Here is a 54966-nt window from a genome sequence, read left to right on the forward strand (position 1 = left end):
CGTACGCATCATGGAGCGGACGACGGGGCTCGAACCCGCGACCTTCGCCTTGGCAAGGCGACGCTCTACCAATTGAGCTACGTCCGCATATGGTGCGGTCGAGAGGACTTGAACCTCCACGGTGTTGCCACCACTAGAACCTGAATCTAGCGCGTCTGCCAATTCCGCCACGACCGCATATGAATGAAAGAAACTGGTGAGCCATGAAGGACTCGAACCTTCGACCCTCTGATTAAAAGTCAGATGCTCTACCAACTGAGCTAATGGCTCAAACTAAAATGGTGGGGAGAGACGGATTCGAACCGCCGAACCCATAGGGAGCAGATTTACAGTCTGCCGCGTTTAGCCTCTTCGCTATCTCCCCAAAAAAGTGGTGCCGGCGATAGGACTTGAACCCACAACCCCCTGATTACAAGTCAGGTGCTCTACCAATTGAGCTACACCGGCATGGTGTTGTATTTCATAATGGTGGCTCGGGACGGAATCGAACCGCCGACACGAGGATTTTCAGTCCTCTGCTCTACCGACTGAGCTACCGAGCCGAATAATGTTAATCCGCAAACGCTATCCTCAAGGGATAAATGGCGGAGCTGACGGGACTCGAACCCGCGACCTCCGGTGTGACAGACCGGCGTGAACTCCAACTTCACCACAGCTCCATATTTGGTTGCGGGAGCAGGATTTGAACCTGCGACCTTCGGGTTATGAGCCCGACGAGCTGCCAGACTGCTCCATCCCGCGACGATTTTTATATATTTTATATAAATGGTGGAGGCTGACGGGATCGCTTCCACTTGCGACACTGCGTCGATTACTCTTCACATGCGAGCAAGATCTGAAGTGCCCGAGCAATACTCCTTTGCGCTTCTTCGAGGGTGAACCGGAACGGTGAGATCCCGTTACCGATAGCTACGAATAAAGCATATGGTGGAGGCTGACGGGATCGAACCGCCGACCCTCTGCTTGTAAGGCAGATGCTCTCCCAGCTGAGCTAAGCCTCCAAATTATGGTGACCCGTAGGGGATTCGAACCCCTGAATGACAGCGTGAAAGGCTGCTGTGTTAAACCACTTCACCAACGGGCCATGATGGCGGATGGAGTGGGATTTGAACCCACGAGACGAGTCATCCCCGTCTACACGATTTCCAATCGTGCTCCTTCGGCCACTCGGACATCCATCCATATAGAATCAAAATAGATTGTAAATCCGAGATAAGGTTTGCATTCGCTTTGAACTTTTAACCCCTCACGGAATTCCTATGTTAGCACACTCTTTATCAGAAATCAATAGATTTTTTAAAAGAAGTTTAAAGTTTGTAGCTCATGTGAACGTCAACTCTATTATTATACAAATTGAAAACCTACAAAGCAAGATAAAAAAGCTGGTAATCCAAGAAAACTTGACTGCCCTTTGATTTGCTTAATTTTTAACCCTATTGAATATCGGAATCGTACATCTCTATCATCTCCTGAAGCCTCTCTCTTATTAGCTGTACCATTATTACCGGTTCTTTCACTACAGCATTCCTGCCTAATCCGAGAAAGAAATCGGCAAAAAAGGAGATTTCACTCGTAGGAATCATCCCGTCAATCGTGCCGGAGCCGTCTTCAGCTATGTGCAGGTTTGGCACTTTCCACAGCTCCGCCTCACACCTCTGAACACCTTCTTTGCTCAAAACCACATACATCCGTGTCCATTCGATCTTTTTCCGGGTAAATTCCTCCCAATTCCCCAGATGCACATGCTTTAAATCTAATGGTGCCACATCTGACGAACTGTATTCCGCTGAGCGGATGCGATCTCCTCGGAACAAGCGAAAATCCTCCCGCAAAAAGCAGTACGCCGGACAATACCAGTAGCCGTTTCGTGCATATATTCCCACTGGCTGAATATGACGAATAGATCCGCCTTCCCGAGATTCGTAGTCGATGCTAATCACTTTTTGCCAAATGGCTCCGTCCAACAGAATAGACAGATGCCGGACCGGCTTTTGCCGGGTAGGAGCCACTATGTCGACGCGGTTTTTCATCTGGTCGATTCGATCTCGTACATCCCCGGGCATGTACAAATAAAATTTGTTCAAGGCGGAAGCCGCTTGTGTTTCAAAAGGAAGAGAGGAATAATGACGCAGCGCATGACTGGCAAAAAACATGGCGACTGCTTCATCCTCCTTAAATGCAATCGGTGGAAGCACCCGCTCGCTTAGCACCTGATAGCCGCCATGCGGTCCTACCTCAGAGTACAGCGGGACACCCAGTTCGCTAAGCTCCTGAAGGTCTCGCAAGATCGTCCGCGTAGATACCTCAAACTGATCGGCCAGCTCCTTGACAGTAAACTTGCGTTTGCGGTTAACCGTCATCATCAGTTCCATGAGCCGTTTGGATTTGGGCATGCTGTCCTCCTGAACAAAATAAAATGATAATGATGACAAAACCTGTCACTATTATACGTTACACTTCCTCCTATAGCGAACTTTTTCAGACATAGACATTGAGGTAAAAGTACGATTACCGATGGGAGGAAGAAAAATGAACGCAGTGAACGAGATCAAGGGACTGTTATTCGAGGAATTGGAGCTGATCGTCAGAACGACTTCAAATCTCATCCGCCGCATCGAACAAGATCAATGGGAGTACAAGCCAACTGATCAGATGAGGACATTAAGGGAGCTGGTTGAAATTGCAACTCACGCACAACACCATCGCAGTCAGCTATTTACTTATCTGAAGCTGCTTGGACATGACGTCAATATGTTTGACTTGTACTAACCGGATCGACGGGCTAATAATCGCCCTTCGTGTGCTCCGCTGATTGAAATAAACAGCCCATGACGACTCATAGTGACTGGATATTGGGATTGGTCGAGGTTGAACAAAAGGCCTGATATATGGACATAGAAAAAGACCGGGGCATAATGAATATGCACTCCGGTCTTTTCGTGTTTGTTTCTGAGTATGTTACTTTTTGGTTGCTGCTTCAATATCCTTGTATGCCCAATGAGTTGGAGGTACATCTGGCCAGCTTTGTCCACTTACGGCGCTTAATTGTGTACCGTTCACCAAGCGATTGATGATAGTAACCGTTTCTGCTCGCGTCAAGGTCTTTTCAGGATGGAATGTACCATCTGGGTACCCCGTCATCAAACCTGCTTTGCTTACCGCAGCGATGATCTGTGTAGCCCAGTGATCTGCCGAAACATCCATGGCTGGGTCGAATTTTCCGATTGGAAAGCCTTTCAGTAGCCTGTGCGGTCGCCAGTTACTTCACCCTTGGTCGGGCTGGTTGGCTCGCTAGGCTTTACTTCCGTTTGACCGGAGTTGCTACCCGTGAAGAAGCCGAAGTGACCTTCATCCGTTTTATCACGGCCATTATCGCGGTCTTTATCACGGTCTCCGCCGCGTTTTGTAACAATTCCCAAATATTTACTGACTCTTTTCAGATCAAGCCGTTTTACTAATAAAAAAGCATAAAACAGCCATTGCGACCATTTTATGCTTTCGTCTATACAATTCGATCCATCGATTCGATTCGAATTCTTTTTTAAGGCGGAGAGAGTGGGATTCGAACCCACGCACGCCTCACGACGCCTAACGCATTTCGAGTGCGTCCCCTTATGACCACTTGGGTATCTCTCCACTATGTCAGGAAACAAAAATAAATATAGCAGAAATTTTTTTGATGTGCAAGAGTAAATCATTGGCACCCCTTGATTTGCTGAGGTCATTGGGCCAATATAAGAAAAGCACAGTTGATCACGAACAGAAACGGGGAATTCGCATGAAGCGAGAACGTTTAGATAAGGTACTGGCCAACATGGGCATTGGTACCCGCAAGGAAGTCAAGCAATTGGTGAAACAAAAGCTCGTTGTCGTCGACGGCACCGTTGCGACCGATCCCGGCATGCATGTCGTACCGGAGGAACAGGAGATCATCGTAGACGGCGAACCCATCAACTACAAGCGTTGGCTCTACATCATGCTGAACAAGCCGCCAGGCGTCGTCTCCGCAACGGAAGACAATCTGCATGAGACGGTTGTCGATCTGCTTCCTTATGAATGGGCGATCAAGGTTTTCCCGGTAGGCCGTCTGGACATCGATACGGAAGGCTTGCTGCTGCTTACCAACGACGGGCAGCTCTCTCATAATCTGCTCTCGCCGAAAAAGAAGGTGGACAAGGAGTACTTTGCCCGCATCCAAGGACGTGTGACCGAGACCCATGTCCAGGAATTCGCCCGCGGTGTAGAGCTGGAGGATTTTACGACCCTTCCCGCCAAGCTGGAGGTGCTCTCCTCCGGGGAAATTTCCGAAATCCGCGTCACGATCATGGAGGGAAAATTCCATCAGGTGAAACGGATGTTTGCCGCCTTTGACCTGGAGGTTATTTACCTGCAGCGCATTCGCATGGGCCCCATCCGGCTGGATGAATCACTCAAGCCAGGCGAGTACCGCGAATTAACCGATGAGGAAATGGAATTCCTGAAAGCCTATACACAAAAAGAGGGGCCCGCTCAATCCTGAGGGAGCCCCCTTTTTTTGCGCAATCCACGGAAAAAGCTCTTGAGCATTTGGCCGCACTCCTCGGCCAGCACTCCTTCAATAACAGGCACCTGATGGTTGAACCTTTGCTCGTCGAGGAGGTTCATCAACGTCCCCGCGCAGCCCGCTTTGGGGTCCCTTGCTCCGTATACGACCTGCTCGATCCGGCTTTGGACAATCGCTCCCGCACACATCGGGCACGGCTCCAGCGTGACGTACAGCGTACATCCGATAAGCCGCCATCCTCCCAAGCGGGCACTCGCCTCCCGGATCGCGATCATCTCAGCGTGAAGTGTCGGGTCCTTTTTGGTCTCGCGCAAATTAAAGCCCCGTCCGACAATTTCTCCATCCCGGACGATGACCGCCCCGATTGGCACCTCTCCCAGTGCTGCCGCTTTCTCCGCTTCTTGCATTGCGGCTCTCATGTATTTTTCATGATCGCCTTCGTGTATGCTTTGCTCTTTATTCACTTTTCTTCAAATACTCCTTCAAATACGGTTTGCGACAGTTCCCGGCGGCCAGACGGCTTTTCCCGCTCCTGCAGCTGCTCAGGCAGCGCTTCTTTTTCCCCCTGATACCCGATGGCGATCACGGCATGAAGCTCGTAGTCATCCGGAACTCCCAGTACCTCTTTCGCTTTTTCCGGGTCAAAGCCGCCCATGGCATGGGTGATCAGGCCTAGTTTGGTTGCTTGCAGCGCCAGATAACCCCAGGCTGCTCCCGCATCGAAAGCATGGGCGCGATTGAAAGTACCCCGTCCGCTTACAGTCTTGGACAGAATCAAAGCCAATACAGGAGCCTTTTCGCACCAGATGCGATTCCCTTCGGCGATGAACGGATAAAACCGCTGTTTGTCTTCCGCTGTCCGGGCAACGATAAATCGCCACGGCTGCTCATTGCTCGCGGACGGCGCCCAGCGCGCTGCTTCAAACAGGCTGAACAAAACGTCATCCGGCACCTGATCTTCCTTGAAAGACCGCGGAGACCATCTGTTAAGGAAAACAGGGTCAATTTCATACGCCGCACTTCGGTTGTCGGCGACCTCAGGGAAATGAGATTTCGTCATTTTCTGTCCCTCCATACTTTATTTTTGATGATCCATGACAGTTTGGTCTTCCTCACTCACATACTCTCCGCATGATTACATACATTAACAGTGTAAGCGAACGAATGTAATCATACCTCTACCGAGGGGGGATGTGAGTGGGATTAACCTATGAAAGCCCCGTTCTGTTTGACCGATTTCACAGTCCATCGCGGGGGCTTCTGGACAAGGCTGACGTGTTTTCCAACATCGAGCAAACCGTATCCACAAATAGCGGAACCTACGAATTGATTGTCGGAGCGGACTCCCAGTTGCGCAGCCGGGGGACGTTTTTTGCGATTGTCATTACGCTGATTCAACAAGGGCGCGGCGGCATGTTTTTTTACCACAAATTTCAGGAGCGACGGTATACGTCACTGCAGCAGCGCATTTTTCAGGAAGCGATGTACGCGGTAAACCTCGCCTCCGAGCTGCGCCAATACTTGCGTGAGCACGAAATCGACTTACCGATTCGCCTCCATTTTGACATTGGAAAAAACGGCCCTACCCGAAAGTTTATCCAACAACTGCTAAGCCTAGCGGAAACCAATCACTTCCGGGCCGAAATCAAGCCGTACTCGTTTTGCGCCTCAACGATTGCCGACAAGTTTACCAAGTAGGATGAGCTACTCAATCTCCATGCGGTTCGCTCTGATGCGTTCCGCTTTTTTTACGGAAAGAATGAGGCCCTCCCTGTTTGACATATTCGTTTATCCGCCCATTCATTCCTGCCGCGGCTCCTTTCCCGGAGCGCATTTGCAAATGAATTGACATTCGTTTTTTCGTGCATTATGATAATGATTAATTGAAGCGTTTTCAAAAGGCGTGTTACTGGTCATGCAGGCATGAGCCGAGAAGATCTTTTTTACACAAAAAGGTTTTTTCGGCTCTTTTTTGTCTTATAAGGTAGGTGGTGGATGTTGACCCGTGAACAGGAAAAACCTCATACAATCACGCGCGTTTTGAATCATAACGTCGTGCTTGCCGAAGAGCCTGTATCCAGACAGGAAATTGTCTTGTTCGGCAAAGGGATCGGCTTTGGCGCCAAACCCGGGAACACCATTCTTCCCCATGACGCACGTGTGGAAAAACGCTTCCGGTTGGAAAATGAGAGTCACCAGCAGCAATACCAAACGGTGCTGAGCCAGGTAGACCCGGCTGTCGTCGGCATTGCCGAAGAAATCATCGCGCTGATCGCCAAGGAAATTACTCCGAAGTTGAATGAGCATATCCATGTCGCCTTGCCCGACCACATCCAGTTTGCCATCTACCGCCTGCGCAACGGCATGGAAATCGTCAACCCGTTTTTATTTGAAATCCAAACGCTTTACAGCAAAGAGTTTGCGCTGGCCAAAAGGGCTGCCGACATGATCAAATCCTCCTTCTCGCTGGATATTCCCGAGAGTGAGATCGGCTTTCTAGCCTTGCACATTCACTCTGCGATCAGCTATATGCCGGTTAATAAAGCCGTCCAGTTTACCAATCTGATTACGGAGCTCGTCGGCATCATTGAAGAGCGCACGGGAAAAACAATCGAGCGAAATACAGTCGATTACGTCCGCTTGATCACGCATCTTCGTTATGCCTGTGAACGCATCCGCCAGCAAAAGTCCATTCAAAATCCCCTGCTGGATCGGGTTAAAGCCACCATTCCCGATTCCTACCAGCTGGCGGAAGAGCTGGCCCGGCACATTGCTTCCCGGTTGGATTCCCCCGTGCCGGATGACGAAGTGGGGTACATGGCCATGCATGTATTCCGGCTGACCAATCAGCCGACCGAATAAGCCTTCGTCTTTAAGAAAAGCAAAATAGCATGAAAAACCAGCGTGTTACTAGTTCGACTAGGCATGAGCGGTGATATCGTACGGCATAGTAAGGATGCCGTATGTTTCCCGACTCATGCCTTTTTTCGTACTCTCAGACGCAAAAGGAGGAGCTTATGTTACGCGGTTTGTTCTCTCGTAAAAAACAGCAGCAGGAAGTGACGCTACTGGCCCCCTTGACTGGCGAGGTCGTTGCTTTGACCGAAGTGCCCGATCCCGTTTTTGCCCAGAAGGTGGTGGGTGACGGTGCAGCCATTATTCCGACTGAAGGCGTGTTGGTATCGCCTTTGGCAGGAAGTGTCACTCACTTGTTCCCGACTCATCATGCCATCGCGCTGACAAGCGAAAGCGGCTTGGAAATTTTGCTTCATATCGGCATCGATACCGTCAAGCTGAAAGGAGAGGGATTTACTCCCCATGTCAAAGCCGGAGATCAGGTAAAACCGGGCGACAAGCTGATCAGCTTTGACCTGGATGTCCTCCAGAAAGCGGGCTGCCCGATCGTTACTCCGGTCGTGATTACCAACGGCGATCTGGTCGCCGAGAAAAAAGTCGTGTCAACCGGTAGCGTGCGGGCAGGCCAGGAGCCTCTCATGCAGGTGATCGTCAAAGGAGGAGCATCATGATTCGTTTTGACGTACATGTCACAGCCGCGGGTGGCCTGCACGCTCGTCCTGCAGCCCTCTTGGTCAACAACGCAGGACAGTTTCAATCCAAAGTCACGGTGATCAAAGATCAAAAGAAGGCGGACGGGAAAAGCATTCTCGGCATCATGACGTTGGGTGCTTCCCTGGGAGACTGGCTGACATTTGAAATCGAAGGTGCGGACGAAGAGCAAGCCGCTGCCGCGCTCAAGGAACTGTTCGACAAGCAATTCGAAAGCTAATTGATGAGCCAGGACGGTGAACCAGTATGTTTAAAGGAATCCCGGTCTCGGCCGGCATCGCGATAGCTCCAATCGCCAGACTGACGGCCCAGCCTGCGGTCGCGGCAAACGATGAAAAGATTGATCCCAGCCGCAAAACGGAAGAATGGCAATGCCTGGAGCAAAGTATCGAGCTGGCCAAAGAACAGCTATCCCAACTGAAGGAAAAAGCGTTGGATCAGCTGGGGCCTGAGAAGGCGGAAATCCTGTCTGCCCATATCGCCTTCTTGGATGATCCATCATTTACAGGCGAAATGAAAGCCCGCATCGAGAACCAACTCTGTTCGGCCCAGGCCGCAGTCCAGCAGGTCGCCGGGGAGTTTGTCGCTTTGTTTGAGGGCATGGACAACGACTATATGAAAGAACGGGCGGATGACATTCGCGACGTCAGCCGCCGCCTGCTGAAAAACTTGTCGGGCGGTGACAGCCATTCCATCGGTTATCCTGAAGAACCGTTCATCCTGGTTGCCGAGGATGTCACCCCTTCGGAAACGCTTCAGCTCCCGCTCAGCCATGTCAAAGGCATCGCCACTGCAAAAGGCGGCCCCACTTCTCACGCCGCGATCCTGGCCCGCTCGCTTGGCATTCCTGCCGTAATGGGCGGCGGAGAGGCATTTTTGACTGCTGCGGAAACAGGCAAGCTGATGATTCTCGACGGCGCTACAGGGGAGTTGTTTCTCGATCCCGATGAGGGACAGCTCGCCTCTTTCCGGGAAAGGGCGGAACAGGAAGCGGCCGACCGGGAAACGCTGGAGGCATTGAAGGATTTGCCGGCTGTCACACTGGACGGTCATCGCGTGCATGTCGTGGCCAACATGGCGGTTCCCGAGGAAACAGAGGCACTGGTCGCGTCCGGTCTCGATGGTGTCGGACTGTTCCGCTCCGAGTTCCTGTTTATGGACCGGTCCAATCTGCCGGATGAAGAAGAGCAATTTACCGCTTATCAGCGCGTGGTCTCCGCGTTTCAAGGAAAGCCTGTCATTATTCGGACGCTGGATGTAGGGGGAGACAAACATCTGCCTGCACTGGCTCTGCCCCGGGAGGACAATCCTTTTCTCGGTTTCCGGGCTATCCGCATCTCGCTTGCTCGGCCGGAGCTGTTCCGCACCCAGCTAAGAGCCTTGCTTCGGGCGAGCGCGTACGGCCGCCTCCTGATCATGTTCCCGATGATTTCTCATCTGGAACAGCTTCGCGAAGCCAAGCGGCTCCTGGAGGAGGTCAAAGCAGAACTGCGGACGAGCGGAACCCCGTTTGACGAGGAGATCGCCATCGGGATGATGATGGAAATTCCCGGCGCTTGCCTTCAGGCGGACGCCTTTGCCAAAGAGGTGCAGTTTTTCAGTATCGGAACCAATGATCTTGTTCAATACACACTGGCTGTAGACCGCATGAATGAGAACATCGCCCACCTGTACAGCTACTACCATCCGGCGGTTCTGAGACTGATCTCACACGTCATCAACGCCTCCCACCGGGCAGGGATCTGGACCGGGCTTTGCGGGGAAATGGCCAGTGATCCGCTGGCAACCGAGCTGTTGTTGGGAATGGGGCTGAATGAGTTTAGCGGAGCAGCAGCCGTCATGCCGAAGGTAAAGGCGCGCATCCGCAGCACCACGATGGATCAGGCTAAACAGGTAGCACGGCACGTACTCTCGCTTTCCAGCACAGAGGAGGTCTACTCCTATCTACGCGACAAAACAGAATAACCTGTTTTGTCCCTGCCTCTTGTAAGCGCTTGCAGTCATATGCATGTTCCTGCAGCTGTCTTTTTCGTCTCGTCAGGCAGTCCGATTCTCCGGTACGCCCTGCTTTTGTCCATCCATTATCACTTTCTCACCGGAGAACGGCTTTCTGATATACAACATTCAACAAGGAGGTATTATTATGCTAGCTTTTCTGCAACGGATTGGGAAAGCGCTCATGCTCCCAGTCGCGGCATTGCCGGCGGCCGCACTTCTGGTTTCCTTCGGGCTTCTCGACTACGAGAAGAACATTCCGCTCGGTGCGACGGTGGGAGGCTTCCTCAATCAATACGTAGCTCCGTTTCTCCATGCGGGAGGTTTGGCCATCCTCGACAACCTGGCCCTGATATTCGCTGTGGGTGTCGCCATCGGTCTGGCAGGCGATGCGGTCGCGGCATTGGCGGCGGTCATGGCCTATCAGGTGCTGGTCGGCATTTTGGCTAAAGTGCCGGCTGCGATGCCTTTCATCGACGATAACGTCGTGCTGAAAATGGGCGTTCTCGGCGGTATTTTGGCCGGTGCGATTGCGGCATTCTTCTACAACAGGTATCACGACATCAAGATGCCGGATTGGCTCGGGTTTTTCAGCGGCAAACGCTTTGTGCCAATCATCACCTCGCTCAGCATGGTCGTGATCGGCCTCGTTCTCGGGATGATCTGGGCTCCGATCCAGAACGTTCTCGATATGTTTGGAAACTGGGTGGTCAGTCTGGGTGCGATCGGGTCCGGAATCTTCATGTTCTTCAACCGCCTGCTTATCCCGTTTGGCCTGCATCACGTACTCAACGCGATTGCCTGGTTCCAGATCGGCTCGTTTACCGATGCGGCCGGCAACGTGGCTCACGGGGACTTGCACCGCTATTTTGCCGGTGACAAAACAGCCGGGATGTTTATGGCCGGTTTCTTTCCGATCATGATGTTTGCTCTTCCCGGCGCAGCATTTGCCATTATTCATACGGCTAAAAAAGAGAAGCGCAAAATGATCGCCTCGGTTTTCATGAGTGCGGCGCTCGCTTCTTTTCTCACAGGAATCACGGAACCGCTTGAATTTGCTTTCATGTTCGCGGCACCATTGCTGTACCTGGTGCATGCTGTTTTGACCGGACTCTCCGGTTTCATCGTGACGTCTCTGGGCATCAAGCACGGATTCGGCTTCTCGGCCGGTCTCATTGACTATCTGGTCAATTTCCACTTCTCTACAAACGCGTGGCTGATCATCCCGATCGGTCTTGCCTTTGCGGTCGTCTACTACTTCCTGTTCCGCTTCATCATCGTCAAATTCAACCTGAAAACGCCGGGACGGGAAGATGATGAGGAAGAGACTGAGAAAAAGGCGGGGAATACGTCCATGCATGATAAAGCCCAGGCCGTTCTCTCTCTGATCGGCGGCAAGGAAAACGTAGTCAGCGTCGACGCGTGCATAACACGTCTGCGTCTGGTGCTGAAGGATGACAAGATCGTCAATGAAAAGGGATTGAAGGATCTGGGGGCTGCCGGTGTCATGAAGCTGGGACAGGGCAGCGTGCAAGTGGTTTTTGGCACTCAGTCCGAGGTGCTGAAGGACGAAATCAAGAAACTGTAAAACAGATGAAGGGCTGGAAGAATGCCAATGAAACGTTTGTTGGATTGCACGGCGTCCGACTTTGCGCGGATGTCGGGACAGGATTTGAAGCAGTCGATCAGAGCCTCTGAAGGCCGTGTCCTGGTAGCCGAGGTCATTTCCGCCTTCACTCCGCTGTATCCGAGCGTGAGCAATGCTGAGCTGGCAGCTTCTTTTGGGGCCGACATGATCCTGCTCAATTTCTTTGACGTCTTTTCTCCTCATGTCGAGGGATTGACAAGCGCAAAGCCTGAAGAAATAGTCCAGGACCTCAAGCGGCTGATCGGAAGGCCTGTGGGGCTGAATCTGGAGCCGGTCGACCCAGACGCCAGACAAGCGGAGCAGCTCCACTCCCTGCCTCCTGGCAGACTTGCTTCTGCCAAAACGTTTGCCGCTGCCAAAGATCTCGGTTTTGACTTCATCTGCTTGACCGGAAACCCCAAGACAGGGGTTACCAACCGGGAAATCCGGGAGGCAATTCAAACAGCCCGGACAGTGATGGGAGCAGAGATGCTGATTATCGCGGGAAAAATGCATGGAGCCGGCGTGGAAGGGGAAGCTGGCGGTGATCTGGTCGCAAAGCAGACGATCATCGATTTTATCGAAGCAGGAGCGGACATTATCCTGCTGCCTTCCCCCGGCACAATTCCCGGCATCACTCTCGACTCGGCAAAGGCCATGGTCGATACAGTTCATGCCCACGGAGCTTTGGCTCTGCTCGCGACAGGAACCAGCCAGGAAGGCTCCGATGAGGCCACGATCCGGCAGATCGCGCTTGCCAGCAAGATGGCAGGTGCCGACCTATACCATATCGGGGATGCCGGGTACAACGGAATCGCCATCCCGGAAAATATCATGCACTATTCGATTACCGTGCGCGGCAAGCGCCACACTTACGTCCGTATGGCTTCTTCTGTATTGCGGTAACTCGGCTTTCGGCTAAACGATATGGGCCCAGCGTATGAAAGCTTGCTAAAAACAGATGCAAGACGACAGGCAGCGATTGATCACGCCGAAGCATGCCGAAGCGGTTCTTTCACGGGGAGAACCGCTTTTTTCTGTAAACTGACATCCATTCTATGTTCGGATACACTCTCTTTTCCGCTCGATGTTTGGACAATCTGCAGGTCCTCCTGTTATCTGCTTTTCAAACCGCTCCAGACGGCTTAGAAATTCTCCGCAGGCAGATTCACTCCTCGGTGCCATCATGGCCAGCTCATACGCAATCGTTCGTTTCCATATATCCAGCTGCTTCCGATTCGCTTCGTGAACGTCCACCTCTCCCACCCCTCGCTACATCGTTAACGAAATCTCTTTCCTGCAATCGCCACTCCATTTTGCTATAACAGCAAAGTCAGACAGATAAATAAATCTCGCAGCTGGCATTTCAACATACGTGTCAGCACGGGAAGGTGATTGGCTTTAAAATCGTACTCCCCCTTTTCGTACTTGAGGTACGTAGACGCATTCTTGAACCCTAAAGCGGCAGCCATTTCCTTTAGGGTAATGCCGATTTCCATCCTTCTTCGTGCAATGAAATTCAGGTTTATCCTCTCCAACGGTAAACCCCCTTTTTTTGCCAAATAAGCAAAATGTTATTATCCATATCTTACCTTTTCATTTTCAGCAAAGTCAAGCATATCCTTGTCATTTCAACAAACCGCTATTTTCCATTATGGAAAATTGGTAGAATAGTATTGCTATGATGGAAAGGTTGTGACACTATGTCAATCGTCGGTCAACGGATCAGATACCTTCGGGAAAAACATAAATGGTCCCAAATCCAATTGGCCGAAAAATTGGGCATTCACAATACCGTTCTTTCCCGCATCGAATCGGGCGAGAAAAAAAGCGTGGATAATCACCTGATATCCAAGGCTGCTGACGTATTTTCGGTTACGACTGATTTTCTGCTCGGAAAAACGGAAAACCCTACTCGCAATGGGACATCGCAAACAACCGGGTCAGATGAGCACATCTCCTTTTTTGACCTGGAGGGGCTATCCGAAACGGAAATTGATGAAGTGAAGAAGCATATCGAGTACCTCAGGTGGAAGGCGCTGCACGGTAACAAAGGAACAAACAAGTAGCAGCGGTCATCCACAATTGTCCTGCTCTGCTCGAATATAAAGCTGGAAAAAGCCGCAAGCATTTTTCGTTGTGATGGCCGCCTTATTTCTGTGCCAGGCAACATTGCACCCTGCGGCATTTTTTTACACCACAAAAAGGAACATACGTTCTCTGTTGTTTCGGAAAGGGGAATCACCACATGCTCTCTCATTACCGGCAAACGGATTTGGAACGCTGGTTGACCCAAATATATGCGGATGTTGGCATCAGTCATTGTGGCGACCTGCAAGAAAGGCCGCTGGCCGAGATGCTTGGCATCGAATTGTACTACCGTCCCTGCCCCTCGATGCGTTATGAATCCGGCAATTACCGCAGCATTACGGTCAATTCAACCCTGCCAAGGCCTGTTCAGCGCGAACATTTTTTTCATGAGCTGGGCCATATTTTACGGGGGCATACCGGGAAGCAGCACCAGATGAATCCCGCTTTTCGTCAGTTGCAGGAGGCGCAAGCCGAGCAATTTGTTCTCTATGCGGCCATGCCTTTCTTTCTCCTGGCGCCCCTGCTTCTCGCCTACCGTGAATGGGTACCGTCCTCGGTCTTGTCGATGGAATTTGGCGTGACAAGGGAACTGGCTGACAAGCGTATTGCCCAGATTAAACGGCGAATTATTTCTGAGGGAATACGAAGGGGAGGAAAAACGAGGAAAAGGAAAAGTGCTCAATGAGAAACCGCGATGTATGCAAACAAATAAAAAGTGCCGGAGAAAATAATCCGACACTTTTTTTATGTTAATTCGATCCAGGCCTGCGACCATTTCTCGATCCCCAGTATGACCGGTTCCAAAGCAAGCCCTTTTTCCGTTAGCGAATATTCCACCCGTACCGGGGCAGAATCTGTATACACGTGACGATGTACCAAGCCTTCTTTCTCCAAATCCTTCAGCCGCTCAGACAAAAGCCTTCCGCTGATCGGGAGCGCCTCTTCGATGGCACAGAATCGCTGCGGTCCGGAAAGCAACTGATACAAGATCAAACCAGTCCACCGCTTGCCCAAGAGCTGCATTCCTTTTTCAAACTTCGGACAGAGAGAGGACTGCTTCATAGTAATCACCTCGATTCAATTCCAGTATAACGCTCTTTTGAAAATCCTTCAAAGTGTTGACGTGTTATAATTATTAATTTATACTTACTAACGAAATGTAACCTAATTACTATATTCAACAACCGTAGGAGGTCACTTTATGGAAAGACAATTTGATCAACGTACCGAGTGGGGGCTTTTGCTCTTGCGCGTAGTTGCAGGTATAGCGTTTGTCATGCACGGAATGTCAAAATTCCAAATGGGACTCGATCAGGTTGCCGGTTGGTTTGGCAGCATGGGTATTCCCGGCTTTTTCGCTTATGTCGTCGCGTTTCTTGAGCTCTTGGGCGGAATTGGCTTGATTTTGGGCATTGGCACCCGAATTTTGGCAGCTCTGTTGGCAGTCGTGATGGCCGTCGCTACGATCAAGGTGAAAATTGCAATGGGCTTCCTCGGTGGGGAAAGTGGTCCTGGATATGAGTTGGATCTGCTTCTATTCTTTATCCTGCTGCTTTTCGTTCTCTCCGGACCGTCCTTCTATTCCCTCGACCGCCTTTTGTTTCAACGCCGTTCAAGCAAATAAAGACCGCAGCATATTGCAAAAACCGAATGGTGCCGGGACGATCCGGTCCATTCGGTTTTTTTGCGCTCAGTCACCAACTTTTGACCGGAACTTCTCTACAGGCGGCATGTTCTTGGGCCCGGGTACACATGATAGTAACGATGAGGAGGTGAGTCTATGATGCCAAACCAAAACAAGCGCAGCAACATTATCTACCACCCTGAAACCGAGGTGCCCGCAGGTTCGATTGACAAGCGGAAAGTGGTCAGATCCCAACCAGACGAGCAGTATCCGATTCCCCGTGCACATCCGGTTCCTTGGCAAGAGGATTGAGGAGCTTTACATACCGTTTTAAGGATGCGATCAAATCCCTACCCGATATTCAGGCAATCCCATCAACAATAGGAGGACTTTTCGCTGTGAAACGCATAACCTTTCTCACCGTTTTTGTCCTGATTTTGTCCCTGTTCACTGTCCATGCCGCAGCCAACCAGGATGTCCCCTACCACTTTGGATTCAAGAAGAGCAAGGGTGGACAGCTTCCCTCGATTGACCAGGAGGGCTTTAAAGGCATCGTCGATAAGCACGAAGCCATTTTTCTCGGGGATACCTCCAAAAAAGAGCTGTTTCTTACGTTTGACAATGGCTATGAAAACGGGTTCACCCCTCGTATTCTGGATATCTTGAAAGAAAAAAAGGTACCCGCCACTTTTTTTGTTACCGGGCATTATGTAAAGGATCAGCCGGAGCTGTTAAAACGGATGACCGCTGAGGGGCATATCATCGGGAACCACTCCTGGAGCCATCCGGATATGACACAGATATCCAATGAGCGGATCAAGGAAGAATTGGATAAGGTAAAACAAGCTGTAGCCGAAGTTACCGGGCAAAAAGAGATGGCCTTCTTGCGTCCGCCGCGAGGAATTTTCAGTGATCGTACACTGGCGGTCAGCAAGAAACTGGGGTATACGAATGTTTTTTGGTCGATAGCCTACAAGGACTGGGATACGAAAGCGCAAAAGGGCTGGAAGTACGCCTATGACAGTGTCCTCGCCCAGCTTCATCCCGGAGCGGTTATTTTGTTGCACTCGGTTTCAAGAGATAACGCCGAGGCGCTTGGCAAGATTATCGATGCCGCACGAGCGCAAGGGTACGAATTCAAAAGTCTGGACCTCCTTCGCCCGACTCTCCCGCATCCTGCTCCGTAATCTCCCATCTTTCCCGGTTTTACCGGATTCATCACAGCTCAAAACAGGAACCTGCCGCTACGCTTTGCACGGCAGGTTTTTTGTGTGGATCGCCACATGCGGCGGGGACCCGCTTTTTCCCAACCGCATACGATGCAATAGAAGCACAATCCCGGTTCTTTAAAAAGGGAGGTGATTTTCATCCCGGCATACCGCATACGCATCTCGATCAATAAACTCCGCCTCTATCTCTTTGACGGCAATCGCCTCATCCGTTCTTATCCCGTCGGTCTGGGTAAAATTGCGACCTCTACCCCGCGCGGCAACTTCACGATCATCAACAAGGTTCCCTACCCCAATTCTTACCGCGGAGGTCCATTGTCCGTTTTCGGCACCTATTGGATGGGGCTGAGCAAGCCTCATTACGGCATTCACGGCACCAATAATCCATCATCGATCGGCCATTACGTCTCACGCGGCTGTATACGCATGCATAACCGAGATGTAGAGAGCTTGGCCAAGCTGGTTCCCATTGGTACGCCAGTGCAGATTCGTCAGGAATAGGCTGAGGTAGATCAACAAAAGCAAACTAGTTCAACATCCAATCGATGGCTGGGGGCCATACTCCAAGCCAAGAATAATTGTAGAAAAAAGTGCTCTATCCAATAAATTTGCTTGGAAGACAAAGTGGATGGTATTATATGTAAAATATATTTGAAAGGAGTTGATGATTTGCGGAATTTGTTCCTATTTTTCATATTTACCTGCTTATTCGTGACGGCTGGATGTGTTAAAAACGACAACTTATTACCCGATGACTCAATAAAAGAGCAAACGTTAAAAATTGGAGTCATTGGACAGTCTCCCGCCGTTACTGAAACAAATATTGTTTTCACAGAAACAACATTTGAAAAGCTGAGTAACGCCACTGATACGGATTTCGATGCTCTATTTATCATGCCGGAGAAACTCGAAGAAGCATCACATGCGCAATATGCCAAACTCTAGAAAAGTGTAAAATACCCCGTATTCTTTATCGGATCTACAAAGTCATATTACCCATTCACAGAGGAAACTTTAACTTATTCCAATGCTCCCTCAACACATTCAGGTATGTATGCAACTGGGATGATTTATGAGGATGGACAGATTAAAATATTTGAGTATGGTTTAAAAAATGGAGAGAAGACAGAGGAGAATCTTAAAGCTTTGTACACAAATATTTTTAATTATAAATGAATTTGTCTTAAGAAAAACGAACTAGCTTATAAATGTTTAATAACTACGCCGAAAAAGGGGCTATCCCTCGTCATTCTTTTGACTTTGGAATGCCCCTTTGTGTCATGTAATTTCCGGTGACAGAAAGATACTTGTATCCACTATAGAAGTATCGGTAATGTTTTAAAGCATTTGCGACACACTGCCATCTCTGCATTTGTTTACAATAGCAATAAATCTGGGTCGATAAGTATCCGAGACTTTTAACCTTTGGGACACTTCACCGTATCCACATGCAGCGCTTATAGCGTCTAAAGACTGCAGTTTTTGAGGATGTTCTTTTTTCACTTCTTCCAACGGCCTTCCACTCCACTATATTTGGCAATACGTTGTGTTGCTTCTTCGTAAGTTAGGTCCTCAACAACAACTTTCTCTTCTTCCGTTGAAGCATGGGTACCTTCGGTTTGAGCGGAGGCAAAACCACCAAGGCTAAGAACGACGAACAGCATACTCAATACAGCAAAAAACGACTTTTTCATTTCTTCCTCCCTATGGGCTAACCATATTCGTTAACAAAAAGAAATGGCTTTCCGAGTATTGCAAAAAATATTATCAAATTCCTTTCCGAATAGTTGTATGATGGAAAAGAAATCCTACCATTCCGGAAGGGGCAATTTCGAATGAGCACACAAACGGCACTGATTATTGTCGATGTTCAATCCTCGATCGTGGAATACTGCTATCAGGGAAATAAAGTGGTGGAACGGATTCAAACGCTTCTCGAAAAAGCACGGCATGCGAACATTCCCGTCCTTTTTGTCCAGCATAACGAGCCTGAAGGCAGCCCGCTCGCCACTGGCACCCCCGGATGGCAGATACATCCCACCCTTTGCCCGCATCCGGATGAACCGATCATTCAAAAAACGGCATGCGATTCGTTCTTCGAAACTTCCTTGCAAGACGAATTAAAGGCTCGCAGCATCGATCATTTGGTGATCGTCGGCTTTCAGACCGAGTACTGTATTGATACGACATGCAGAACGGCAGTCTCGCACGGCTACGAAGTCACCCTTGCCGGTGATTGTCACTCTACGACCGATGACGCCGTCCTGAAGGCGGCGGATATCATTGCCCATCACAATGCGAATTTGAATGGATTGGGTACTCCGAAAAACATTATTACCGTAAAAGAGTCTCGTGAGATTTTTGAATAAAGAAAATCCCCCGAGGAGTCTGCCTCCAAGGGGGATTTTGATTATAGGAATTAGAGCATTACTAATGCTACTTCTGACAAAGAAAATGACCAATTATTATTTTGCCAAAAAACTTACAAGCTCCCGATTAAACTTCTCTAACTCGTCATAAAACAACCCATGCCCGCTGTACAAAAATGGGACCAGCTCCGAGCCCTGGATACCGGCATGCATAAATTCGGCAAAGGGGTACGGACATACTTTGTCCTGAACGCCATGAAAAATAGCGGTTGGAACGGAAACAGCGGACAAATCCCGGCGCAGGTCCTCATCTCGCAGAGAGACGGCGCACATTGCCGTTGCGTGACCAGATGCCTCCATACCCAGTCCGTGCATCCAGTCTTTGATACCCTCCGTCACGTAGCTCGCAAAAAACATGTCCCCAAAGTCATTCAGCATTTTCGGCCGATCTGTATAGGTTGCCTGGATGAGACTGTTGACCTGCTCCTTTGTCATTCCGTACGGGTAATCCGGACGTCTGGTAAACAGAGGGGCTGCCGCCGCAAAAAGAGCCAGCTTGGAAACCTTATCTGCTCCGTATCGGGCCATGTATCTGATCGCGATGGCTCCTCCCATGGAAAATCCGGCGAGAGTGATATTCTCCAGCTCCAGGGTGTCTATGACCACCCGAATATCATCTGCCAATCGATCGTAGGAATACCCTCTCCAGGGACGGTCCGACTTTCCAAATCCGCGCAGGTCGACTCCAATGCATCTGTACCCCATTTGGGGAAGCTGGTTGAACTGATATTCATACATTTTGTGATTAACCGGCCATCCGTGGATAAACAGCACTGGTTTTCCATTGCCCGGGTCGAGATCCTCCACGTAAAGATTTACATTTTGTTCAACCGCAACGTAATAGCCCATCAAAATTACTCCCCTTCTGGATGATTGCCTATGCATACCTTATGTGGGGAAGAGCAGGATAGATACTTGTCTTGCAACAAAGCATGTAGTCCGACCACCGCCGTGCAGCGCCGCAATATGTTCGCGAAAGGCGCGCGTCCGGCCGCTGCCTCGATATAGCGGCAGGCTAGCCATCATCGCAAACGAACCGCCAGTGCCTTTTTCATTTCATTAACACGCTAGGCCAACATTTGCGTCTTGCGGGAAAAGACCTCAATTTGTTGCTTTATAACGATCAAAAAATGAACACCCGGTTCTCCAAAAACGTAGAGAACCGGGTTCGTCCATAACATAAAAGCTTGAACACTGTTTGGGGAGACGAAGCCGACATCAGACCCCGATTAATTCTTAGACGCTGGGGCAGGGGCAGGGGCAGGGCCGGCTTTTTCTGTTTGCGTCATACTGTCCCCTTTTGATTTTGCCATATCGATTTCTTCTTGCGTAGGCGGCGCTCCAACCGCAAAGCCCTTGATTATTTTTCCGAGCGTTGCAGTGTCAAAATCATCACGAGTGTACAATTCTACCGTGAATCCCTCATGCTCCCAAATCACGATACCGTTCGCGAAATAGACCTTGGCCCCTTCAATAACCTCAGTCTTGACCGGGTCAGTAGTGCCGATGCCATTTTCACCGCCCTGAGAGATCAAGAAATCAGCCGTTTTCTCGCCGTGACTGTATTGTACTTCCACCATGGTTTTTCCGTGAATGACAGTGTTGACGTATTCATAATCTGCGATCCAGGAGGGCGCGGGGAAATTCATGCCTGTTGCCAAGCGAGCTTCCTGCAGAGTCAGCTTTGGAGATGCCGGCCATTCTGTCACTGCGGAATCCGCTCCCCTATCCTGCCCGGCCGATACACTCTTTTCAGAAACCGGCAGTTCCTTGTATTGGACAATTTCCATATTCCCAACTTGAAAACGTGCCAGGATTGACTGGATCATGCCTTGCGCGTAGGAGGTCGTCGAAAGCGCACCGCCAATGAGAACTATAACAGCAGCAGCCGCAGCGGCCGTTTTCCATTTTCTATTCATCAGAGCTTTCCCACCCTTTTTCGTATTTTGGAGTTGAATGGTTCCCGTCTCGATTTTGTTTACCAGACGCTTGTAAATGCGCTCCTTGGCCAAGCTGTTATTGATCTCCGCCTTTTCAAGCAATTCAACGACGTTTCCATATGTCTTCGGATCATGTTTTTCACTCATCCTTGAACCTACCTGCCTCCAAGATTTTGTGTAGCTTTTTTAAACTCCTGTAGACCACGACACCGATATTGGACTCGCTTACACCCATTAGCTCGGATATTTCTGAATTTTTCAGACCGGCAGCGAATTTCATTGCGATAATATTGCGTTCTTTATCGCGCAGCTTTGCCAGTGCTTTAAACAGTGCCTGATGATCATCGTCCCGGATTGCCAGCTCTTCGGGAGACGGCTTGGGCATGATCAGCTCTGTTATGGAATCCAGCGAAAAGTGGAATCTTTTTTTCCGGGCGCGATAGTAATCTGTCACAGTGTTTCTGACAATCGCGAACAGCCATACATCAAATTTTGCTTTTTCCTCCGAGAAACTGTGGTATTTGGAGATGACCGTTTCAAAAACTTGACTGCAAATATCTTCTGCCTCGTACTGATTGTGAATCCGGTAGCAGATATACTTGTACACGCGATCGAAGTATATTTCGTAAATTTGAGAAAACTGCTCTGTAGATAAAACACCCTCACGGAGCCTGTCTTTTTGATCGTGGCAGATTTCCATATGTACTCTGGCACTTTCCAACTCCTTTCCTCCTTTCTGCCTTTCTCCCTTCCCATTTGTCCATCTTGTATAGGGAAGTTTTACGTATGTTAATACGTCGCCTCGCCAAAAGCATTAACAAATCGTTTTGAAATTGTTGTTTTTGAAAGGTGGGTGGTTTAGAAGGAGCCAGTTTAGAACGTACGCGGCTTTACGACAAGCCGAGCAAGCAGCTGCCACGGCAAAAAGCCCTCCCCGGATGGCTCTGGTCAAGACCCCATTTAGTGGACAGTAAGAAAAAACCCGACCGTTAGACCGACAGCTGACGTCTGAATTCAACAGGCGTCAGCCTTTTTAATTTTCGTTGTGGTCGACTTTGGTTGTAGAATTGAATATATTCCTCAATTCGCCTTTGTGCCTCATCCACACTTCGGATATCATAAGGGTAGAGCCCTTCCGTTTTGAGATGCGAGAAGAAGCTCTCCATCGAGGCATTATCATAACAGTTGCCTCTCCGAGACATGCTGATTTGGGCGCCAACCTTCGGCAACATGTCGTGGTAAGCGTAGGACGTGTACTGGAATCCCTGATCGCTGTGAACGATCAGTCCAGTCACGTCTTTCGTCTTTTTAAAGGCTTTCTCAAAGGTCCGTAGGACCAACTGATTGTCGTTGCGAACTCCAATGTGGTAAGCCACAATCTCATTATTAAACAAATCCTTAATAGCAGACAGGTAGAGCCACGTATCCGCGACACGATACTGTGTGACATCGGTTACCCATTTTCGATTAGGTGCATCCGCTTTGAAATTCCGCTGCATCACATTCTCAGCGACTCGTCCACCTTCGGTTGAAGCATAGTGACCTCGATATTTGCGGCGTATTCGAGAACGGAGCTTCATTTCTTGCATCAGACGTAGTACCTTCTTATGGTTGACCCATACCCCGTGATCTCGTAAGAGAAACAGCTGGGTTTGTCGATACCCATATTTACCATCATACTTCTTATAAACTACTTTGATGAGGTCTTTCACGGGCTTGTCCCGGTCCGCTTGTTGCCGTTTCAAGTATGCATAGTATCCACTTCTTGAGACTCCAAACAGCTTGCAAAGTTCACTAGTCGTATACTCACCAGCTACTTGCTTGATCGCCTCATACTTATGGGCTGCACCTCCCGCATCCAGATTTTCAAACACTTTTTTAGCATCGAGTTCTCTCGTTTTAGCTTTTTAACATATCGATCTTGATCAACATATTCTTCACGTCTACCTCGTTGATCCATCAACCCAAATTCGCCTAACTGTTTATATTTTTTCATCCATACTTTAAGCCGGTGGCGGTCCGGAATCCCCAGATGCTCCATGATTCGACGGTATGTCCATCCTTCTTCGATATGCAGTCGTATGGCTTCCACCTTTAATTCGTGAGAATAACTTCTAAACGTTTGCCCCTTTTTCACCATAAAAAATGCACCCCTTAAATTTCATCGGATTTACCAGGGGTTTAATCCAATGTCCATTCTAAGGGGTGCACTTCACTCCGCAGGAGGGCTCTTCTCATTTTTTCATCGACATATGCAGCTTTTCGACAGTTTTACAGTTTTTATGGCTCCGTCCCATTCCACCTTCAAGCCAAGTGCCGAGGCGAGCTCTCGAGCGGGAGCATATGCCGTCCCGGACTCAATCGTTCCGTTCAAAGCAAGCCCATTTACGCTGACCTGCTTCGCCGCTGGATTCCATGCAGGAACCACTCCAACCGCTTCCGCAACCGCTCGAACAGGCAGGAGGGAAACTCCGTTTTGGAGATACCCCTGAGCCGAAAGCCGAACTCCGTTTATTTCAATCGTTACCTTCTGAGGCAGCGTACCTGCAGCGATTGCCCTTTTCAACCCATAAACTTCAGCAAGCCCGGTTACTATCGCTCTTGCACACGCACGCCGGTACGTATCGCTCTTCAACAGCTCAGCTTCTTCCCTATTGGTCATAAACCCGCACTCGGCGAGGATCGCGGTCATGTTTGTTTCCCGCAGCACATGGAAATTCTCTGCTTTGACCCCGCGGTTCTTCCGGCCGGTAGCGAGGACAAGCGCACGCTGAACGGCTTCGGCCAGCTTTACGGCTGCGGGAGGCCGCGATGTGTAGACAAACGTCTCGATGCCGTTTGCGTCGTTCCAATCATTCCCGAAGGCATTTGCGTGAATGGAGACGAATGCATCTGCCCTCCAGGCGTTGGCCTTGTCTGTGCGTTCCTGTAACGGCACGTCCCGGCTGCCGTCGTCAGCGTGGGTAAACAGCGTCTCTACCCCATCGTATTGTTTCAATTCATCACGGACATAACGGGCGACCACGCTGTTGAAGTGGAACTCCCGCATGCTGTCGTCCGGCGTTCGCTTTCCCGGTGTTTCCGGGCCGTGTCCTGCATCTATCGCTATCTTCACGACATATCACCATCCCCATACTTTTCCTTCTCCTGTCTCCGCTTGATGGCTCTGGCCAGCTTGTGTTCGATCTCATCCGAAACGGCATTCATCGCCCACTCCGGTACCCACTTTTCCCAACCAGCTCGAACCACATTGGCCGTCATGCTTTTCCAAATGTGCAAGCCGAATGCCGCAATCAGAAAACCAAAGCCAATCCCCGGTGTTCCGATTACCGTATCGATCAGGTGACCTACTGCCGGCATGAAGAGCAGGAATGCTGTCCGAAAAGCCCCGTTGATTCCGTATTCGGATGCGTAAGAACCATCAATTTTGGAGGCCCTGTATCCCGCTATCCAGTCCATGGCGATCAGAAAGACGTACCATGTCATGATTAACATCCTCACGGGATTTTCTCCGTATAAAAAATGAAAAGCCGAGATACAAGCGGCGCCAGCTGCACCAGATACGATTGAGTCTTTCATGCTTATCATCCCTCCCTTAGGAAAAAAAGTCGGGGAGCCGCAGCTCCCCATAAAAAAACGCCTTCACTCGTAGTTGAGGAATGGCGTCCGCTATTGTTGTTCAACTTGTGCGGCTAAAAGCTCGGCAACCGGAGCTTGATATTCTTCCGGAAGCGTCTCAATCTCGCGGCGTCCGGCTTTGATCAAATAGGCGAATACTTTTACCATGTAAGTCGCAACCATCGTTACATCCCTTCCTTCGTCGTCTTGAGTTCTTCCCGTAATGCTGCCAGTTCCTTTTGCTGCAAAAGTGTCTGCTCGTATAAAGCGGCAATCGCTTCATAAGCATCAGTCAAATCAGGATTCGTCTCGACCTGCTGCCGAAACCGAAGCTCGGCAAGATCCGTTTGCTTAATGTGCTTTCCCATCGGCTTCCTCCCTATTCGTAGCTTACACCAAATCCGTCAATTTCAACGGGACTGAATGAGCCGTTCGCTTCGATGGTAACCTTGATGTTCAGCCCCCACTGTATAGCCGTCTTGTCCTTGTTGACAAAGTCATAATACGAGCCTTTGAGGAAATAGGACGTGATATCTTCCCATTGCGGGAGAGCATCCATTCCATTGTTGGTCGCTTCGACCTTGAGTTTCGCCGGTGTCTCTGTCGTCACTGCCTCAAAATAGTCAAGTGAAATAACGGTTCCGGACGATTCTTTATTTTTCTCCATAAGGGCCTGAATTTTGATGTTGTGCGTGCCATACGGAAGGTCCAGTTTTTCGTATAACGTTCCGTATTCCGGATCGATGCTGGCTGTGTACAAATCAACATCTCTTACTGGAATGCCGTTGATATAAACTCTGGCAATCCCGCAATTGCCATGCTTCGCCCCAACCCACCTGATGCCATTTCCGGTAAATGTAAACTCAACCGTCCCCGCAGCTGTGACACCGGTGTGACGTCCGCCAATGTCGTAGCCAGGAAGAGGCGAATCCTCCCAAACTCCCGTGTAGCTCAGCCGAACGTCATTCTGTTGTATGCGTTCTACGATCGAAGAGGTCAAAGGAACGGTACGCACAGCGTTGAGCACCAAACGCTTGACAACATCACTGGTTACAATTGGCTTCTTTAACTCGAATTGAAGCCTGTCCCCAATCCGGACAGTACTGGGGGTGTTAATCGTAGCCTCTCTACTGCGATACGGAAATTTCAAGGCCAGATTTTCCCCTGTCCATCCCGGATCTTTCCCGATTTGCTTGTATTCCTCCTCGGGAACCTCATAAACGCGTATTCCATCAAAGAATGCGTACTGCCCACCGATGCCTTCAACCATCAATTCCAGATCAACCGTGGTGTCGTAAGCAGGTTTTGCTTTAAACCACTCGAACTTGTAATGGACCTGGTCCGTAACACCAGCCGACTCCCCGACGCCATACATTTTCAGGCATGCCTTTTTGGCATTGCCGTTTTTCACGTAGCCTCCGACAAAATAACAGCTTCCGCCGCGAAGCGACACTCGTTTGTAAATGGACCCGGATGACTTTCCTGCAGCTATGGAAACCTTCATGCTGTTGATGCCGACGACTTTGCCGTTTGCATCCAGAAGATGCGATGCATCCTTGACGCCCCAATCAGTCGTATTCGGCATGCAGCCTGAAGTCCCTAATTCATTTTTGAGCTTGCGTTGGTTCGACCAGTCCCCCATCGTACCTGTGGTAGCATCGATCCCCGCTACTCGCCAGTAGTACTTTTTGCCTTCGACAAGATCGTGTTGCGGCATAAAGCGAACGGTGGTATAAGTTGCTGGTGAAACAATATCGACAGTAATTTGATCAACCCAAAACTCAGTATTGGCCGTATTGGCTCCGCTCGTATATGCCCGTACATACAGGACGTCGCAATCCTGTGGAACTGTCACTTCATCCATATACGTTTCATACTTGGTCGTAGCCCCACTGAGAACGATCCCGTTGGTGTTCATCACAATCGTCGAATCCTTCTTTACGCCGAGAAGATCAATGTGGATTTGGGCACCAGAGTGTAAACGAATGGCGAAAACCGTTGCCTGCAATTTCAGTCTATCTCCCGGTTTCCATCCCTTCAATTCCTGCAAAACGCCAAGAGGAGCAGTACCACTATTGTTAATGACCCGCAGTGCATTATTTCCGGTCTTTGGTGTTGCGGCCATGTCGACGTAGTCATTGACTCCCTTCGTTCCCTGCAAGCGCCAAAATGCACTCGGAACATTTCCGCGATCCCCCGCGAATGAAGAGTCCACTACCAGTTGTTTTCGATAGCGGACACCCTCCGCTGGGAAAGCTGTCCATGACTCACCGTCGTACACCTCCCAGCCAGTCCGATCAACCGATGTGTCGAATAACAGCGTTCCTACCGTAAAAGCTGCATCCTCAGCGATTTGCAGTTGATAGTGCTGCTTGTCTCCTTCGCGGTCATTGTTGATCGCCATTTCAAAAACAGGGCGTTTTCCCTCTCGTACATTTTCCGTCGGTCCTGTAATCATGGGCGGTTTCGGAGGTATGTTTGTGATCAGGAAGTTTTCTGCTGACATGTCACTCCACATGACGGTGGAGTCGCTGCCGTTCATATACCATCCGTACACTTTGCCCGGCTCAAGGATGCCTTCGGGAACATCATAGCGGTTTGCTGTCCCCATAATTTCCCCTGAGTCATGAACGACCCCATTGGTTGCAACATCGCGAATATAGATGCGGAAAGAGCGCTGCCCGTGCCCCTCAGGATCACTGTACGTCCATTCGAGCCGCGGCGTTTCGTTTGTTCCGTATGGGAAGGTCCTTGTACCAATAGGAGACTTTGGCGTAAATACCGGTTTTTTCGTCGTCCGGAAATATTGATAGTTGGTGAAAGGACCGACGGCACCATAACGGTCCCATGTCCTCACACGCCATGCATACAGTTTGTCTGGAGACAGTTTGCCCGTCGGTACGATTACGCTTTGGGCTCCGCCTGCGACCTTTCCGCTGTTCCACACCGCGATGCCCGTATTGGTCCCATCCATCAGGTTTATCTCGTACGCCGATTGGGAATCGCCTGTCCCGTCAGGATCGCTGAATACCCAGCTAAGCGTTGGCGTGAGGGTTGATTGGACGGAAGGCGAAGCAGATGTGCCGGCTGGAGTCATGCCCGTTGAGCCGTTTGGCGATCGATTTAGTTTGAAAAAGTAATAGTTTGACCAGTCGCTCGATGCCCCGTAACGGTCATAGGTCCGTACACGGTATTTGTATAAAATGTTGTACGAGAGATTATCGGCTGATAAAACGTTGTAATACTGATAACCTGATGATTGGTACTTTGAAACAACGACCGCGTTGGTCGAAGAATTCACAATTTCAATATCAAAGGCAGACTGATAATCGCCTGTATTGCCATCACTGAACGTCCATGCCAGTTTTGGCAACAGCGTATTTGACACGACGGCAGGGGAGGAAGCGGATGTTGAGGCACTCGTTCCGTTTACGGTAAAGCCGGACGATGGTCTGTTTGGGTTAACATTTAGGCTGATCGTAAACAGCTTTTTTGTGCTTGGCGATGTTGACATCGTGTCTTTTGTAGCGGTAGCAACCCCTCCCGCCGAGGTCGATTCTGCCAAAGAAGGTACAGCAAATGCGGTTAAAGGAGTTGTGGTAACGGAACAATTGGTATAAATATCAAACGCCTTTGCGTCAAGGTTGATATCATAGACTTTTTCATGCCAAAAGGTACTGCCAGAATACGCTTGCGAATAGAGATAAATGACGATTCTCCGGGTGTTTGCCCGCACGGCAAGCTTACTGTACGAATCGCCGCTATGGGGCTCTGTAAAAATAATCGCCCGAGGTACATAATCGTAGTATCCGTTTGTGCGTTTAGGCACCGAAATGCCGGTACCGCCGTCACTGACGGCGGTTCCAATATTTCTTGTGCTTCTTGAGGAGTAGCCCCCGTTTACTACCACAGCTCTCGAACCGTCACCTTGCAAATCAATTACTTGGCCATTCGCCCAGCCGGTATACGTAGATTTCCAGACAGTTTCAGAAGTAATGTTGTGGACATTCTCCAAGAAGTTAATGGAATCGTAATCCCAATGAAAGTCCTTATACTTTACATTTCCAAGCTGAAATTCGACGGGGGAAATAAAATATTTGCATGCACTATCATTCAAACTTGCATTGTCATACAACAGAGGAACTGTAGTTGCTGCGTCAAAGTATTGCCTAAGGGTTCCATTCGCATAATTATGCGAACTCTCTGTATACTCCGCTTGCAAGAAGCCTACTGCTAAAGTCGGCATATCCCTTACTCTCCTTTCCTGACTATTTCAGCACCACTCTTTTTGCCGTTGAATCAAACACCCCGCTCCACAGCCTGATATCGCTGATTTCACGAAAGGTTTCGATGTATATATTCGCATTCACATTGTTCAGAGTGGCTCCCTTGAGGGTCTCCAGCTCGATGGCCAGGTCGACGATATTGCGTTCATCGTGCACAGCTCGTGTATTCAAGCTGAAAATATTTGCTTGGACATTGGCAAATTCCGAATCGATTAAGTCAAAGTTTCTGTTGATTTTGCCAGCCCCCGACATCAGGCTATCGGGAGCGGCTGGGTCAAGAGAAATTCGTCCATTGGTTACCGGCATGTACACATCCTCCTTATGATGTATGAACCATCAGATTTCGCGCTTTGGGCGTCACGACCGGCACGGTCGAGCTTTGTTTGATCCGTACGCGAAGCTTGGTGGAAGAGGCAACCGTTTTTTCAAACTTCAATTGCGTAAAATCGGCGTCAATCGGTGTCTGTGCAACTGCGCTGCCCATACTCGTCCATGTTTTGCCGGCATCCAGGGAATATTCGACTGTCTGACTCGTACCGCTTGGCGTACTCAGTTCCACATAAACGGTAATTCTCGTAAACGGTGCACTCGTAGTAATCTCCCGGCTTACATACATTCCTTCCGGCTTGTATCCAAGAGCGATAGCGCCGACATTCTGTTGAACGACTGGAGAAGAGCCCTTTGATTTCAATAAAGCCCGGACGTGAATCATGTCAGTCGGTTGCCCAAGCTTGGTGACATCGATCTCGTCCAGCGCGTACCACGACATCTCATCAGTTGAGTATTGCCATTGCAGTTCAGCCTTTTGCGGAACGAGCTGGCTGCTGGCAAGCACGAGCTGAGTAGCCTGGGATACTTCCATCGGACGGAACCGCAAAATGCCGTCACTGGTAAACTTCGCGCCATACAGCCGAAATTTCAAATCCATATCCTGGTGGGCTGTCCACGCCGAACCATTGGACGAGGAAAACAGCAATCCAACATCATATGGCTGACGTGCTACTGGTTTCTGTGTTATGAGGTCTTTTGCTCCCATTCGGGCGACAAAAGCTCTGTACTGCGAGGAAGGGGTCAGCAGGACGATGGCATATTCCGTGTTAGCTTGCAGCAGGACGGGGTCGGGGAAGGTTACCTTCGTTGCCGTGGTGCCGTTGTTGGAGATGTTCACCTGATCGGGATTCAACGCGACGGATGTCAGAACAGTCATGGACGGATAACCGTTTACGACTGTTCGCAGCTGCACCGTCAGATCGGCTGCCGGATCCTTTGTTGCCAAAAACAGGTCCACAGCAGTGATATATCGCTCCTCCGTCAGGATAAACGTCTGCGCCAGCGGGTCCGTCAAACGCCAGGATGGTATCTGCCAAAATGTCTGTTCAATGACCTGTTTGCGGCCTATTCCGACATAGGATGCCTTTGCTTCGTTTTGCTTGGTAAACATGTTCTACACCTCGTTCCATAGATAGACTTCACGTGTTCCCGTACGGACATTAGGAGGAATCATGAACTTGCATGTGAACCGGCCATTCTTGTCCGCCCGGATAGTATTTGGCAACGTCCCTGCCAATGTTCCGTTCAACGGAACCAAGTGGACCGGGATTCCGTCAAATGTCCCTTTGATATTGTCGCTGAACGGCTCAAAGCCCTCGCCAGATACCGTAATCTCTCGCTGCCTGATGTATGGCACGTTCTCGTCCAAAATCATTTTTGTTTCCGTTCGTGTCGTTCCGGTAGTCCGCCAGTCGGCCCACCATCCCCACACCTTCTTGGTTACGATAGATTCTTCGACCCATGTATCGTGAGAGGGGGTCAGACGGATCGTCGCCAAATTTCCAAACACCTGGTAAGGGTTCACGTTCATGGCCTCGGTCGCATACGTCTGATCGATCAGCACTTCCTCCTTGTAAGGCAGTGTCACCAGCCTTTCATGGAATCGAACCGTAGATGCCTGCTGCTCGACTTGCAGTTCAACAAACGTCTGCTCAAGCGGCAACTGCACCACCTTCTCCCTCGGATTCAACATGGCATCAAAAAGGGGGTGCGTCACATCCGCCCGTTCAAAGTTTGTAAAGTTATCAGTGAAAATTCCTTTTTTCAGGAGAGTGGGGTCGGAAATCTGGGCTTGTCTGTCCAAGTCGGCGATGGCTTGGTTGTACTCCGCCCGCTCCAGACGATCCAATAACGATCGGAGCTCCAACATGGTTAACCGTTTCGGCTTCCGGTTGGTCACTACGACCGCATCGGAGTTGGGAGGCAGATATATTTCTCCCAACTCCAGGACATCAGGGGGCGACGATGGCGGATAAGGAGAGATGTCTGACTGACCGTGAATTACCTTCACTTCGCCCTCAAATGTTAGATAGTAAACGTCCTTGCGAGCCAAGTAAAACTCATACGTCGTCTGGAATGTCGTCCCTACGACCGGTTTGTCTCCGCTTAGCCATTTGATGCCGTCGTTCTCCAATTCCACATCGGTTCCTTCGACCATTACTTTCGTATACCGATACGTAACCGTGTAGGAGGTGCCTCCGGCTGGTTCGGCGCCAGCCAGGGACCAGTCCACTGTATCTCCGGAGAGTTGAAAGTCAACGCTCTTCTTGTACTCGGTGCTTCCCGCCCTCACGGAAACGATGTCGACGACAGGCGTTTTCGGCAACATATCGGAAGTGCCCGCCACGTTGCCGCGTGTGATCGTATCGGTTCGCTCAACTGTCGCAGTCACCTGGCGAATAGCCTTCACCGGCTTGGTATTAAGCGGATAATAGCTTGTTCCAGCGAGGTACGTCTTCGTTTCATTGACCACCATTCTCGTATCCAACGCCTTCGGTATGGATACTCGAATCGGAACGAGCTTGTCAATCTGATAGCCGAGAACATATGCCCGTCCGGCATCGACCACCAGCGTCACATTTTCAGCATCCTTCGGCTCGATATAACCATCCATGCCGGATACCAAAAAGGAACCGTTCGTATCATAGGTACGGCGTGCAAAGACCGGTGTAAAGCCTTCTAACTCCGGCGGAAGTTTCGCTGTCACCAACTCCCCGTCCACCAGTCGAAACATCGGCGTCGCCGCTTCATCGTTTAGTGTCCACGCCGGTTCAATGATAGTTCGCTGTCCACCGGGCATTCCGTAATTGGAAAACCCAACCGCTGGATCGTACAGGGTTGGGTCATCTTCGTAAGTGAGGCTTCGTGTTTCGACTCGAAGGCCGATGCTCTCCTCTCCCGCCCCGCTGATGGTCAGCGTTGTTTCCGGCAGATCATGGATGATGCCGTCCAAATACACGCGGGCGGGAGAGATGCGCAAAAGTGTTTTGTCTGCACTAATATAAAGTTGACCGCCGTCGATAATATGGCCGGCACCAAAAATCACATCGCCAATCTGCTTGTCCCTGAACAGCGACATAGCCTGCAGTTCATTCAGTTCGGCGGTTTGAATCCGTCTGCCACCGACAAAATCGATAGACTTCCATCGTTTCGAAGGATCAAAGCGATTATAAACCTGTTTCATGATAAACCTCCTTTACAGCTCCAGAATGTACTCGATGCTTTCCCGGTTTGTCGCTTCTCGCTCAACAGGCGATTGATTGGTAACCGTTAACAAAAAGCCCAAGTCAACGATTTCATCCATGGTTGCAACCTGTTTGTTTACCGGCAATCCTTGAGCGAGGAGTGTCCCTGCATACACCCCTGTTTGACGGTATGTGCAAAGCGGAAACTCGTCGTATCGAAGCCACGCCTGAATATAAACCCACCGGCAATCGGTGGCCCGCGCTTCCTCCTCGTCGATGATTCGCCATTTCTGCCCAACCTGTTCGATTGTCCCGTTTGTGTCGTCGGGCAAGACGAATCTCACCTGGTCGGCTCGTTTGAGAGCCACAATTTCGGAGATCGTTTGACCGTACTGCACATCTGGAACAATCTCGGGCGAATGGCTGTCCCAAGGCGAAGTTCTTCCTACCGCTATAAAGACTTGACCGTTTCTGACCAGGTTAAAGGCCTGGAACGTTTTCATCCCTTTTACATCGCTTGTTTTCGTAGCTATGGGAAACACCCCCTAAGTCGTTATCGATACATTGCTTTTTTGTATCCGTAATGTTTGAGTCAAATAGGTCGCCTGTTCAAGAAACGTGATATTTGGCGACCACCAGCTTTTCCGGTCGCACCCGGCAGTATGGAGGGCGTACTGTTCGACGTGATGACTCGACTGCTTTTCATTGCCGCTCAAGTCATCGTCGGTCCTGTCTGGCATCGTAACGGCGGTGTACAGGTTCATGCCTGCCCGAGAAGTTCCACGTTGATACTCTACGTGATGGGACAATGAAACGGAAAACAGGTAACGAAATCCGGCCAGACCCATCAGTGCGACAAGACCACGGGCAATAGCCAGTGTTTCCGGTGTCGTATAGATAACAGACGACAACGGAGAAAACTCCCAACCGTCTGCAAGCACTCCCGATTCCGACAGTTCTACCCCCGCCTCCGGCATCAGCCTATACGATTCCTGCAAGCCGAAGCCTTGCGTCTTGAGTGTCTCGACGCTCATCGTTCCGTTTGACCGCAGCTTGGCAAGCAACTCTTCATCGTCTTTGGCGTCTAATTCTTTTCTCCATAACTCACGTGACGCATCTGATTGCAGATGGACAAAAAACGCCTTCCACAGTTCGCCGTCAACGTCCGGAAGCTCTTTTCCCGCTGCATCCATGATTGCCCGGATATGACGACTCTTTCGGTAGTATCCGGGCAAATAGACCATTAATTTGTCACCTGGTGTGCTCATTCGATCGTCACCACCGGATCTATTTGAGCATCAGGGAAAAGAATCACGTTTTCGGTCGGCGTGACCATGGATGCGTCCGCTGCTCCTGCGTTGATAACTGCCGACAAAATTCTGGCTGCGTAAAGTGTTCCGCCTACGCCGATTGTTCGGGTATAATCCAAAATCGCTTGTTTCGCTTTCTCGGCTTCAATCCCAATCGCCTGAACAATGATCGGTACCGTTTGCATGCGAACGCGGCGTACAACTGCATCCACTCCGCTTGGCTTGCGCCGATTGATCTCTTCCTGCACTCGCTCCACCAGATCGGGGATTGTGCCGCCCACGACGACGTCCACTGTGCCAATACCTCTTGCCATGTCTATTGCCTTGGCGTAAGTCGTACCCGTCACTTTGAGGGCCCACCGAACATAATCAGCTTCCGCTCCGCCACGCTCCGGGTTTCTCTTCTGCTGAAGGATCCGCTCACGCAAAGATTCGTCCGATTCTCCCGGCGCCCGCTTTAGACCATGATCTTCCGCAATCTGGTCCAGATACTCTCCTTTGGCAGTTACGGCAAAGGCTTGTTCCAATATCTCCCGGAACTTTTCCTGTTGAATGAACAATTCAAGGGCAATGGGGGCCAGTGCATCGTAAATGATCGATCCTTCGCTTTTATCCAGATCATCCGGGGCTGCTTGCAGCAAGCGATACAAGATTTCTTCAAAAGATTCCGACTCGATTCCCTTTACTGCTTTTACTGTTTCAGACATCGATCACCATCTCCACCGTTCCGTCTTCCACAATCAATAAAAAAAAGATTTGTAACGTATTGCCGCTCCACCGGAATGAAAACTTCTCGCACCGCTCTACCCCAAACAGATACTCAACTGCCTCCCGGACCAACCGTTTGGCTTCCGCCTGCTTCCATTCCCTTGTGCCATCGCCGCGGATTAGCGTTTTTAGCTCATTGCCGTAGTCCGATGAGTAGATCGGGAAGGTGTAGCGGTCAGTCATGAGCGCTTTTTTTACGTTTTGTATCAACGCGGCCTCCCCCTCAATAATGGAAGGCTTCCCTCCTGGACGGAGCACAAAATCTCCTGCATCAAAGTCAAACGCATATGTTCGCAATACAGGGACAATCGGCTTTTTTCCTTCTGTTCCCGGGTTTTCTACCCGGGTCATTTCCGGGAATATACTCATAACCCCACCACCCGGTCCATAATGTAGTAAGCTGAATTGACGGAAAGAACGAGGACCTTATCATCCGGCTTCAGAACGTCCTCAAACTGCATCTCTACATAGCTGTGCTTGTGCGATGTGAAAGGGGCAGCCAGATCGTCCGTATCCAAAAAGTCCTCCCGTTTCGCATCTCCCAGGTCTCGCTCGGCCATCTCTTGATGGCTGATGGTCACAATGCGTTTGTGGCGTGTCAAATGTTCCGCCACCGTGAGGAATTCCTTCCCGAGTGGAACAGACATGCCGTCAATCAAGATTTTCAAATCGGGTGGAGGTGTTAATACCGTAGCCAGTTCGATCCTGATCTCTTTCGGAGCTGTTTTGAATGTTTTGCTTCCTTGGTCTTGACCAAGATTCGATAAGGCATACGCCAGCTTTTGGAATCCATTCACCTGCCGCTCACCTCCATCTGCAAATCCAATTTCATTTCATGATAGCCAGGCCGGATCGTATGGCTGTCGCCAAAAACAGTGAAGATCCCGGAAAGCTTGGTCAGCTCCTCGTATATCTCGATCCGCGTACCCGCGATAACATCATCGATCCCGAGCGCTGTCACGGAAGCCTGCTCCTTCACGCGGCTCAGATTCTCCAGCTCTTGTTTGGCTATCGAGATTTTGTTGTCGCGATCTTCGTCTTGTAATTCGATTACTTTTACGAGGTGACCATACCGCTTGGCTTTGGCGGAGTCTACTTCATCGTGAAGAACAGAAACGTATTCACTGTCACTTCCGATGACTCTCACGACCGTTCTCATTTCTGCTATCGATCGTTTCCGTTCTGCGCTTAGCAGGTTGCTGCCTTGCTGCAATGTCCATTGCTTGGTTTGGCCGCGCTGTGTACCCACAAATGCTTTTCCCTGATCAATCCAGCACCAGTAGCGGATTCCCGATGAACGGTACACCTGATTCAAAATGTCCGTTACCGCATCCCATACGCTTTTTCCGCGAATCGTTTGCTTTTCGACCGGAGGCATCTTGCCGATCCCTCCCACCGGTATCCCGCGCTGCTCAAAAATACGAAGGAGAAGCTGATCGGCTGGTTCTCCTGTGGTCACGACAACGACATCGTTGTTTAACAAGAAGAAACCGAAGTCATAGGCAACCGGATTCAGATCACCCTTGGACGTGATCCCCAAATCAACAACCATACCCGTAAACAGAGTGCGTGGCGAACCTGATACGTACGATATCAATTCCATTAGGTCGCCTTCTTCGATAGCTGCGTCTGGCCAAAACCGGTCTCGTCCGTTATTTGTTTTGACCGCGAGCGTTCTTTTTGCCTCCTGACGGCTTCCAGACCAAGTTGCTTCCGTAAAAGGGAGTCGAACCGCCTGTTGGCCAGGCTTTTGAAATTGGATTTCATAATGGTACCTGGGCAGCATCCGGATCTACTCCTTTCCCTTTGACTTCGATCTCGAGAGATATTTTTCAACGAGAGTTTGCTTCTCATCACTCGTTTTTTTTGTAGAGGAAACTTTGGCTTTTTTCGTATCCGGGCGTTTGCCTTTCCCTGTCGTTTGGAAAGGGATATTCACGGAGCGGCTCTCCAGCGTAACGAACCGATACTCTTTCAGCGTTAAGCTGAATTCAATATCAAAGCCATTCCACTCGTAACTGAAATCTCGGATGGTGACAGGGACATTGATGTCGCTCCCGGTCACCGTAAAACGAATCGGGTATCCGGTGTTCTTCCAGCGCTTGATGGTCGACACGAACTCTTCTGGCGAGGGGAAGCCGTCGTAGTCACAAAATCCCGGATCGTATTGATCAGGCCAGATTGTCGAGAATGAATACTCCTCCAATTTTGGCTCACCAATGATCGTGGCTTCTCCAATAGCTACAAGGTCGATATCTGTAAAACCGTGTCCGGTCTTTACCGATATAGTCGCCGGAATGACGGGCAGCCGAAGCTTTTCCGTGTTGTTGTTCCAAGTGAGCCAAAACTCAAGATGCTTGGTTTTCATCTCACCTACCTCCAATGAAAAAGACGCCCCTCGCATGAAGAGCGTCTTTTGGTATTTACTTGTATTTTACTGCGGTGCCGTAGCCAGTGTGCAAAGCCCCACTGAGACTGTACCTAAAACAAATTACAGCATCTGCGCCTTGCTCTTTAGCCTTTTCCCCGACTAAATCAATGATAAAATTAAAGTCATTCGTAACTTTGGGGGATGTTACCATAACGGTCCCTAATGGTTCATAGTCCCTGTTTAATCGATCAGAGGTTATCACTAAGATACGTGACTCATTATTTGTTTCTTTCTTTCCGCCAAATATACCCATACACAATACCCTCCTTAGTGGAAAATATTCTATACAGGAAAAATTTTACCTGCCATCCATTCTCCTAGCATTCTTCGTTCAACACTAGCCGAGATTAATTTCCATACCGTGTAACTTCCTCAGTACGGATTGAGAGGCAAACAGCTATTTTTCCATTTAATGGGTAAGCCCCTCAATTACTTTTTCTCAAAAAAGTAATCTTCAATACTTTTAGTCCCAGCCGCTGCAGTCCCAAGTTCGGTATTTCCAAACCTCGCCGTAGCAATTAGGGTACCGAATCCTTTCCCATTCGGGTTCTTATCCGGCTCGTGAATAAACAGCCAAACTGCTTCGTCCGTTTGATATTTATTCCGGATGTCCAGAACAATCTTTCTTAGATCTGATTCTTCCGACGCACTCGTTGTTATACGCAAGTGCCTCTGCGATTTATCGCTTTGTTCGTCTGCGATCGAATATGGAGGGACGTCCTCCACTTCATAGGCTTGAGGCTTTACCGTCTCTTTACTGTTTACATCTATGTTCGCCCCTACGATTGCCAAAACCAATGAAACCACTGCGTACATCAACATCCGCTTGGCACTCCCCGTTTTTCTCACCATGTTTATGACCGCCATAGTTATCAAAACAAGAAAAGCCAAAATACAAAAAATCGCCAGCGCCTTCCACATAGAAGAGGCCCCCTTAGTTTTAAAAATGGTTATATTCGTTATAATAACCATTTTTCTGAAGGAGGTCTATTTACTCAAGAGCAACGGTGCCGGTTCCTGATAAAACATGATGTAATCTCTCAGCTATGGTTTCGGCCATTTGTTCAGCCAACTGATACAGATCCTCTTTATCGTTCATGTTTTTGGCCTGCAACGACACTTGAATGGTTGGTCGGAAATCAACATACGTTGGACTTGGGCCAGATTGACTCCCTTTGCCTTGCGAAATTTCGCTGTTAGCCAAAGAAGGTGTGTAGCTGGGCACTTGACTAAAGCTGCTTTCCATCGCATTTACCAAAGAATCATCTGCTGCATGTATTCCTATCGCCATCGTCTCGGGAATCGCCATACCGCTTTCAGTCAAACGCGAGAACGGCCCCAGTTCTGCATCTGAGTGAGGGAGAAATTGATCTGCCCATTGAAATGCACTTTGGAGAGCCTCTGCAATCTTGTTTTTGACCGACAAAATTCCGCTTACGATCGTGGTAATTATTTTTTGCCCGCTCTCAAACAAACCGCTGATCCATCCGCCAAACCACCCGTCTATCGTCGTGAAAGCATTGAAGAAGGTGGTCTTAATCGTTTCCCAGGCACCGGACCAATCCCCTGTCAAGAACTGTATAAACCCTGTGAAAATTCCCTTCCAAAATTCAATTAACATGGTGAAGTATGCAGATAAGCCTTCCCAAATGGCTAAACCTACGCTTTTGATCAATTCCCATGCTGCTACTAGATAAGTGCTAACCATTTCCCAGTTATCGTATAACCACCATCCTGCCGCTATCAGCGCGATAACAGCCGCGATAACCAAGAGAATAGGCCACAATGCAGTCAACGAAGCTAACCCAAAGCCGCTCATAACCCCTGTCATTGCTGTAAAACCCTGTGTCAGTGGTATCCAAATCGTCGCCAAGAACATCAACGGACCAGCAAGCAATGCCAAGGCAGCAACAAGCATCAGAAAAGACACCGCCACCTTTGTAATGAACGGGTGCTCTTTTGTAAAAGCCCCGATACCATTGGCCAGCTCTGTTATTACTCCAACAATGGGCTTTACAATATCCAGCACGGTAGCACCGATTGGTTGGAAAGCAAGCTTCATCTCATTTGCCATGGCTCGCCATTCGTCCTTTACCTTGTCTGTGATTTCTGCCGTTTTGCCCGCAAAATCCTCCAGTGGACCTGCATTCAGCATTGCAAGAGTAGCATCGCGTCCCAGATCCGCATACGATCCTTTAAAAATGGCTGACATGACGTTGTCTTGTGCAGCTTGATCCTCCAGCGACATAATCCCTTTTGTAATAGCCGCGATGGCTGATTCAGCTTCTTTCCCTCCGGATTTGATTTGATCCAGCATAGAAAACAGCTTCTCTTCTCCAAATATTGGTTTAAGAGCCTTCAAAGCGCCTTCGTCCAGTGCCTTGTTCAAATTTTTCCCAAACCCTTGTTTAAACTCTTCGCCCAGACTACTGAAGTTAGATGCCCCTGCTTCTGTACCCGCTACAAACATGCCCATCATTTTTTCCGCGCTCATCCCCGCCTCTTTGAAAAACGGGGAATACTTCGCAATGGTATCCAGCATATCGCCAGCTTTATCCCCGACTCTGTTGTAGGCCGCAGTGATCAAATCAAGGCCTTTGACCGGGTCTGTGCCCCACTGCTCTTGCATCATTTCCAATGCTTTTGTAACATTGTCCTGATCAAGCTTGCCGTAGGAGATCTTCTCCAAAGCCAGCGCTCCCCCGGCTACCTTTTCGATTTCCTGATCGGTCCCTTCCAACAGCTGCCGGAATCGCCCAAAAGACTCGGTTGCCTCTCGCGGAAATTCAACCAGCCCGGAGGTATACAACCCGTAAACAGACTTGGACATAGCTTTCATTTCCGCATCTGTTGCGCTTACTTTGGCCTGTAGAATGTCTACGGCTTGCTCCATGTCATAGGCTGATGTTGCAGCAGCAGATAAACCAGCAGTTATTATCTGCCCAGCAGTTGAGAGAATACCTCCTAATTCTTTCATTTTAGTGACAGCTTTCTCCATGGACTCTAGGGATTTCGCTGCGTTTGCTCCAGCCTTCCCCGAGTTTTGCAAAGCCCGATCCAAATGGTCGATCTTCTTGCTGTCAACAGAATCAACTGCTTGTTCGAACTGGATTATTTTATTGGCTGCTTTTGCCGCCTCAAGATGAACCTGGGTAAAGGCAACGGACACATTCACAATGGAAATGTGGGTAAAACGACTGATGGTCCTCCCGAAACCAGAAGCTGCATCATCCACTATTTCCAATAAATCAAGGATGCTGTTCAAGCTCTTCATGAAAGAGGAGAGCTGCTTAGGCGTATTTGCCTGTATTTCGAGACTTGTACTGTTTCCCACCGGCTACCTCCTCCTCCCTTTCATACGTCGTCCTTTCGTTCGCTCCATTTTCTCGGCTTGCTCCGCTTTCCTCTCAATCTCCATCGCCGTCGAAACTAAGATGAACTGTCTCTCCCGCTCTGTGAGCTGCATAATCTCGTGCGGGAAAATATTTTTTTCTTGCCAAATATACGAATAGAGAGCCAGCTCAGGGCTCTCTTTTATGAGTTTTTTACCTCTTCCTCTGCCTCCTCGTCGTCGGCAAAATCGCTGATTCGGGCAATGGCCTCGTACAGCGAATCAATCTCACTTGGTCGGAAGATGCAAGGAATGACGTCAACAGCTGCAATTTTGCCGAATTTGGCGAGTACCTGCGGAGAGTCAATGCGGAAGTCGGTACGCTCTGTATCGATGCCGGCAATAATAATCTCCGCCTTCTGACGCAGGTCGTCAAACTCGACTTTGCGCTCCGCTTTGCCCTTTTTGCCCAACACGGATACCTTCAGTGCCGCCTTTCTTGCCTTGAAATATACCTCGCCAGATACGGAGCGGATGGGAAGCGCAACCTCTCTGCGCTTCCAAAACCATACATCCTTTACGTGCTCCTGGGTGTCCATACTCAAAAATTCTTCCATCGTCAAAAATTCACTCACGGTTGTTTCCTCCTCTTCCCCTATTTTTAAATAAACTCGTAGTCGTCGACTGTGCCTTCCAGAGTCGTGTCTTCATCCAGCTCGCCATGCCCCCATTTTGCCAAAACGAGGGAGTCGGGAGAAAAGCCAGTAACAGCGACACGATACTTCCCAGCGACCGGATCATTTAGTTCGCCGATAAAATTGACCTTCTTTTCCGGATTAGCGGCGATTTCCTTAATAATTTCCTGGACGTCTGCCGTCCGTTCAAAAGTAGCAGTCATGCTGACCGAAGAAGACAATACGCGGTGACTTTTGCGGAGTCGACCCGCACGCTTGCTTTCTCCTTTTTCAAATTCCTCGGTAAGCTCAAATCCGATGCATTCCGGAAGCTCTTTGCCGTTTTGGTTGTAAAAATGCCCATGGGTACCCGAAAAAGTTGCTGCCATGCCACTTCACCTCAATTCGATTTGTTGTAAATATAGATTTTTTCGAGCGCATCTTGGTGGCGGAAGCCGGCGATAAAATGTCCAGCGTTGCGAGCCGGCGTATAAATGGCGTTATCCCCGTGGTAATCCGGGTCCTCGATGTACTCGTAGTCATCAGCGATTACCTCAAGCATTGCCAGAGGCTTGAACACTTCCCGTTTCATCATCTGACAAAAAGCCGCACGCCGTGCAGGACTGTTGCTATTGGGCTGCTGACGAATCCATTCCTTTCCTGCCTTCTCTTCCGCGTGCAAAATGGTATGGAATGTATCAGCTACTCGGATTTTTCCGTAGTCTTTTGACTGGTTGGGCCCCGGAATCGTCAGCGTGTTTACAGGCTCCTGAATGATCACCCGGTTGTTGTCCGTGTTCAGCATGAGAACGCCAGCTTGTACCATTTCAATCAAGTCTGTAGCTTCATCCCACTCCACAGTCAGAGACTCAAATGGTGTGATGTACAGAGCCATCGTATAATTGAGCGGCATGGATGCCATGAGTGAGGCAATATAGATAGCAAGCTTGGCACTGTGATAGGTTTTTCCTCTCCAGTGAACCCCGCTCCCCACATTGACAACGGCCATATGGTTGGCATCCGTAGATGCTTTCATGGTCGCCTTCTTGTCTTTATCTCTGTTGCTGTCGCCGCCAAAAACAAACTTGACGTAGTTTCCGATCTCACATTGCTGCTTCGTCCAGTCCTCTGCAGCAGCGTTCAAAGCCGGGTCGGCGATTCCCAATGTAAACACACCGAATTTGCCTTTCTGTGTAGCCAAAGCGTTTTGATAGGCGGTATACTTTGTGGCCTCCACGCTTGTTCCGCTGTTTCCGCCAGACAGGATGACCCCCGCCGTTGGATCAGGCAGCCCATCGGCCAGCTTTTTGAGTACAACAAATTCACTGCCTTGGAAAGCTTCGACCAGCTCGTCGACGGTCCCGCCTGTCTGATTGTCTACCAACTCCGCACCTCGATAAACGAGTACATCGATTTTCGTATGGTCGATGAGATTAGGCTGTACGACAACTTTCAGGCTGTTGCCCAACTCGCCTTTGTGCTTTGCTTCCACCTTCAAAACTTCGGTGGCAGCGCCCTTCAATGTTGCGCTTGCGGCAGCAGCGCTCTCACCAGCCACCCGATAGAGCAAAACTTCTGTCGGATGCGGATCGGACGCCCAAATCAACTCAAATTCTTCCGTCGCACCAAAAATTTTCTGAGCAGAGGCTTTTGTACGGACGGTTACAAACTCCCCGATCGGCCCCCAATGAGCCACGATAGGAAGAGCCAGCTTCCCGCGAATCCCCATTGTTGTCTGCTCTTTGATAAACGACTTTAAAAAAGAGTACACGCCGGACAGCGCTTTTTCTTCTCCCGGTTGATATAGTCCCGCCATTTAAACCGCCTTCCTTTCCTTAAACTTCTGAATCCATTGCTCTGCCTCGGCGACCGTCATCTCCGCCGGTGCATCAAAAAAGGCGGCAATTGCTTCGGTTCGGTTTACCCCAAACTTTTGCTCAGCCACCTTCATGATTTGGTCTTTCGCATACGTTACCGATGCTTGGTCCATGTCAATTTCCTTTGATTTTGCGCGAGCCATACATCTTGTCTCCTTTTCTTAATGTCTCATCGTACCGTCGATGAATCACTTCCAATGGATCGTATTCCATCGGGGTATACGGGATATATGCCGTATACACAAGCTCGATTGATCGGTCAAAGCCATTTGGTTTGTACATCGTCAATCGACATTCCCGCAGAAACCCTACCTGCTGCTTGTCTGCACTGTAGAGCGGGAGGATCCAGCCCCGGTCTGCAAGACTCTGTCTAATCAGCAGAGACACATCCGTAAGCTGTTTATCATCCATTGCCATCAGGACAACATTCATTGTCGCCTTTTCCCGATAGACATCTGCCCTACGTGGTTCCGCGGTGCGCGAGGGCTCCTCGACGATCCACAATGGGCGTTGAAACTCATCTGGAGCCCTGAATGTTTCGGTTGGAATGCCCGTTGCGAGATTCAGCCAGCTGCATACCGAGAATACATCATCGCCCATGTTTCCCACTCGGAACAAACCTCCTTGCTAATTGGTTGAACTTCACTGTTACCAACTCATCCATGGTTGACTGCTCTACGTTGCTTCCCGTATTAACCACCTTTGAAAGCACCACCACCCCATTGAATCGTTATAAGCCAGAAAGCCGGACATCCATGGTAAGAAAACAGAAAAGCCACTCGGATTGATTCCGGGTGGCTTTCCATATTTGCTTACAGTACAAGATTATCATGGGTTTGGGAAAAAGGTTTCTCAGTTCTGTTTCAAAAGTAGATCAAGATTATATCGTCGGTGGGTCGGCTAAAACCGTAGGGAAGCTGCTTTTTATCAAGGAGGAGCAGATGTTTCGCCGAATATCCGACAGGTGGGGCAGTAAAAATTACTGTAAACAGCCCTTCTGATATCAAAACAGAGCGTTGGATTTGATAATCGACAGCAGTTTAAAAGACTCGAACTTTGATTTGTTTCTCCGCTCTTGTTCCCCCATTACAAATCGATTGCTTTGTTAAATCAGCCTTCCGGTGGTTCGCACGCTACCTTCTCGGCAGGTAGGGGAGCATCACGCTCGGAATAATAAATGATTTTGTTAAATAGACCCTCCACTTGCTAACTGACTTCGTGTCCTATACCCTTGTTTATGTCGAAGAAGGGAGGGCAAAATAAATCATGTATGCTCAGGTTGTACGGTACTATCAATTTGGCGATCCCCAAAACGTGTTGAAAGTAGAACAGCGAATTATTGAACCTTTGAAACAAGATGAAATCTTGGTAAAAATGGATGCTCGGCCTATTAATCCTTCTGATTTAATTCCAATTCGTGGTGCATATAGGCATCGAATATGTCTGCCCGCAGTACCAGGATATGAAGGGGTAGGTACCGTTGTAGAAACAGGTCCCTTAGCTTCCTCCACTTTAATAGGGAAACGTGTTCTGCCCTTACGAGGTGAGGGGACATGGCAAGATTACGTCATATCAAGAGCGGTTTTAGCGATTGAGGTTCCTGACCAAATCAACGATGATGCAGCCAGCCGCTTGTACATAAATCCAATAACTGCGTGGGTTATTTACACGGAGACGTTAAAGATTACTTCTGATCAGGTTTTGCTAGTCAATGCCGCTAACTCATCAATTGGCCGTCTATTCATTCAATTATCCTCTCTATTTGGGTTCAGAGTTATCGCGATCATCCGTCATACACGATATGCAGAGGAGTTGCTTAATCTTGGAGCGTGGCATGTAATCGATAGCTCAAGAATGTCTATTTACGATGCAACGATGAGTGTTACAAATGGACAAGGCGCTGATGCCTCTATTGATTCGATCGGTGGTTTAGATGGTTTTGAGTTGGCTCGGTCAACACGTCCCGGGGGGACTTTCTTGGCTTTGGGTCTTTTATCTGGGACTCAAGTAGATTGGGCGAGAATTTCAAAAGAACTTAGCGTTCATCCACAATTATTCTTGTTGCGACACTGGATTCAACAAATTTCCTTGTCTAGATGGCACGACACTTTTGAGAAGGTCATCGAACTTGTACAAAATGGTCAACTTAATTTCACAGCACCTACCGAAAGATTTGCTTTGCATTGCGTAAAAGAAGCAGTGCAGTTTGCTGAAAGCAATAAACGGACCGGAAAAATATTATTAGTTTAAAAGTATTCAATCACTAGCGTTGCATTAATCTTTTCCCATCATTCAAAATACACATAATCTTTGGTATTTGGTTGTCTAGGGAACAAAAAAATCCTTTACACTGGAAAGGTCAGGTAGTTCCTGTCCAAATCCAACGCAAAGGATAGCTCATGGACAAGAATACCCTATTTTCTTCATTTGGTAAATGGGTTGCACCCATCAATATTATGAAACTTCAACAACGAATTGACGAAACGGATCAAGACAAGTACGTGAAGAAGCTGACGACAAAAGCGTATCTTCTCCTATTTTTACATGCCCAACTTCAGCAACGCGAAGGGCTTCGAGCCATTGCTGACGATGTTCTATCAAAGAAATTTCAGCAAGAATTAGGACTGTCATCGATCAGCCCCGCACAGCTTAGTCGAAAAAACAATCGGGTAGAACCTGCTTTGCTTGAAGAAGTTTTTGTCGACCTTGTCCAGCAAATTCAACGCGTTTCTGGAAAAGCCTGCTCTCTTCGAAAACACATAAAGATCATTGATTCCACTACAATTGGATTATGTTTGCAAAAGTATAAGTGGGCAACCTTTCGCGAAACAAAGGCAGGAATCAAAATTCATCTTCGTCTCGTTTTCGCAAGCCAGGAGGATGTCTATCCTGAAAAGATTTCCCTAACTTGTGCCAAATCCAATGACCGCACCCAAATGGAGTCGCTGATTGATGAGATCGGAGCCATGTACGTCTTTGATCGAGGGTACGTGGATTATGAAAAGTTCGATGAGTATACCGATCAGGGCATCTTTTTTGCTTCACGTCTCAAGGATAACGCGGAAACTCGTCATTTGTATACTTTCAAAGTACCACCAGAAAGCTCCGTTTTATCCGACTCCATGATCCTTCTTGGAACGCCACAAAAACGGGTGGATAATGTGTTACGACTGATTGAAACGCATGATTCGAAAGGAAATCGTATTCGAATCATCACCAATCGGTTCGACTTAGAAGCAGAAGAATTGAGCGACATCTACCGTTGGCGCTGGCAAATAGAACTGTTTTTCAAATGGATGAAACAACACGCAAAGATCAAGACGTTCTATGGAACAAGTGAAAATGCGGTCTGGAATCAAGTTTTTCTCGCTCTCATTGCTTACTGCTTGTTGCTTCTTGTAAAGCTGGAAAGAAACAGTCAGCACAGTCTGCTGCAAATCAGTAGATGGCTCAAAGTGTTTCTCTGGCAGACCTTTGAACAATGGATAGGCAGAATGGATTACCAATCCAAACGAACATCCAGAGGGCGACAGAAAAGGAAGTAAGTGTTGTTTGTTGTTGTCGATGTTGTAATAAATGTATAAAACTACCAAATGGATAGTGGCTACCTTTTGCTTGGCTGTTCTCGTTTTTGGTTGTAAAGTTGAAAATGTCATTCAGAATAATTTGACAATAGATGGATTCATTTTTTATGCAACGCTAATGGTATTCAATAAGCGCCCGAAATTTCGACTTTTGCAAAATGTTTGCAAACAGACATTAACAAAAGAATGGCGCGGGTAGCTATCCAGCTGAAACCCGCGCCATTTCTACTTTTCCAATGGCGTCCCCGAGAGGATTCGAACCTCCGACCTACAGTTTAGGAAACTGACGCTCTATCCTGCTGAGCTACGGGGACATATTCGTTTACACTCCTTCTATTATAGGGCGATTTCGCGCATTTTGCAAACGAAGGACCAGAGAGCTTATCCCTGGTCCTTTCCCTTTTTATTTACTTTAATTAAACACCTTAATGGTGAGTAAACTGCTCTTCCTCTGTAGAACCAGTCAATGCCGTCGTCGACGATGTGCCTCCTGCAATTACCTGCGCGACCTCATCAAAATACCCGGTGCCTACCTCCCGCTGGTGGCGCGTAGCCGTGTAGCCGTACGCCTCGCTCGCAAACTCCGCTTGCTGCAGCTCAGAGTAAGCAGCCATGCCGCGGTCGCGATAGCCCCGTGCCAGTTCAAACATGCTGTAGTTGAGGGCGTGGAAGCCGGCCAGCGTGACAAACTGGAACTTGTAGCCCATATCGCCCAGCTCGTTTTGGAAACGGGCGATGTCTGCTTCATCCAGCTTCTTCTTCCAGTTGAAGGACGGCGAGCAGTTGTAAGCCAGCAATTTGCCAGGGTATTTGGCGTGAATCGCTTCGGCAAAACGGCGTGCTTCCTCGAGGTTCGGCTCAGACGTTTCGCACCAGATCAAATCGGCGTATGGAGCATAGCTGAGTCCGCGGGCGATCGCGGCATCGAGTCCGCCTCTCATTCGGAAGAAGCCCTCTGGTGTCCGCTCCCCGGTCAAAAACGGCTTGTCGCTGTCGTCGATGTCACTTGTGATCAAAAACGCTCCGTTTGCATCGGTCCGGGCTACGATCACAGTCGGCACACCCATGACATCTGCCGCGAAACGGGCCGCTACCAGGTTGCGAATGGCCGCCTGTGTCGGGATCAATACCTTGCCGCCCATATGGCCGCATTTTTTCTCTGATGCGAGCTGATCCTCAAAGTGTACACCCGATGCTCCCGCTTCGATCATGCCTTTCATCAGCTCAAAGACGTTGAGCGGTCCGCCAAAGCCGGCTTCCGCATCTGCCACGATGGGTGCAAACCAATAGGTGTCGCCCGTCCCTTCGGACTGTTGGATCTGATCTGCCCGCTGCAGTGCCTGATTGATCCGTTTGACCACCTGCGGGACACTGTTTGCCGGGTACAGGCTCTGGTCCGGGTACATCTGTCCGGCCAGATTGGCGTCGGCGGCTACTTGCCAGCCGCTTAGATAGATGGCTTTCAATCCCGCTTTTACTTGCTGGATCGCCTGATTCCCGGTCAAAGCGCCAAGCGCCTTGATGTGATGCTCCGTGTTGAGCAACTGCCACAGCCGCTCTGCCCCGATCCGGGCAAGCGTATGCTCGATTTGGACCGAGCCCCGCAGTCTGACTACATCTTCCGCCGTATACGGACGCTGCACCCCTTTAAACCGGTCTGTCTTCCAGCTTTCCTCTAATTGTCGAATAGCCTCTTGTTTGTTCATTTCTCCCACTCCCTTTTTTAATCAAGATAGGCATAGCCTGGAACGGTCAAAAACTCGGAAAACTCGTCGGCCGTCACCAGCTGGAGGAACAATTCCCCTGCCAGCTTGTATTTGCCGGTTTCGTACCGTTCCTGGCCGATTTGCTGTTTCAAGGTTTGCAGCTCTTCGCTCAGCCACTGGGTGACCAAAGCAGTCGTAATCTTGCGGCCATCCGGCAAAACACCCCGGCGGTGCTTGATCCATTGCCACACCTGAGCGCGGGAAATTTCCGCTGTTGCGGCGTCTTCCATCAGGTTGTTGATCGGCACGGCGCCATAGCCGCGAAGCCATGCCTCGATGTACTGAATCCCTACCCTGATGTTGGTGCGGACTCCTTCTTCGGTGATCTGGCCTTCCGGTACGGCCAGCAGGTCAGCGGCAGTTACATGGACGTCCTCGCGCTTATACCAGATCTGGTTTGCTTCCGGCATCAGGCGATTAAAGACTTCCATCGCCACCGGAACCAGTCCGGGGTGGGCCACCCAGCTTCCATCGTGTCCGTCGTACGCCTCCCGCTCTTTGTCTGCTTTCACTTTTGCCAGCGCTTCCTCGTTTTTTGCCGGGTCGTTTTTTACCGGAATTTGTGCGGCCATCCCGCCGATGCATGGTGCTCCCCGCCTGTGGCAGGTCTTGACCGCCAGTGTCGTGTACGCCCGCATAAAGGGCACCGTCATAGTCACCGTTGACCGGTCAGGCACAATCACATCGGGCCGGTTCCGCAGCTTTTTGATGTAGCTGAAGATGTAATCCCAGCGGCCGCAGTTTAGCCCTGCACTGTGTTCTCTCAGCTCGTACAGGATTTCTTCCATTTCAAAGGCGGCCAAAATCGTCTCGATCAAAACCGTTGCCTTGATAGTGCCTCGCGGTATGCCCAACTCATCCTGGGCAAAGCAAAAGACGTCGTTCCAGAGCCTCGCTTCCAGATGATTTTCCAGCTTGGGCAGATAAAAATAGGGGCCGCTTCCCGAATCGAGCAATATCCGGGCATTATGGAAGAAATAAAGGCCAAAATCGAACAAGCTGCCGGACATCGGGTTTCCGTGAAGCCTTATGTGCTTTTCATCCAAATGCCAACCGCGCGGCCTTACAATCAGTACGGCTGTTTTCTCCTTGAGGGCGTACTGTTTTCCCTCAGGGCTGGTATAGGAAATCGTTCTCCTTACGGCATCCCGCATGTTGATCTGGCCTTCGATCGTATTGGCCCATGTGGGAGAATTGGCGTCTTCAAAATCAGCCATGAATACCCGAGCTCCGGAATTGCACGCATTGATGACCATTTTTCGGTCTCCGGCAGGACCGGTAATCTCCACTCTCCGGTCCTGGAGATCGGTCGGCAAATCGTTCACTTTCCAATCGCCGTTGCGAATATGGGCTGTTTCAGGCAAAAAATCAGGGAGCTGCCCTGAGTCGATGAACTCCTGCTTCTTTCTGCGCAGCTCCAAGAGCTCACTCCTCCTGCCGCCAAAGGCGCTCTCCAGCTTGATCAGAAACGAGATCGCTTCCGGCGTAAGTATATCGGCGTACTGTGGCGGCATTTCGCCTGTAATCAAAACATCTGCCGGGTACTGATTGGTTTGAATCGCAGTCAATATGATCTCCTCCTCTCCTTGTGCAGGAAACGTTATAATACAGGTAAATTAATCTTTGTGTATTATAGTACAGTAGGTTCAAAAAAAATGGCTTTAATCCAATAGCCCGCTTCCACTGCAATGACTGCAGGAGATACATCCGTCACCATGGCAGTGATGGCATGCTGACCCGTGATCATCGCGCCCGGCGCCGCCGCACTGGGGACAATTCTGCTCACCGTTTCCTTCACAACGATAACAATTCATCGTTAACTCCTCCCATCAACTGTATTAATACAATATTCGTAATGTTTGAAGTTATTATATAACAGTCATTTCTGTTGTGCAACACATTTTCTAAAAATTCCGCCACTCATTTAACTCTTTGTTTTTGCAGACAAAAAAGCAGCTTTCTGTATTAGAACAGAAAACTGCTTTTCTAGATAGCCAGAAATCATTTTGATCTGCATTATTTGGGAGCGATTTTCTCCAGACCACCCATATATGGACGAAGCACTTCCGGAATCAGGATGGTGCCGTCCTCCTGCTGATAGTTCTCCATCAGCGCGGCAACTGTCCGGCCAATCGCCAGTCCCGATCCATTCAATGTGTGCACGAACTCCGGCTTCGATTTGCTGTCGCGGCGGAAACGAATGTTGGCCCGACGCGCCTGGAAATCCTCAAAGTTGGAACAGGACGAAATCTCCCGGTACGTATTGTAGCTCGGAATCCACACTTCCAGGTCGTACTTTTTCGCCGCTGTAAACCCGAGGTCGCCGGTGCACATGCTCATGACACGGTAAGGCAGACCGAGCAGCTGCAGGATCTTCTCCGCATTTTTCACCAGCTTTTCCAGTTCCTCATAGGAATCTTCCGGCTTGACGAACTTCACCATCTCGACCTTGTTGAATTGATGCTGGCGAATCAGTCCGCGCGTATCGCGGCCTGCCGATCCCGCTTCCGAACGGAAACAAGCGCTGTATGCCGCATAGTAGCGAGGCAGCTCTGCACCATCCATGATCTCGTCGCGGTGCATGTTGGTTACCGGCACCTCTGCTGTCGGGATCAGGAAGTAATCTGGTCCTTCCAGCTTGAATGCGTCTTCCTCGAATTTTGGCAATTGACCTGTTCCCGTCATGCTTGTCCGGTTCACGATATACGGCGGCAGAAGCTCTTCATAGCCGTGCTCCGTCGTATGCAGATCGAGCATAAAGTTCATCAGCGCGCGCTCCAGACGGGCACCCAGTCCTTTGTAGAAAACAAATCGGCTGCCGGTCACCTTTGCCGCTGTTTCGAAGTCGATGATGCCCAGTTCTTGACCAAGCTCCCAGTGCGGTTTGGGCTCAAAAGAAAACTTTCTTGGCTCGCCCCACGTCCAGGCAACGACGTTGTCATCCTCCGACGTGCCTACCGGAACGCTCTCATGAGGAAGGTTGGGCAAGCTCAGCAGAATTTGCTCAAGCTGTTCATCGAGCTGGCGCAGTTCTTCGTCCAGCACCTTGATTCGGTCGCTTACTTCCTTCATCTCTGCGATCAGATGGTCAGCGTTCTCTTTGTTGCGCTTCAATACCGCTACCTGTTCGGATACAGTATTTCGTTTGTTCTTCAAGCCTTCCGCTTCCTGGATCAACTGGCGGCGCTTTTCATCCACCTCGGCAAACTGATCCAGTGCAGAAATATCCTCATTGCGATCCGCCAAACGGCGTCTTACTCCGTCTAAATCGTTGCGCAACACTTTTACGTCTAACATAGATACCCCTCCAACATCGTTGATTCTTCTTGCACGCAATGAAAAAACACCCGTCCCCTATGGTAAGGGACGAGTGTTGGTAACCCGCGTTGCCACCCTTGTTGATATATGCCTGCTTCCGTTTCCCGGCATATACCCGCTTGAATCCGCCGTAACGGGGCGGTGCCGGGCAAAGTTGATCCTTTGCCACTCAGAGATGGATTCCCTTGCAGACTGGGTCGGTTTTCACCTGCCACCGACTCTCTGGGCCAAGCGCTTGCAAAGTACTAGTCTCTTCATCGCGTTCCTTGTTTGTTATCTTCTATTGTTAACTGTACTACAGGTTCTATACCTGTGTAAAGATCGTGAAAAAAACCGGCACCATTATCGGTACCGGTTTTGGACATGCATCTTTTACGGACAATCAGCCGCGGTATTCCTTCACCATGTCGACGAAGTATTGATGCAACCGTGCATCCTCCGTCAACTCCGGATGGAATGCTGCCGCCAAATAATGTCCTTGCCGAGCAGCCACGATCTTTTCTTCATACTTGGCAAGTACCTGACCGGCTTCGCCTACTTCCATGATATACGGCGCGCGGATGAAAACGGCTGGATAATCCGCCGCTACTCCTGCGACAGGAAGCTCGACTTCAAAGCTTTCCTTTTGGCGGCCAAAGGCATTGCGCTCCACCTTGATATCCATCAATCCGAGATGGCAGTCGTCTTGGCCGTTTATGCGTTTGGCGAGCAAAATCGCTCCCGCACATGTACCGAATATCGGTTTTCTGGCTTGGCCAAACTCGCGCAGCGCTTCGATAAAACCGTATTTATGCATCAGCTTGCTGATGGTCGTGCTCTCTCCGCCGGGAATGACCAATCCGTCCAGATCTTCAAGCTCGTCCACTTTTTTAACTGCGACTGCTGTCGCACCTGCTGCCTCCAGCATGCGGATATGCTCAGCGACAGCTCCCTGCAAGGAAAGAACGCCAATTTTCATGATCGGTCACCTTACCATCCGCGCTCTTGCATGCGGTCTGCTTCACGCAGCTTGGAGATTTCCAGACCCGGCATAGCTGTACCCAGTCCTTTGGAGACGCGGGCAATCAGTTCATAGTCAGTGTAGTGTGTGGTTGCTTCTACGATCGCGCGAGCAAATTTCTCCGGATTTTCCGATTTGAAAATACCGGAACCTACGAATACGCCATCAGCGCCGAGCTGCATCATCAGAGCCGCATCGGAAGGGGTCGCTACACCGCCTGCTGCGAAGTTGACCACTGGCAGCTTGCCGTTTTTGTGTACGTATTCCAGCAGATCGTAAGGAGCACCGAGGTTTTTCGCTTCTGCCATCAATTCATCGTAGGACATGCTTTGCACTTTGCGAATTTGCGACTGCATGGTGCGCATGTGACGAACAGCTTCCACGATGTTTCCTGTACCTGGTTCACCTTTGGTACGGATCATGGACGCGCCTTCACCGATGCGGCGAAGAGCCTCGCCGAGGTCGCGTGCGCCACAGACAAACGGGACAGTGAATTCTTTTTTATTGATATGGTACATGTCATCAGCAGGAGTCAGGACTTCGCTCTCGTCGAGGTAGTCAACACCCATGGATTCGAGAACGCGAGCTTCGACGAAATGTCCGATCCGAGCTTTTGCCATAACCGGAATCGATACAGCATTCAATACTTCTTCCACGATACCCAGATCAGCCATCCGGGCTACCCCGCCTGCTGCACGAATATCAGACGGTACGCGCTCCAGTGCCATAACGGCAACAGCGCCGGCTGCTTCTGCAATTTTTGCCTGTTCCGCATTGACAACGTCCATGATGACGCCGCCTTTTTGCATTTCCGCCATACCTCTTTTAACGCGGGAAGTTCCTACTTGTACCATTTCTAAGCCCCCTACCCAATTGTCTTGTAATGCCTGCATCACATTGTAATGGCTGTCTTAATATTCACCATTGTAATCCAAGTTTGATTTTGGGTACAACCTTATTTGCCGGTTAAGCTGCTGAAAATATTGCTAAAGAACTGGATGATGCTGCGGAAGAACAGGCGGATCCAGCTGCCTTCCTCGACTTCTTGTCCAGCTACGAGGTCGACTCCAGCCTTGGCCATGTCCTCTGGCTGCAGGTAGTCGGTTTCTTTTGTTCCCTCTTCTACAAAGGCTACCTTTCCGATTACCTGATCTTTTTTCAATGGAGCAGTGAGCTCCTGGAACGTGACGGTTGGGGTGAATTTGCTCTCTGACCCGATTTTTGTCAGAGTCATTACCGCATTGCTTGTAACTGCCGGCACAGTCAGCTCCACGCCGTTTTTCACAGGAGCGGTTTCATACCCCTTGATTGGCACGCCTTTGTCGAGTTGTTTGGTTAGCTTGAAGTTGCTGAAGCCGTAATCAAGCAGTTTTTTCGTTTCGACAAAACGCTTGGTTATTTCTGCGTTTTTACCCCCAGCTCCCATTACAACACTGATGACACGCATATTGTCTCGTACTGCTGTACCTGTAAAGCAATAACCCGCAGCGGCAGTATACCCTGTCTTTAAACCGTCTACACCTTCATAATAGTTGGGAAGGCCGGGAAGCATCCAGTTGTAGTTTGCCTTTTTTATTTCATTTGGCATACCTGCCCGGAATGTTAAACGAGGAATTTTTGCTATTTCCAGTGCTTCTGGGAAGTCCCGGATCAACGCTCTAGCCAAAATAGCCGAATCCCGTGCAGACATCAGGTTTTCTTTTTGGTCGCTTTGAATGGAGTAGGGACCTAATTCATCAGCCGGCAATCCTGTTGAAGTTAGAAACTTTGTGTTCTTCATCCCCAGTTCTTGGGCTTTTTTATTCATCATAGCTACAAAGTTTTGTTCACTGCCTGCTATTTTTTCAGCCAGCAAGACAGTTGCATCATTTGCTGACAACACCGCCATTGCCTTATACAGTTCTTTTACGGTATGTGATTCGCCCAAATTTAAGTAAACACCCGACGAATCTGACATTTTAGCAATAAAAAACGCATATTCACTTACCGGAACTTTCTCGTCCCAGGTAATCTTTTTTTGTTTTACCGCTTCATTGACCAGATACTCCGTCATCATTTTACTCATGCTGGCAGGTGGCAGTGGTTGGTCAGGGTTGAGGCTATATAATACCTTACCTGTAGAAACCTCCACTAAAATCGCCGAACTGGCAACCAACTGCAAGTCAGCCTGCGGGGCAGCTCCTGCATTTGCTGTCATGGAACCCCACGCAGTGATAAAAACAGCGACAGAAAGGAACAGACCCGTCAATCGCTTCGTCCATGTTCTCGGTTTCATTTGAATCTCTCACCCTCCCACTTCTGTCGGTCTTGGCCACTAAAGGCACGGACACACATTTGTAAGTGTACCATAGAAAGCAACCCCACTTGAAGCTTGTTTCCACTAGTTTCCCGGTAGGAATGGCTAGAAAAAAACCCCTTTCGCAAACGGAAAGGGGTTTTTGAT

Annotated in this window: 63 protein-coding genes, 13 tRNA genes and 1 other annotated feature; of the genes, 19 read left to right on the plus strand and 57 right to left on the minus strand. The window is 49.5% G+C overall.

Annotated features, from left to right (window positions below; genetic code table 11):
* Positions 1 to 11: 11 nt before the first annotated feature.
* The 12 genes from V5G20_RS00925 to V5G20_RS00980 form a co-directional block, all read right to left on the minus strand.
* Positions 12 to 87: transfer RNA gene (locus tag V5G20_RS00925), tRNA-Gly, on the minus strand.
* Positions 88 to 90: 3 nt separating this feature from the next.
* A tRNA-Leu gene (locus tag V5G20_RS00930) sits at positions 91 to 177 on the minus strand.
* Between the two features lie 17 nt (positions 178 to 194).
* Positions 195 to 270: transfer RNA gene (locus V5G20_RS00935), tRNA-Lys, on the minus strand.
* Between the two features lie 9 nt (positions 271 to 279).
* Positions 280 to 364: transfer RNA gene (locus V5G20_RS00940), tRNA-Tyr, on the minus strand.
* A 7-nt stretch (positions 365 to 371) separates the two neighbouring features.
* Positions 372 to 447 (minus strand) — tRNA-Thr (locus V5G20_RS00945).
* Between the two features lie 19 nt (positions 448 to 466).
* Positions 467 to 542 (minus strand) — tRNA-Phe (locus V5G20_RS00950).
* Between the two features lie 40 nt (positions 543 to 582).
* A tRNA-Asp gene (locus V5G20_RS00955) sits at positions 583 to 659 on the minus strand.
* Positions 660 to 664: 5 nt separating this feature from the next.
* Positions 665 to 741: transfer RNA gene (locus tag V5G20_RS00960), tRNA-Met, on the minus strand.
* Positions 742 to 925: 184 nt separating this feature from the next.
* Positions 926 to 1001: transfer RNA gene (locus tag V5G20_RS00965), tRNA-Val, on the minus strand.
* 6 nt (positions 1002 to 1007) lie between these two features.
* A tRNA-Glu gene (locus tag V5G20_RS00970) sits at positions 1008 to 1084 on the minus strand.
* A 4-nt stretch (positions 1085 to 1088) separates the two neighbouring features.
* Positions 1089 to 1181: transfer RNA gene (locus tag V5G20_RS00975), tRNA-Ser, on the minus strand.
* Positions 1182 to 1433: 252 nt separating this feature from the next.
* Positions 1434 to 2393: a helix-turn-helix transcriptional regulator gene (locus V5G20_RS00980; protein WP_024985344.1), complete on the minus strand. Its 960-nt coding sequence runs from the start codon at positions 2391 to 2393 to the stop codon at positions 1434 to 1436.
* Between the two features lie 136 nt (positions 2394 to 2529).
* On the opposite strand from V5G20_RS00980, the gene V5G20_RS00985 reads away from it, so the two are divergent.
* Entirely contained in the window at positions 2530 to 2769 is a 240-nt protein-coding gene (locus V5G20_RS00985; RefSeq protein ID WP_338463001.1) for a hypothetical protein, read from the plus strand.
* A 189-nt stretch (positions 2770 to 2958) separates the two neighbouring features.
* On the opposite strand, the gene V5G20_RS27070 is transcribed toward V5G20_RS00985, so the two are convergent.
* From V5G20_RS27070 to V5G20_RS00995, 3 genes are all read right to left on the minus strand, one after another.
* Positions 2959 to 3204 carry an S-layer homology domain-containing protein gene (locus V5G20_RS27070; protein WP_024985345.1) on the minus strand — a complete coding sequence of 82 codons (246 nt, stop codon included), beginning with the start codon at positions 3202 to 3204 and terminating at the stop codon, positions 2959 to 2961.
* A gap of 32 nt (positions 3205 to 3236) precedes the next feature.
* On the minus strand, positions 3237 to 3572 hold the full coding sequence (locus V5G20_RS00990; protein ID WP_338463003.1) for a hypothetical protein: 336 nt from the start codon (positions 3570 to 3572) through the stop codon (positions 3237 to 3239).
* A tRNA-Ser gene (locus V5G20_RS00995) sits at positions 3548 to 3636 on the minus strand. Before V5G20_RS00995 ends, V5G20_RS00990 begins: the two co-directional genes overlap by 25 nt.
* 142 nt (positions 3637 to 3778) lie before the next feature.
* On the opposite strand from V5G20_RS00995, the gene V5G20_RS01000 reads away from it, so the two are divergent.
* On the plus strand, positions 3779 to 4519 hold the full coding sequence (locus V5G20_RS01000; RefSeq protein WP_338463005.1) for a pseudouridine synthase: 741 nt from the start codon (positions 3779 to 3781) through the stop codon (positions 4517 to 4519).
* On the opposite strand, the gene tadA is transcribed toward V5G20_RS01000, so the two are convergent.
* Together tadA and V5G20_RS01010 are read right to left on the minus strand one after the other, a co-directional pair.
* The gene (tadA, locus tag V5G20_RS01005) at positions 4510 to 4962 is read right to left on the minus strand and encodes a tRNA adenosine(34) deaminase TadA (RefSeq protein ID WP_031933560.1); all 453 of its coding nucleotides are present in this window, start codon (positions 4960 to 4962) and stop codon (positions 4510 to 4512) included. The two genes, V5G20_RS01000 and tadA, sit on opposite strands and share 10 nt — an antisense overlap.
* Positions 4963 to 5003: 41 nt before the next feature.
* Positions 5004 to 5603, minus strand: coding sequence for a nitroreductase family protein (locus tag V5G20_RS01010; protein ID WP_338463007.1), 600 nt, complete (start codon positions 5601 to 5603; stop codon positions 5004 to 5006).
* A 137-nt stretch (positions 5604 to 5740) separates the two neighbouring features.
* Here V5G20_RS01010 and V5G20_RS01015 point away from each other — a divergent pair, with 137 nt between their 5' ends.
* From V5G20_RS01015 to V5G20_RS01045, 7 genes are all read left to right on the plus strand, one after another.
* Entirely contained in the window at positions 5741 to 6241 is a 501-nt protein-coding gene (locus V5G20_RS01015) for a ribonuclease H-like YkuK family protein (protein WP_024985348.1), read from the plus strand.
* Between the two features lie 300 nt (positions 6242 to 6541).
* The gene (glcT, locus tag V5G20_RS01020) at positions 6542 to 7405 is read left to right on the plus strand and encodes a glucose PTS transporter transcription antiterminator GlcT (RefSeq protein WP_338463448.1); all 864 of its coding nucleotides are present in this window, start codon (positions 6542 to 6544) and stop codon (positions 7403 to 7405) included.
* Positions 7406 to 7560: 155 nt separating this feature from the next.
* Entirely contained in the window at positions 7561 to 8070 is a 510-nt protein-coding gene (locus tag V5G20_RS01025) for a PTS sugar transporter subunit IIA (RefSeq protein ID WP_003392724.1), read from the plus strand.
* A complete protein-coding gene (locus tag V5G20_RS01030; RefSeq protein ID WP_338463011.1) occupies positions 8067 to 8330 on the plus strand; it encodes an HPr family phosphocarrier protein in 264 nt (87 codons plus the stop codon). The genes V5G20_RS01025 and V5G20_RS01030 overlap by 4 nt, the downstream gene beginning before the upstream one ends.
* Positions 8331 to 8356: 26 nt before the next feature.
* Entirely contained in the window at positions 8357 to 10075 is a 1719-nt protein-coding gene (gene ptsP / locus V5G20_RS01035) for a phosphoenolpyruvate--protein phosphotransferase (RefSeq protein WP_338463013.1), read from the plus strand.
* Positions 10076 to 10253: 178 nt separating this feature from the next.
* Positions 10254 to 11693 carry an N-acetylglucosamine-specific PTS transporter subunit IIBC gene (gene nagE / locus V5G20_RS01040; RefSeq protein WP_003392719.1) on the plus strand — a complete coding sequence of 480 codons (1440 nt, stop codon included), beginning with the start codon at positions 10254 to 10256 and terminating at the stop codon, positions 11691 to 11693.
* A gap of 27 nt (positions 11694 to 11720) precedes the next feature.
* Positions 11721 to 12638, plus strand: a complete 918-nt coding sequence (locus V5G20_RS01045; protein WP_338463016.1) for a haloacid dehalogenase-like hydrolase — start codon at positions 11721 to 11723, stop codon at positions 12636 to 12638.
* A 150-nt stretch (positions 12639 to 12788) separates the two neighbouring features.
* On the opposite strand, the gene V5G20_RS01050 is transcribed toward V5G20_RS01045, so the two are convergent.
* On the minus strand, positions 12789 to 12989 hold the full coding sequence (locus V5G20_RS01050) for a hypothetical protein (protein ID WP_003392715.1): 201 nt from the start codon (positions 12987 to 12989) through the stop codon (positions 12789 to 12791).
* A gap of 62 nt (positions 12990 to 13051) precedes the next feature.
* Positions 13052 to 13270: a helix-turn-helix domain-containing protein gene (locus tag V5G20_RS01055; protein ID WP_003392713.1), complete on the minus strand. Its 219-nt coding sequence runs from the start codon at positions 13268 to 13270 to the stop codon at positions 13052 to 13054.
* Between the two features lie 165 nt (positions 13271 to 13435).
* Between V5G20_RS01055 and V5G20_RS01060 the strand changes: the two genes are divergently transcribed.
* Positions 13436 to 13801: a helix-turn-helix domain-containing protein gene (locus V5G20_RS01060; RefSeq protein WP_003392711.1), complete on the plus strand. Its 366-nt coding sequence runs from the start codon at positions 13436 to 13438 to the stop codon at positions 13799 to 13801.
* A gap of 179 nt (positions 13802 to 13980) precedes the next feature.
* Entirely contained in the window at positions 13981 to 14508 is a 528-nt protein-coding gene (locus V5G20_RS01065) for an ImmA/IrrE family metallo-endopeptidase (protein ID WP_003392709.1), read from the plus strand.
* A gap of 59 nt (positions 14509 to 14567) precedes the next feature.
* On the opposite strand, the gene V5G20_RS01070 is transcribed toward V5G20_RS01065, so the two are convergent.
* Positions 14568 to 14885 carry a winged helix-turn-helix transcriptional regulator gene (locus V5G20_RS01070; RefSeq protein WP_003392707.1) on the minus strand — a complete coding sequence of 106 codons (318 nt, stop codon included), beginning with the start codon at positions 14883 to 14885 and terminating at the stop codon, positions 14568 to 14570.
* Between the two features lie 139 nt (positions 14886 to 15024).
* On the opposite strand from V5G20_RS01070, the gene V5G20_RS01075 reads away from it, so the two are divergent.
* The 5 genes from V5G20_RS01075 to V5G20_RS01095 all read left to right on the plus strand — a co-directional run bounded on the left by V5G20_RS01075 (position 15025) and on the right by V5G20_RS01095 (position 17621).
* On the plus strand, positions 15025 to 15447 hold the full coding sequence (locus tag V5G20_RS01075; protein WP_024985353.1) for a DoxX family protein: 423 nt from the start codon (positions 15025 to 15027) through the stop codon (positions 15445 to 15447).
* 156 nt (positions 15448 to 15603) lie between these two features.
* Entirely contained in the window at positions 15604 to 15759 is a 156-nt protein-coding gene (locus V5G20_RS01080; RefSeq protein WP_157211872.1) for a hypothetical protein, read from the plus strand.
* Positions 15760 to 15854: 95 nt separating this feature from the next.
* Entirely contained in the window at positions 15855 to 16634 is a 780-nt protein-coding gene (gene pdaA, locus V5G20_RS01085) for a delta-lactam-biosynthetic de-N-acetylase (RefSeq protein WP_227278274.1), read from the plus strand.
* A 180-nt stretch (positions 16635 to 16814) separates the two neighbouring features.
* The gene (locus tag V5G20_RS01090; protein WP_024985354.1) at positions 16815 to 17177 is read left to right on the plus strand and encodes a L,D-transpeptidase; all 363 of its coding nucleotides are present in this window, start codon (positions 16815 to 16817) and stop codon (positions 17175 to 17177) included.
* Positions 17178 to 17345: 168 nt separating this feature from the next.
* Positions 17346 to 17621 (plus strand): hypothetical protein, encoded by a 276-nt coding sequence (locus V5G20_RS01095; protein ID WP_327970365.1) that lies wholly within the window; start codon positions 17346 to 17348, stop codon positions 17619 to 17621.
* Positions 17622 to 18175: 554 nt separating this feature from the next.
* Here the strand turns inward: V5G20_RS01095 and V5G20_RS01100 are convergent.
* Positions 18176 to 18370: a hypothetical protein gene (locus V5G20_RS01100; RefSeq protein ID WP_327970364.1), complete on the minus strand. Its 195-nt coding sequence runs from the start codon at positions 18368 to 18370 to the stop codon at positions 18176 to 18178.
* 141 nt (positions 18371 to 18511) lie between these two features.
* On the opposite strand from V5G20_RS01100, the gene V5G20_RS01105 reads away from it, so the two are divergent.
* Positions 18512 to 19045, plus strand: a complete 534-nt coding sequence (locus tag V5G20_RS01105) for a cysteine hydrolase family protein (protein ID WP_039071279.1) — start codon at positions 18512 to 18514, stop codon at positions 19043 to 19045.
* 96 nt (positions 19046 to 19141) lie between these two features.
* Here V5G20_RS01105 and V5G20_RS01110 read toward each other — a convergent pair whose 3' ends face one another.
* From V5G20_RS01110 to V5G20_RS01245, 28 genes are all read right to left on the minus strand, one after another.
* Positions 19142 to 19954 (minus strand): alpha/beta fold hydrolase, encoded by an 813-nt coding sequence (locus V5G20_RS01110; protein ID WP_003392693.1) that lies wholly within the window; start codon positions 19952 to 19954, stop codon positions 19142 to 19144.
* 380 nt (positions 19955 to 20334) lie between these two features.
* Positions 20335 to 21192, minus strand: coding sequence for a hypothetical protein (locus V5G20_RS01115; protein ID WP_338463025.1), 858 nt, complete (start codon positions 21190 to 21192; stop codon positions 20335 to 20337).
* Positions 21185 to 21766 carry a sigma-70 family RNA polymerase sigma factor gene (locus tag V5G20_RS01120; RefSeq protein ID WP_338463027.1) on the minus strand — a complete coding sequence of 194 codons (582 nt, stop codon included), beginning with the start codon at positions 21764 to 21766 and terminating at the stop codon, positions 21185 to 21187. The genes V5G20_RS01115 and V5G20_RS01120 overlap by 8 nt, the downstream gene beginning before the upstream one ends.
* A gap of 268 nt (positions 21767 to 22034) precedes the next feature.
* Positions 22035 to 22919, minus strand: a complete 885-nt coding sequence (locus tag V5G20_RS01125) for an IS3 family transposase (protein WP_155808033.1) — start codon at positions 22917 to 22919, stop codon at positions 22035 to 22037.
* Positions 22859 to 23185, minus strand: coding sequence for a helix-turn-helix domain-containing protein (locus V5G20_RS01130; RefSeq protein WP_024985204.1), 327 nt, complete (start codon positions 23183 to 23185; stop codon positions 22859 to 22861). Before V5G20_RS01130 ends, V5G20_RS01125 begins: the two co-directional genes overlap by 61 nt.
* Positions 23186 to 23287: 102 nt before the next feature.
* Positions 23288 to 24160 carry an N-acetylmuramoyl-L-alanine amidase gene (locus V5G20_RS01135; protein ID WP_243014945.1) on the minus strand — a complete coding sequence of 291 codons (873 nt, stop codon included), beginning with the start codon at positions 24158 to 24160 and terminating at the stop codon, positions 23288 to 23290.
* Positions 24157 to 24531 (minus strand): phage holin family protein, encoded by a 375-nt coding sequence (locus V5G20_RS01140; RefSeq protein WP_003392684.1) that lies wholly within the window; start codon positions 24529 to 24531, stop codon positions 24157 to 24159. Before V5G20_RS01140 ends, V5G20_RS01135 begins: the two co-directional genes overlap by 4 nt.
* A 183-nt stretch (positions 24532 to 24714) precedes the next feature.
* Positions 24715 to 24846, minus strand: coding sequence for a CD1375 family protein (locus V5G20_RS01145; RefSeq protein ID WP_255320353.1), 132 nt, complete (start codon positions 24844 to 24846; stop codon positions 24715 to 24717).
* A gap of 2 nt (positions 24847 to 24848) precedes the next feature.
* Positions 24849 to 25031 carry a hypothetical protein gene (locus V5G20_RS01150; protein WP_122959012.1) on the minus strand — a complete coding sequence of 61 codons (183 nt, stop codon included), beginning with the start codon at positions 25029 to 25031 and terminating at the stop codon, positions 24849 to 24851.
* Positions 25032 to 25042: 11 nt separating this feature from the next.
* Entirely contained in the window at positions 25043 to 28909 is a 3867-nt protein-coding gene (locus tag V5G20_RS01155; RefSeq protein WP_338463031.1) for a hypothetical protein, read from the minus strand.
* Positions 28910 to 28931: 22 nt separating this feature from the next.
* Positions 28932 to 29255 (minus strand): hypothetical protein, encoded by a 324-nt coding sequence (locus V5G20_RS01160; protein ID WP_122959010.1) that lies wholly within the window; start codon positions 29253 to 29255, stop codon positions 28932 to 28934.
* 13 nt (positions 29256 to 29268) lie between these two features.
* Positions 29269 to 30390 (minus strand): choice-of-anchor R domain-containing protein, encoded by a 1122-nt coding sequence (locus tag V5G20_RS01165; RefSeq protein ID WP_243014947.1) that lies wholly within the window; start codon positions 30388 to 30390, stop codon positions 29269 to 29271.
* Positions 30391 to 30393: 3 nt separating this feature from the next.
* Positions 30394 to 32463 (minus strand): DUF4815 domain-containing protein, encoded by a 2070-nt coding sequence (locus tag V5G20_RS01170; RefSeq protein WP_243014948.1) that lies wholly within the window; start codon positions 32461 to 32463, stop codon positions 30394 to 30396.
* A gap of 12 nt (positions 32464 to 32475) precedes the next feature.
* On the minus strand, positions 32476 to 32967 hold the full coding sequence (locus V5G20_RS01175) for a hypothetical protein (RefSeq protein WP_327956142.1): 492 nt from the start codon (positions 32965 to 32967) through the stop codon (positions 32476 to 32478).
* Positions 32968 to 33009: 42 nt separating this feature from the next.
* The gene (locus V5G20_RS01180; RefSeq protein ID WP_122959006.1) at positions 33010 to 33732 is read right to left on the minus strand and encodes a hypothetical protein; all 723 of its coding nucleotides are present in this window, start codon (positions 33730 to 33732) and stop codon (positions 33010 to 33012) included.
* Positions 33729 to 34481 (minus strand): baseplate J/gp47 family protein, encoded by a 753-nt coding sequence (locus V5G20_RS01185; protein WP_122959005.1) that lies wholly within the window; start codon positions 34479 to 34481, stop codon positions 33729 to 33731. Before V5G20_RS01185 ends, V5G20_RS01180 begins: the two co-directional genes overlap by 4 nt.
* On the minus strand, positions 34474 to 34911 hold the full coding sequence (locus V5G20_RS01190) for a DUF2634 domain-containing protein (protein ID WP_122959004.1): 438 nt from the start codon (positions 34909 to 34911) through the stop codon (positions 34474 to 34476). The genes V5G20_RS01185 and V5G20_RS01190 overlap by 8 nt, the downstream gene beginning before the upstream one ends.
* On the minus strand, positions 34908 to 35339 hold the full coding sequence (locus V5G20_RS01195) for a DUF2577 domain-containing protein (RefSeq protein ID WP_327956144.1): 432 nt from the start codon (positions 35337 to 35339) through the stop codon (positions 34908 to 34910). The genes V5G20_RS01190 and V5G20_RS01195 overlap by 4 nt, the downstream gene beginning before the upstream one ends.
* The gene (locus tag V5G20_RS01200; protein WP_422387988.1) at positions 35336 to 36328 is read right to left on the minus strand and encodes an XkdQ/YqbQ family protein; all 993 of its coding nucleotides are present in this window, start codon (positions 36326 to 36328) and stop codon (positions 35336 to 35338) included. The genes V5G20_RS01195 and V5G20_RS01200 overlap by 4 nt, the downstream gene beginning before the upstream one ends.
* A 6-nt stretch (positions 36329 to 36334) precedes the next feature.
* Entirely contained in the window at positions 36335 to 36910 is a 576-nt protein-coding gene (locus tag V5G20_RS01205) for a hypothetical protein (RefSeq protein WP_243014952.1), read from the minus strand.
* A gap of 55 nt (positions 36911 to 36965) precedes the next feature.
* On the minus strand, positions 36966 to 37226 hold the full coding sequence (locus V5G20_RS01210; protein ID WP_122959000.1) for a hypothetical protein: 261 nt from the start codon (positions 37224 to 37226) through the stop codon (positions 36966 to 36968).
* A gap of 176 nt (positions 37227 to 37402) precedes the next feature.
* Positions 37403 to 37894, minus strand: a complete 492-nt coding sequence (locus tag V5G20_RS01215; protein WP_122958999.1) for a hypothetical protein — start codon at positions 37892 to 37894, stop codon at positions 37403 to 37405.
* Between the two features lie 70 nt (positions 37895 to 37964).
* A complete protein-coding gene (locus V5G20_RS01220; RefSeq protein ID WP_255320355.1) occupies positions 37965 to 40307 on the minus strand; it encodes a phage tail tape measure protein in 2343 nt (780 codons plus the stop codon).
* 200 nt (positions 40308 to 40507) lie between these two features.
* Positions 40508 to 40939, minus strand: coding sequence for a phage tail assembly chaperone (locus V5G20_RS01225; protein ID WP_338463039.1), 432 nt, complete (start codon positions 40937 to 40939; stop codon positions 40508 to 40510).
* Between the two features lie 26 nt (positions 40940 to 40965).
* Positions 40966 to 41367, minus strand: a complete 402-nt coding sequence (locus V5G20_RS01230) for a phage tail tube protein (RefSeq protein WP_122958997.1) — start codon at positions 41365 to 41367, stop codon at positions 40966 to 40968.
* A gap of 11 nt (positions 41368 to 41378) precedes the next feature.
* Positions 41379 to 42794, minus strand: a complete 1416-nt coding sequence (locus tag V5G20_RS01235) for a phage tail sheath N-terminal beta-sandwich domain-containing protein (protein ID WP_338463041.1) — start codon at positions 42792 to 42794, stop codon at positions 41379 to 41381.
* Positions 42795 to 42998 carry a hypothetical protein gene (locus tag V5G20_RS01240; protein WP_122958995.1) on the minus strand — a complete coding sequence of 68 codons (204 nt, stop codon included), beginning with the start codon at positions 42996 to 42998 and terminating at the stop codon, positions 42795 to 42797. It lies immediately after the preceding gene.
* Positions 42970 to 43455, minus strand: a complete 486-nt coding sequence (locus V5G20_RS01245) for a hypothetical protein (protein WP_122959015.1) — start codon at positions 43453 to 43455, stop codon at positions 42970 to 42972. The genes V5G20_RS01240 and V5G20_RS01245 overlap by 29 nt, the downstream gene beginning before the upstream one ends.
* 666 nt (positions 43456 to 44121) lie before the next feature.
* Here V5G20_RS01245 and V5G20_RS01250 point away from each other — a divergent pair.
* A complete protein-coding gene (locus V5G20_RS01250) occupies positions 44122 to 45105 on the plus strand; it encodes a zinc-dependent alcohol dehydrogenase family protein (RefSeq protein ID WP_243014956.1) in 984 nt (327 codons plus the stop codon).
* Positions 45106 to 45254: 149 nt separating this feature from the next.
* Entirely contained in the window at positions 45255 to 46400 is a 1146-nt protein-coding gene (locus tag V5G20_RS01255; protein ID WP_025845287.1) for an IS4 family transposase, read from the plus strand.
* A gap of 276 nt (positions 46401 to 46676) precedes the next feature.
* Here the strand turns inward: V5G20_RS01255 and V5G20_RS01260 are convergent.
* From V5G20_RS01260 to V5G20_RS01295, 8 genes are all read right to left on the minus strand, one after another.
* Positions 46677 to 46753, minus strand: a tRNA-Arg gene (locus V5G20_RS01260).
* Positions 46754 to 46864: 111 nt separating this feature from the next.
* The gene (gene aceA / locus V5G20_RS01265; RefSeq protein ID WP_003392671.1) at positions 46865 to 48145 is read right to left on the minus strand and encodes an isocitrate lyase; all 1281 of its coding nucleotides are present in this window, start codon (positions 48143 to 48145) and stop codon (positions 46865 to 46867) included.
* Between the two features lie 17 nt (positions 48146 to 48162).
* On the minus strand, positions 48163 to 49773 hold the full coding sequence (gene aceB, locus V5G20_RS01270) for a malate synthase A (protein WP_031933540.1): 1611 nt from the start codon (positions 49771 to 49773) through the stop codon (positions 48163 to 48165).
* A 62-nt stretch (positions 49774 to 49835) separates the two neighbouring features.
* Positions 49836 to 49991: a hypothetical protein gene (locus tag V5G20_RS01275; RefSeq protein WP_172920533.1), complete on the minus strand. Its 156-nt coding sequence runs from the start codon at positions 49989 to 49991 to the stop codon at positions 49836 to 49838.
* 230 nt (positions 49992 to 50221) lie between these two features.
* On the minus strand, positions 50222 to 51502 hold the full coding sequence (gene serS, locus V5G20_RS01280) for a serine--tRNA ligase (protein ID WP_003392668.1): 1281 nt from the start codon (positions 51500 to 51502) through the stop codon (positions 50222 to 50224).
* A 62-nt stretch (positions 51503 to 51564) separates the two neighbouring features.
* Positions 51565 to 51790 (minus strand) — a binding site (T-box leader).
* Between the two features lie 115 nt (positions 51791 to 51905).
* Positions 51906 to 52484, minus strand: a complete 579-nt coding sequence (gene pdxT / locus V5G20_RS01285; protein ID WP_171505955.1) for a pyridoxal 5'-phosphate synthase glutaminase subunit PdxT — start codon at positions 52482 to 52484, stop codon at positions 51906 to 51908.
* 8 nt (positions 52485 to 52492) lie between these two features.
* On the minus strand, positions 52493 to 53377 hold the full coding sequence (gene pdxS, locus V5G20_RS01290; protein WP_003392664.1) for a pyridoxal 5'-phosphate synthase lyase subunit PdxS: 885 nt from the start codon (positions 53375 to 53377) through the stop codon (positions 52493 to 52495).
* A gap of 101 nt (positions 53378 to 53478) precedes the next feature.
* Positions 53479 to 54798 carry a D-alanyl-D-alanine carboxypeptidase family protein gene (locus V5G20_RS01295; RefSeq protein ID WP_024984188.1) on the minus strand — a complete coding sequence of 440 codons (1320 nt, stop codon included), beginning with the start codon at positions 54796 to 54798 and terminating at the stop codon, positions 53479 to 53481.
* Positions 54799 to 54966 lie beyond the last annotated feature (168 nt).

It is taken from the genome of Brevibacillus borstelensis, from assembly GCF_036700025.1.
Lineage (GTDB): Bacteria > Bacillota > Bacilli > Brevibacillales > Brevibacillaceae > Brevibacillus > Brevibacillus borstelensis.

Excerpts from the sequence above, each read along its gene's own strand:
- V5G20_RS01000 (WP_338463005.1), top strand. The coding sequence starts at position 3,779 with ATGAAGCGAGAACGTTTAGATAAGGTACTGGCCAACATGGGCATTGGT.
- V5G20_RS01190 (WP_122959004.1), bottom strand. The coding sequence starts at position 34,911 with ATGAGTATATTCCCGGAAATGACCCGGGTAGAAAACCCGGGAACAGAA.
- V5G20_RS01295 (WP_024984188.1), bottom strand. The coding sequence starts at position 54,798 with ATGAAACCGAGAACATGGACGAAGCGATTGACGGGTCTGTTCCTTTCT.
- V5G20_RS01130 (WP_024985204.1), bottom strand. The coding sequence starts at position 23,185 with ATGGTGAAAAAGGGGCAAACGTTTAGAAGTTATTCTCACGAATTAAAG.
- V5G20_RS01230 (WP_122958997.1), bottom strand. The coding sequence starts at position 41,367 with ATGGCAGCAACTTTTTCGGGTACCCATGGGCATTTTTACAACCAAAAC.
- V5G20_RS01175 (WP_327956142.1), bottom strand. The coding sequence starts at position 32,967 with ATGAAAACGTTCCAGGCCTTTAACCTGGTCAGAAACGGTCAAGTCTTT.
- V5G20_RS01110 (WP_003392693.1), bottom strand. The coding sequence starts at position 19,954 with ATGGGCTATTACGTTGCGGTTGAACAAAATGTAAATCTTTACGTGGAG.
- V5G20_RS01105 (WP_039071279.1), top strand. The coding sequence starts at position 18,512 with ATGAGCACACAAACGGCACTGATTATTGTCGATGTTCAATCCTCGATC.
- V5G20_RS01060 (WP_003392711.1), top strand. The coding sequence starts at position 13,436 with ATGTCAATCGTCGGTCAACGGATCAGATACCTTCGGGAAAAACATAAA.
- aceA (WP_003392671.1), bottom strand. The coding sequence starts at position 48,145 with ATGAACAAACAAGAGGCTATTCGACAATTAGAGGAAAGCTGGAAGACA.
- pdxS (WP_003392664.1), bottom strand. The coding sequence starts at position 53,377 with ATGGTACAAGTAGGAACTTCCCGCGTTAAAAGAGGTATGGCGGAAATG.
- V5G20_RS01235 (WP_338463041.1), bottom strand. The coding sequence starts at position 42,794 with ATGGCGGGACTATATCAACCGGGAGAAGAAAAAGCGCTGTCCGGCGTG.
- nagE (WP_003392719.1), top strand. The coding sequence starts at position 10,254 with ATGCTAGCTTTTCTGCAACGGATTGGGAAAGCGCTCATGCTCCCAGTC.
- V5G20_RS01215 (WP_122958999.1), bottom strand. The coding sequence starts at position 37,894 with ATGTGGAAGGCGCTGGCGATTTTTTGTATTTTGGCTTTTCTTGTTTTG.
- V5G20_RS01140 (WP_003392684.1), bottom strand. The coding sequence starts at position 24,531 with ATGACATGGTACGTCTTTCTGATCGCCATGGACTGGATAGCGGGATAC.
- V5G20_RS00985 (WP_338463001.1), top strand. The coding sequence starts at position 2,530 with ATGAACGCAGTGAACGAGATCAAGGGACTGTTATTCGAGGAATTGGAG.
- V5G20_RS01185 (WP_122959005.1), bottom strand. The coding sequence starts at position 34,481 with ATGTCTGAAACAGTAAAAGCAGTAAAGGGAATCGAGTCGGAATCTTTT.
- V5G20_RS01155 (WP_338463031.1), bottom strand. The coding sequence starts at position 28,909 with ATGCCGACTTTAGCAGTAGGCTTCTTGCAAGCGGAGTATACAGAGAGT.
- V5G20_RS01255 (WP_025845287.1), top strand. The coding sequence starts at position 45,255 with ATGGACAAGAATACCCTATTTTCTTCATTTGGTAAATGGGTTGCACCC.
- V5G20_RS01165 (WP_243014947.1), bottom strand. The coding sequence starts at position 30,390 with ATGTTTACCAAGCAAAACGAAGCAAAGGCATCCTATGTCGGAATAGGC.
- V5G20_RS01145 (WP_255320353.1), bottom strand. The coding sequence starts at position 24,846 with ATGGTTGCGACTTACATGGTAAAAGTATTCGCCTATTTGATCAAAGCC.
- V5G20_RS01160 (WP_122959010.1), bottom strand. The coding sequence starts at position 29,255 with ATGCCGGTAACCAATGGACGAATTTCTCTTGACCCAGCCGCTCCCGAT.
- V5G20_RS01240 (WP_122958995.1), bottom strand. The coding sequence starts at position 42,998 with ATGGCTCGCGCAAAATCAAAGGAAATTGACATGGACCAAGCATCGGTA.
- ptsP (WP_338463013.1), top strand. The coding sequence starts at position 8,357 with ATGTTTAAAGGAATCCCGGTCTCGGCCGGCATCGCGATAGCTCCAATC.
- V5G20_RS01065 (WP_003392709.1), top strand. The coding sequence starts at position 13,981 with ATGCTCTCTCATTACCGGCAAACGGATTTGGAACGCTGGTTGACCCAA.
- V5G20_RS01150 (WP_122959012.1), bottom strand. The coding sequence starts at position 25,031 with ATGGGAAAGCACATTAAGCAAACGGATCTTGCCGAGCTTCGGTTTCGG.
- V5G20_RS01250 (WP_243014956.1), top strand. The coding sequence starts at position 44,122 with ATGTATGCTCAGGTTGTACGGTACTATCAATTTGGCGATCCCCAAAAC.
- V5G20_RS01100 (WP_327970364.1), bottom strand. The coding sequence starts at position 18,370 with ATGAAAAAGTCGTTTTTTGCTGTATTGAGTATGCTGTTCGTCGTTCTT.
- V5G20_RS01075 (WP_024985353.1), top strand. The coding sequence starts at position 15,025 with ATGGAAAGACAATTTGATCAACGTACCGAGTGGGGGCTTTTGCTCTTG.
- V5G20_RS01115 (WP_338463025.1), bottom strand. The coding sequence starts at position 21,192 with ATGAGTGAAAAACATGATCCGAAGACATATGGAAACGTCGTTGAATTG.
- V5G20_RS01205 (WP_243014952.1), bottom strand. The coding sequence starts at position 36,910 with ATGAAAACCAAGCATCTTGAGTTTTGGCTCACTTGGAACAACAACACG.
- V5G20_RS01080 (WP_157211872.1), top strand. The coding sequence starts at position 15,604 with ATGATGCCAAACCAAAACAAGCGCAGCAACATTATCTACCACCCTGAA.
- V5G20_RS01200 (WP_422387988.1), bottom strand. The coding sequence starts at position 36,328 with ATGCTGCCCAGGTACCATTATGAAATCCAATTTCAAAAGCCTGGCCAA.
- serS (WP_003392668.1), bottom strand. The coding sequence starts at position 51,502 with ATGTTAGACGTAAAAGTGTTGCGCAACGATTTAGACGGAGTAAGACGC.
- V5G20_RS01210 (WP_122959000.1), bottom strand. The coding sequence starts at position 37,226 with ATGGGTATATTTGGCGGAAAGAAAGAAACAAATAATGAGTCACGTATC.
- V5G20_RS01030 (WP_338463011.1), top strand. The coding sequence starts at position 8,067 with ATGATTCGTTTTGACGTACATGTCACAGCCGCGGGTGGCCTGCACGCT.
- V5G20_RS01010 (WP_338463007.1), bottom strand. The coding sequence starts at position 5,603 with ATGACGAAATCTCATTTCCCTGAGGTCGCCGACAACCGAAGTGCGGCG.
- V5G20_RS01170 (WP_243014948.1), bottom strand. The coding sequence starts at position 32,463 with ATGAAACAGGTTTATAATCGCTTTGATCCTTCGAAACGATGGAAGTCT.
- V5G20_RS01245 (WP_122959015.1), bottom strand. The coding sequence starts at position 43,455 with ATGGGCGATGATGTATTCTCGGTATGCAGCTGGCTGAATCTCGCAACG.
- V5G20_RS01070 (WP_003392707.1), bottom strand. The coding sequence starts at position 14,885 with ATGAAGCAGTCCTCTCTCTGTCCGAAGTTTGAAAAAGGAATGCAGCTC.
- V5G20_RS27070 (WP_024985345.1), bottom strand. The coding sequence starts at position 3,204 with ATGGATGTTTCGGCAGATCACTGGGCTACACAGATCATCGCTGCGGTA.
- V5G20_RS01045 (WP_338463016.1), top strand. The coding sequence starts at position 11,721 with ATGAAACGTTTGTTGGATTGCACGGCGTCCGACTTTGCGCGGATGTCG.
- V5G20_RS01025 (WP_003392724.1), top strand. The coding sequence starts at position 7,561 with ATGTTACGCGGTTTGTTCTCTCGTAAAAAACAGCAGCAGGAAGTGACG.
- V5G20_RS01180 (WP_122959006.1), bottom strand. The coding sequence starts at position 33,732 with ATGAGCACACCAGGTGACAAATTAATGGTCTATTTGCCCGGATACTAC.
- V5G20_RS00980 (WP_024985344.1), bottom strand. The coding sequence starts at position 2,393 with ATGCCCAAATCCAAACGGCTCATGGAACTGATGATGACGGTTAACCGC.
- tadA (WP_031933560.1), bottom strand. The coding sequence starts at position 4,962 with ATGAGAGCCGCAATGCAAGAAGCGGAGAAAGCGGCAGCACTGGGAGAG.